The organism is Streptosporangium sp. NPDC002524, assembly GCF_040295985.1.
GTDB lineage: Bacteria > Actinomycetota > Actinomycetes > Streptosporangiales > Streptosporangiaceae > Streptosporangium.
Genome location: NZ_JBEOWK010000045.1, coordinates 1 through 45699, shown reverse-complemented (window position 1 = coordinate 45699; position 45699 = coordinate 1). Strand labels below are relative to the sequence as shown.

General features: G+C 72.2%; 39 protein-coding genes, 2 tRNA genes and 1 riboswitch. Of the genes, 13 read left to right on the top strand and 28 right to left on the bottom strand.

Annotated elements, in window-relative coordinates:
• The coding region (locus ABT053_RS41625; RefSeq protein ID WP_350977340.1) for a class I SAM-dependent methyltransferase at nt 1–542 on the top strand (542 nt) is incomplete at its 5' end.
• Between the two features lie 413 nt (nt 543–955).
• Nucleotides 956–1474, top strand: coding sequence for an O-acetyl-ADP-ribose deacetylase (locus tag ABT053_RS41620; protein WP_350977339.1), 519 nt, complete (start codon nt 956–958; stop codon nt 1472–1474).
• A gap of 118 nt (nt 1475–1592) precedes the next feature.
• Here ABT053_RS41620 and ABT053_RS41615 read toward each other — a convergent pair whose 3' ends face one another.
• Nucleotides 1593–2357, bottom strand: a complete 765-nt coding sequence (locus ABT053_RS41615) for a restriction endonuclease (protein ID WP_350977336.1) — start codon at nt 2355–2357, stop codon at nt 1593–1595.
• A 362-nt stretch (nt 2358–2719) separates the two neighbouring features.
• Complete coding sequence (locus ABT053_RS41610) at nt 2720–3331, bottom strand: TetR/AcrR family transcriptional regulator (protein WP_350977333.1); 612 nt, start codon at nt 3329–3331, stop codon at nt 2720–2722.
• 77 nt (nt 3332–3408) lie between these two features.
• On the opposite strand from ABT053_RS41610, the gene ABT053_RS41605 reads away from it, so the two are divergent.
• Nucleotides 3409–4413, top strand: a complete 1005-nt coding sequence (locus ABT053_RS41605) for an SDR family NAD(P)-dependent oxidoreductase (protein WP_350977330.1) — start codon at nt 3409–3411, stop codon at nt 4411–4413.
• A gap of 151 nt (nt 4414–4564) precedes the next feature.
• Here ABT053_RS41605 and ABT053_RS41600 read toward each other — a convergent pair whose 3' ends face one another.
• The 4 genes from ABT053_RS41600 to ABT053_RS41585 all read right to left on the bottom strand — a co-directional run bounded on the left by ABT053_RS41600 (nt 4565) and on the right by ABT053_RS41585 (nt 10800).
• Nucleotides 4565–5383 (bottom strand): thioesterase II family protein, encoded by an 819-nt coding sequence (locus tag ABT053_RS41600; RefSeq protein WP_350977327.1) that lies wholly within the window; start codon nt 5381–5383, stop codon nt 4565–4567.
• The gene (locus tag ABT053_RS41595) at nt 5380–8832 is read right to left on the bottom strand and encodes an acyltransferase domain-containing protein (RefSeq protein ID WP_350977325.1); all 3453 of its coding nucleotides are present in this window, start codon (nt 8830–8832) and stop codon (nt 5380–5382) included. Before ABT053_RS41595 ends, ABT053_RS41600 begins: the two co-directional genes overlap by 4 nt.
• 224 nt (nt 8833–9056) lie before the next feature.
• Nucleotides 9057–9941: an NAD(P)-dependent oxidoreductase gene (locus ABT053_RS41590; protein WP_350977323.1), complete on the bottom strand. Its 885-nt coding sequence runs from the start codon at nt 9939–9941 to the stop codon at nt 9057–9059.
• A gap of 1 nt (nt 9942) precedes the next feature.
• Nucleotides 9943–10800, bottom strand: a complete 858-nt coding sequence (locus tag ABT053_RS41585; protein WP_350977321.1) for an SAM-dependent methyltransferase — start codon at nt 10798–10800, stop codon at nt 9943–9945.
• Between the two features lie 1055 nt (nt 10801–11855).
• Between ABT053_RS41585 and ABT053_RS41580 the strand changes: the two genes are divergently transcribed.
• Nucleotides 11856–12119, top strand: a complete 264-nt coding sequence (locus tag ABT053_RS41580; RefSeq protein WP_350977318.1) for an SAV_915 family protein — start codon at nt 11856–11858, stop codon at nt 12117–12119.
• Nucleotides 12120–12472: 353 nt separating this feature from the next.
• On the opposite strand, the gene ABT053_RS41575 is transcribed toward ABT053_RS41580, so the two are convergent.
• The 3 genes from ABT053_RS41575 to ABT053_RS41565 form a co-directional block, all read right to left on the bottom strand.
• Nucleotides 12473–13342, bottom strand: coding sequence for a class II glutamine amidotransferase (locus tag ABT053_RS41575; protein ID WP_350977316.1), 870 nt, complete (start codon nt 13340–13342; stop codon nt 12473–12475).
• A 70-nt stretch (nt 13343–13412) separates the two neighbouring features.
• On the bottom strand, nt 13413–14849 hold the full coding sequence (gene gad / locus ABT053_RS41570; protein ID WP_350977314.1) for a glutamate decarboxylase: 1437 nt from the start codon (nt 14847–14849) through the stop codon (nt 13413–13415).
• A 273-nt stretch (nt 14850–15122) separates the two neighbouring features.
• The gene (locus ABT053_RS41565) at nt 15123–15899 is read right to left on the bottom strand and encodes a DUF4184 family protein (RefSeq protein WP_350977311.1); all 777 of its coding nucleotides are present in this window, start codon (nt 15897–15899) and stop codon (nt 15123–15125) included.
• A gap of 448 nt (nt 15900–16347) precedes the next feature.
• On the opposite strand from ABT053_RS41565, the gene ybiA reads away from it, so the two are divergent.
• The 4 genes from ybiA (at nt 16348) to ABT053_RS41545 (ending at nt 20085) form a co-directional block, all read left to right on the top strand.
• Nucleotides 16348–16920 carry a riboflavin biosynthesis intermediates N-glycosidase gene (gene ybiA, locus ABT053_RS41560; RefSeq protein WP_350977309.1) on the top strand — a complete coding sequence of 191 codons (573 nt, stop codon included), beginning with the start codon at nt 16348–16350 and terminating at the stop codon, nt 16918–16920.
• A gap of 445 nt (nt 16921–17365) precedes the next feature.
• Nucleotides 17366–18133 carry a sulfite exporter TauE/SafE family protein gene (locus tag ABT053_RS41555; protein ID WP_350977308.1) on the top strand — a complete coding sequence of 256 codons (768 nt, stop codon included), beginning with the start codon at nt 17366–17368 and terminating at the stop codon, nt 18131–18133.
• Between the two features lie 282 nt (nt 18134–18415).
• On the top strand, nt 18416–19315 hold the full coding sequence (locus tag ABT053_RS41550; RefSeq protein ID WP_350977342.1) for an ABC transporter ATP-binding protein: 900 nt from the start codon (nt 18416–18418) through the stop codon (nt 19313–19315).
• Nucleotides 19312–20085, top strand: coding sequence for an ABC transporter permease (locus ABT053_RS41545; RefSeq protein WP_350977307.1), 774 nt, complete (start codon nt 19312–19314; stop codon nt 20083–20085). Before ABT053_RS41550 ends, ABT053_RS41545 begins: the two co-directional genes overlap by 4 nt.
• 115 nt (nt 20086–20200) lie before the next feature.
• On the opposite strand, the gene ABT053_RS41540 is transcribed toward ABT053_RS41545, so the two are convergent.
• Nucleotides 20201–20274 (bottom strand) — tRNA-Ile (locus tag ABT053_RS41540).
• Between the two features lie 161 nt (nt 20275–20435).
• On the opposite strand from ABT053_RS41540, the gene galK reads away from it, so the two are divergent.
• Nucleotides 20436–21554, top strand: a complete 1119-nt coding sequence (gene galK, locus ABT053_RS41535) for a galactokinase (protein WP_350977306.1) — start codon at nt 20436–20438, stop codon at nt 21552–21554.
• Here galK and ABT053_RS41530 read toward each other — a convergent pair.
• On the bottom strand, nt 21546–22217 hold the full coding sequence (locus tag ABT053_RS41530; protein ID WP_350977304.1) for a MarR family winged helix-turn-helix transcriptional regulator: 672 nt from the start codon (nt 22215–22217) through the stop codon (nt 21546–21548). The two genes, galK and ABT053_RS41530, sit on opposite strands and share 9 nt — an antisense overlap.
• Before the next feature lie 345 nt (nt 22218–22562).
• Between ABT053_RS41530 and ABT053_RS41525 the strand changes: the two genes are divergently transcribed.
• The gene (locus ABT053_RS41525) at nt 22563–24029 is read left to right on the top strand and encodes an MFS transporter (RefSeq protein WP_350977302.1); all 1467 of its coding nucleotides are present in this window, start codon (nt 22563–22565) and stop codon (nt 24027–24029) included.
• Here ABT053_RS41525 and ABT053_RS41520 read toward each other — a convergent pair.
• From ABT053_RS41520 to ABT053_RS41495, 6 genes are all read right to left on the bottom strand, one after another.
• Nucleotides 23975–25783: a dipeptide ABC transporter ATP-binding protein gene (locus ABT053_RS41520; protein ID WP_350977300.1), complete on the bottom strand. Its 1809-nt coding sequence runs from the start codon at nt 25781–25783 to the stop codon at nt 23975–23977. The genes ABT053_RS41525 and ABT053_RS41520 overlap by 55 nt on opposite strands.
• Nucleotides 25780–26736: an ABC transporter permease gene (locus ABT053_RS41515; RefSeq protein WP_350977297.1), complete on the bottom strand. Its 957-nt coding sequence runs from the start codon at nt 26734–26736 to the stop codon at nt 25780–25782. Before ABT053_RS41515 ends, ABT053_RS41520 begins: the two co-directional genes overlap by 4 nt.
• Before the next feature lie 46 nt (nt 26737–26782).
• On the bottom strand, nt 26783–27754 hold the full coding sequence (locus ABT053_RS41510) for an ABC transporter permease (protein ID WP_350977295.1): 972 nt from the start codon (nt 27752–27754) through the stop codon (nt 26783–26785).
• Nucleotides 27751–29400, bottom strand: coding sequence for an ABC transporter substrate-binding protein (locus tag ABT053_RS41505; protein ID WP_350977292.1), 1650 nt, complete (start codon nt 29398–29400; stop codon nt 27751–27753). Before ABT053_RS41505 ends, ABT053_RS41510 begins: the two co-directional genes overlap by 4 nt.
• An 83-nt stretch (nt 29401–29483) precedes the next feature.
• Nucleotides 29484–31241 (bottom strand): FAD/NAD(P)-binding protein, encoded by a 1758-nt coding sequence (locus tag ABT053_RS41500; protein WP_350977290.1) that lies wholly within the window; start codon nt 31239–31241, stop codon nt 29484–29486.
• Nucleotides 31238–32173 (bottom strand): glutathione S-transferase C-terminal domain-containing protein, encoded by a 936-nt coding sequence (locus tag ABT053_RS41495; protein WP_350977289.1) that lies wholly within the window; start codon nt 32171–32173, stop codon nt 31238–31240. The genes ABT053_RS41500 and ABT053_RS41495 overlap by 4 nt, the downstream gene beginning before the upstream one ends.
• 37 nt (nt 32174–32210) lie before the next feature.
• A riboswitch (SAM riboswitch) is annotated at nt 32211–32323 on the bottom strand.
• Nucleotides 32324–32375: 52 nt separating this feature from the next.
• Between ABT053_RS41495 and ABT053_RS41490 the strand changes: the two genes are divergently transcribed.
• Nucleotides 32376–32897, top strand: coding sequence for a DUF402 domain-containing protein (locus ABT053_RS41490; RefSeq protein ID WP_350977286.1), 522 nt, complete (start codon nt 32376–32378; stop codon nt 32895–32897).
• 134 nt (nt 32898–33031) lie between these two features.
• Here ABT053_RS41490 and ABT053_RS41485 read toward each other — a convergent pair whose 3' ends face one another.
• Together ABT053_RS41485 and ABT053_RS41480 are read right to left on the bottom strand one after the other, a co-directional pair.
• Nucleotides 33032–33784 carry an ABC transporter permease gene (locus tag ABT053_RS41485; protein ID WP_350977283.1) on the bottom strand — a complete coding sequence of 251 codons (753 nt, stop codon included), beginning with the start codon at nt 33782–33784 and terminating at the stop codon, nt 33032–33034.
• Nucleotides 33777–34820, bottom strand: coding sequence for an ATP-binding cassette domain-containing protein (locus ABT053_RS41480; RefSeq protein ID WP_350977281.1), 1044 nt, complete (start codon nt 34818–34820; stop codon nt 33777–33779). The genes ABT053_RS41485 and ABT053_RS41480 overlap by 8 nt, the downstream gene beginning before the upstream one ends.
• Before the next feature lie 100 nt (nt 34821–34920).
• Here ABT053_RS41480 and ABT053_RS41475 point away from each other — a divergent pair, with 100 nt between their 5' ends.
• On the top strand, nt 34921–35658 hold the full coding sequence (locus ABT053_RS41475) for a TetR/AcrR family transcriptional regulator (protein ID WP_350977280.1): 738 nt from the start codon (nt 34921–34923) through the stop codon (nt 35656–35658).
• 133 nt (nt 35659–35791) lie between these two features.
• Here the strand turns inward: ABT053_RS41475 and ABT053_RS41470 are convergent, their stop codons facing one another.
• From ABT053_RS41470 to ABT053_RS41440, 7 genes are all read right to left on the bottom strand, one after another.
• Complete coding sequence (locus ABT053_RS41470; protein WP_350977278.1) at nt 35792–36565, bottom strand: enoyl-CoA hydratase-related protein; 774 nt, start codon at nt 36563–36565, stop codon at nt 35792–35794.
• A gap of 59 nt (nt 36566–36624) precedes the next feature.
• A complete protein-coding gene (locus ABT053_RS41465; protein WP_350977277.1) occupies nt 36625–37392 on the bottom strand; it encodes an ABC transporter ATP-binding protein in 768 nt (255 codons plus the stop codon).
• A 130-nt stretch (nt 37393–37522) separates the two neighbouring features.
• Nucleotides 37523–38692 (bottom strand): ABC transporter permease, encoded by a 1170-nt coding sequence (locus ABT053_RS41460; protein WP_350977274.1) that lies wholly within the window; start codon nt 38690–38692, stop codon nt 37523–37525.
• A gap of 70 nt (nt 38693–38762) precedes the next feature.
• Nucleotides 38763–39866 (bottom strand): ABC transporter substrate-binding protein, encoded by a 1104-nt coding sequence (locus tag ABT053_RS41455; protein WP_350977273.1) that lies wholly within the window; start codon nt 39864–39866, stop codon nt 38763–38765.
• The gene (locus ABT053_RS41450) at nt 39866–41041 is read right to left on the bottom strand and encodes an agmatinase family protein (protein WP_350977272.1); all 1176 of its coding nucleotides are present in this window, start codon (nt 41039–41041) and stop codon (nt 39866–39868) included. The genes ABT053_RS41455 and ABT053_RS41450 overlap by 1 nt, the downstream gene beginning before the upstream one ends.
• 235 nt (nt 41042–41276) lie before the next feature.
• A complete protein-coding gene (locus ABT053_RS41445; RefSeq protein ID WP_350977270.1) occupies nt 41277–42524 on the bottom strand; it encodes a nitric oxide synthase oxygenase in 1248 nt (415 codons plus the stop codon).
• A 277-nt stretch (nt 42525–42801) separates the two neighbouring features.
• Nucleotides 42802–42874 (bottom strand) — tRNA-Asn (locus tag ABT053_RS41440).
• A gap of 170 nt (nt 42875–43044) precedes the next feature.
• Between ABT053_RS41440 and ABT053_RS41435 the strand changes: the two genes are divergently transcribed.
• Nucleotides 43045–43356, top strand: a complete 312-nt coding sequence (locus ABT053_RS41435) for a YtxH domain-containing protein (protein WP_344748905.1) — start codon at nt 43045–43047, stop codon at nt 43354–43356.
• A 211-nt stretch (nt 43357–43567) separates the two neighbouring features.
• Here ABT053_RS41435 and ABT053_RS41430 read toward each other — a convergent pair whose 3' ends face one another.
• Together ABT053_RS41430 and ABT053_RS41425 are read right to left on the bottom strand one after the other, a co-directional pair.
• Nucleotides 43568–44029 carry a hypothetical protein gene (locus ABT053_RS41430; protein WP_350977268.1) on the bottom strand — a complete coding sequence of 154 codons (462 nt, stop codon included), beginning with the start codon at nt 44027–44029 and terminating at the stop codon, nt 43568–43570.
• Complete coding sequence (locus ABT053_RS41425) at nt 44026–45327, bottom strand: MGH1-like glycoside hydrolase domain-containing protein (protein ID WP_350977266.1); 1302 nt, start codon at nt 45325–45327, stop codon at nt 44026–44028. The genes ABT053_RS41430 and ABT053_RS41425 overlap by 4 nt, the downstream gene beginning before the upstream one ends.
• Nucleotides 45328–45699: the final 372 nt, after the last annotated feature.

Genomic DNA, 45699 nt, shown 5'->3' with positions numbered 1-45699 from the left:
CGGGGCCCGCCGGGGGGCCCGCCGCCGCCGCCGCGCCCGCCGTCTCGCTCGGCGTCGCCGACATGCGGGACATCCCGCGCGACGGCTCGTTCGACGCCGCCGTCTGCATGGGCAACAGCTTCGGCTATCTCGAACCCGGGGAGACCCGCGAGTTCGTCGCCGCGCTGGCGGACGCGGTCCGGCCGGGCGGGGGGCTGGTGGTCGACTTCAACGCGACGGCCGAGTCCGTCCTGCCCGGCTACCAGGGCGAACCCCGCCGGATGCGGACGGGCGACATCACCGTCACGACCACGACGGGGTACGACGTCGCTCGCAGCCGCCTGATCAGCGGATACCGCTTCACCCGGGGCGCGGAGGAGCTCGAGGTGACCGCGATCCACCACGTCTACACCAGCGCCCACCTGGGCCAGATGCTCACCGAGGGCGGATTCACCGGCATCGAGCGGTTCGGCGGGCCTGACGGCTCGCCGTTCCGGATCGGCGCCGGGCGGTTGCTGCTCACCGCGCGCCGGGCGGAGGGCCCGTCCCCGGCGGGAACCTGAGCACCGGCCACGACGGGCTCCCGGCAGGAGCCCGTCGTGGCACCCCACCCTGACCCGCACCTGAGACGCCCATCGCCGCCCACCCCCGGGAGACCGGAAACCCTGGAAGGCCGGAAACCCTGAGGATCAGAACCCCTGAAGGCCGGAAGACCCTGAAAACCCGGCGGGAACCGGTTCCCAGGGGCGGACAGGCGGTGGGGCGATCACGGTTCGGGTGCGGGCGATGTGCCCCCGCGTACGCCCGGACCGATGAAGCGGCCCGTCACGTGGCACGGTGGCGGCGGCGTCCCGGGACGGCGAGAAGGGAGGAATCCCAGCACGTCCGGAGTGGAACGACGGGAACACGTCAGAGCGCCGGAAACCGGGGAAGGACCCGGTACGAGAAGACGAACCACCGAGGAAGGCCATGGCTCATGAGGATCACGCTGGTCCGGGGGGACATCACCACGCAGGACGTCGACGCCGTCGTCAACGCCGCCAACTCCTCACTCATGGGCGGCGGCGGGGTCGACGGGGCCATCCACCGGCGCGGCGGCCCCGCCATCCTCGCCGCGTGCCGGGAACTGCGCGCCTCCCAGTACGGCAAGGGGCTCCCTGTCGGCCAGGCCGTGGCCACCACGGCGGGAGACCTCCCGGCCCGCTGGGTCATCCACACCGTCGGCCCCGTCCACTCCCCCACCGAGGACCGCACACACCTCCTGGCCTCCTGCTACCGCGAATCCCTCCGCGTCGCCGACGAACTCGGCGCCGGCAGCGTCGCCTTTCCCGCCGTGTCGGCGGGGATCTACGGCTGGCCGATGGACGACGCCGCCCGTACCGCGATCGACACCGTGCGGGCCACCCCGACACGGGTGACGGACCTGCGCTTCGTCCTGTTCACCCCGGAGGCCTACACCGCCTTCGAGAAGGCCCTCGACACCACGGGGTCGTGAACCGGCGACGGCCGAACGTGCCCGGCGCCGACCCCGGCCCGCCCGGGAGAGCTCCCCGGCGCCGCCACCGTCTGCCCACGCTCGCCGGTCCGCCGTGCGCGGGCAGACTGCGCGATCGTCAGGCGGGCTCGTCGCCGAGCGCTCCCTCCAGGCCCAGGTCACCGTCCGGGTAGGGCGTCGCGGGACGGCGTCCCGGCAGGAACCGCCGACCGGCGCCGCGGCGTGCCCGCGGAGCGAGCGTGAAGGACCCGGTGAACCAGGCGGCGAGCGTGGCCCGGTCGATCAGCGTCAGGCCGGTGCCCGCCGCGTACTCCCTGGCCGGAGCGGTGAAGGTCGCCGAGGTGACGAGCACGCCGCGGTGGCCGGGATAGGCGTGGAGCGCGCCGAGAAGGTCGCGGATCTGGGGCGAGCCCACCGTGGCGCCCCAGCGTTTGCACTGGATGACGAAGGGGTCGCCGCCGGGCGCGGTCGCGACGACGTCGACACCGCCGTCACCGCTGCCGCCGATCCTGCGCACCCCGCGGAAGCCCTCGCGGCGCAGCAGGGCCTCGACGAGGGCCTCGAACCGGTCACCGGACATGCGGTCGACGCGTTCGAGGCGCGCGTTGTCCGCCAGCCACTCCCGCTCCCGGGCCTCGATCACCCGGCGGCGGAGCAGCAGCGCCCCGGCCAGCCCCGCGAGCAGCACGACCGTGCCGCCGATCACCAGCTGCCAGTTGGCGACGACGACGTCGACGAGCCACATCACGACCAGGAAGAGGACCACGGCCGCGACCGCCCACAGGAACCAGTCGCCGTCGCCCCCGCCCCGGCCCCGGCGCGGTCTTCGCCCGCCGGACGCCCGTCGTCGCACCGCCTTGCCGGGTGTCCGTCGCCGTGCCATCGCGCACCTCCGGGGGACGAGGTTGGAACGTTGCCGCTGACCCTGTCGACTCTGACAACGGGCACCGACAATTTCCAGGGCGGCGCACTTTGGGACGCACTTTGGGGCGACCGTCGGACGCGGATTCGTACCGGCCGCATCGGACGCGCCCCACCCGCGCTCCCGAAACTCCACCCGGCACGGCCCGGCCCGCGCGGGGTCACCGGAGGCTTCGATGCACCCCGCCCCGGACCCCGGCCCCCGGCTCCCGGAACCCAGAACCCGACGCGGTCCGACCCGGTCCGGTCCGCCGAGGGCGGCCGAGGTCGGCCGGGTGACGGCGTCCGATCCGGCCCACCCCGCGAGGGGCGGGCGACGGCGCCTCAGTTCGCCCGGTGACGGCAGCACACGACCAGGTCCACAGCCTGCCGCATCGCGTTCCGCACCCCTTCCGGCGAGTCGCCGCGCTGGAGGCTGGACAGCGTCGCCGCGCTCACCGCGCCGACCATCGCGCCCACCAGGGCGGCGGCGGCGACCTGGTCCAGCTCGTCCGGATACGCCTGGTGCAGCGCCCGGGCCAGCTCGGTCTGCGCGGTGAGGTACCGCTGCAGCAACCGCGCCTGCAACATCGGCGCCGACTCGGCCAGACGGACCCGAAGCGCCGCGAGCCCGCTGGTCAGATCGCCTTCCCAGCTGTTGACGATCATCTCTTCCATCGCCCGTACGAGGACATCGGGAAATCGCTCCCCGGCGCGGCGCTCGGCGACCGCGCGCAGCGCCAGATCGATCCGCACGTCGGCGTTGGCGAAGAGCACGTCCTCCTTCGCCTGGAAGTGGAGGAAGAACGTGCGGGTGGACACCTCCGCGGCCTCGGTGATCTCGGCCACCGTGACGTGCTCGAACCCCTTCCGCTCGAACAGGCGGACCGCCGCCTCGATCAGCGCCTGCCGTGTGCGCCGCTTCTTGCGTTCCCGCAACCCCGGGCTCTCCGTCATGGCTTCAGCCTATTGCATTCCATGCATCACTTCATGCAATGTATTAATTCATTGAGTGTATTGAATGAGAGGGAGTGATGGACATGGGGAGTCTGGACGGACGCGTCGTCCTCATCACCGGAGCCGGGCGCGGCATCGGGCGGGAGGAGGCGCTGTTCTTCGCGGCCGAGGGCGCCAGGGTCGTCGTCAACGACCCCGGCGTCGCCGTCGACGGCACGGGTGGCGACCCCTCCGTGGCGGCCGCGGTGGTCGAGGAGATCGTCGCCCGCGGCGGGCAGGCGATCGCCAACACCGACAGCGTCGCCGACTGGCACGGCGCCCAGCGCATGGTGAACGCGGCCTTACGGGCCTTCGGCGACCTCCACGTCGTCGTCAACAACGCGACCATCGAACGGAACCGCGGAATGGCCGACCTGACCGAGGAGGAGTTCGACGACGTCATCGCCGTGAAGCTGAAAGGCACGTTCGCGGTTGTTCGATGGGCGGCCCGTCACTGGCGCGAACGGTTCGAGGCCGGTGACCGCGTCGACCGGGCCGTCGTCAACACCTCCTCGGGCTCGGGCCTGCTCAACCCGCTGCCCACGCAGGCCTCCTACGCCGCCGGGAACGCCGGGGTCGCGGCGATGACCGTCGTCGGAGCCCTCGAACTCGGCCGGTACGGCGTGCGGGTCAACTGCGTCTCGCCCTCCATGGCGCGCACCCGGCTCACCCTCCAGGTCCCCGGCATGCGCGAGGAGCCTCCGGCGGGACGGTTCGACCCGCTGCACCCCGCCGCCATCGCGCCCGTCGCCGCCTACCTCGCCACCGCCGCGTGTCCGCTCACCGGTCAGGTGCTCTCCGTCCGGGGCGGGTCTGTCACGGTCAACCACGGATGGTCGCGTGGTGCGCACGTCCACAAGGACGGCCCGTGGACGGTCGGCGAGCTCGCCGGGCGGGTGAGGGAACTCCCCGTGGACGACCCCTTCGAAAAACTCGCCGACGCCCTCGGCGGCGCCCTCGGTCTCGCTGGGCGTACGCAACTCCAGCAGATGGTCAACGCCCTCCTCGACCAAGGGGAGCGTTCCGGCGGCACACCCGGATGACGACCGGCGCCGGGGAACCCGCCGCCACCCTCTCCCGCGCTCCGGCATGACCACCCGGCAACCCCGGCCGAACGGTCACCCGGCCCGGAGCGGGTCCGGCGGCTGGTGGCACGTTCGCCGGGGGCCCGTCGTCCGCTGTGTGCCGGGAACCTCACGCGGGCTGGGAAGAATGGGAAGAAGTGGGTGAATCCTCGTGGAACGTCTGGCCGATGTCTCCGGCGCCGGAGAGGCGCTCCACGATGTCGGCGACGAGCGCCGCCTCCGCGTCCACCGGATAGAAGTGGTCCCCGGGGAAGGTCCGCAGCTCGAACCCGGAGCCCGCGACGCGGCTCCAGGCACGCATCTCCCCATGGCTCACCCGCGGGTCGTCCGTCCCCCGGTACCCGACGACCGGAGCGGTGACCAGCGGGGTGGACGCGGGCCGGTAGGCGTGCAGGAGGTCGTGGTCGGCCCGCAGCGCGACCATCGCCAGGTCCATCAGCTCCGGGAAGCGCAGGAGCGCCGGATCCGCGGCGGCGGCCTGCTCGGCGAGCTGGCGGTCACCGATGGGGATCCTCCTCGCGTCGTCCGCGCACAGGTGCGGCGCCGCGTACGCCGACACCAGCAGCGCCGCCGGGGAGATCCGGTGCCGCCCGGCGAGCCTGACCGCGACCTCGTACGCGACCACGGCGCCCATCCCGTGCCCGAACAGGGCGAGCGGCCGGTCCGCCAGGGGAACCAGTGCCCGGCAGACGTGGTCGACGAGGGGTTCCATCCGGTCGATCGGCCGCTCGTTGACGCGGTTCTGCCTGCCGGGGTAACACACGGCGGAGAGCTCGACGTCGGCGGGCAGCCGGTCCTGCCAGCCGCGGTAGGACATCGGGGCATCCCCTCCCGCGTGGGGGAAGCAGACGAGACGCACACGAGGCTCGGCGAGCGGGCGCTGCCTGAGCAGCCACGCGCGGGAATCGGCCGGGATCGTCTCGGTCACGGGAGGTCGTTCCTTCCGGGGACCGCGTACGGACCGGCCGCCTCCGGTCCTCCCCCGACCTCGGCCCAGGAGGACGCGTCCCCGTACACGCGAGATCCCTCGTACACGTGAGACTCCCCGTCCGCCGTCCAGGAGGGCACGGCCCCGTACACGTGAGACTCCTCGTACAGGCGAGATTCCCCGTCGGCCGTCCACGAGAGCGCGTCCCCGTACGCGTGAGACTCCCCGCCCGCCGACGGAGTCACGGCGAGGTGACGCGGGTGAGGGGAGCGTGACCGGGCGCCCGGCACCGAGGCCCGCCAGGCTGGGGCCGTGTCTCCGGGCGGGTGGGAGGAGACGACGACCTGACCCAGCGGAAGGGCCGCCAGGCACCTCTCGAAGAGCGTGAGACCCTCCTCGGGGCTCAGTCCTCCGGGCAGGCGCTCCCCGGCGAGCTCGCGGTGGCGGCGTCGCGTGTCGCGGGCCGTTCCCTCGCCGTTCCATCGGTCCCAGTTGATCGAGAGCACCGGTACGCCTCCGCCGTCGCGCCGCGTGCCGAGGGCGAACGTGTCGAGGAAGGCGTTGGCGGCCCCGTGACAGATGAGCCCGGAAGTCCCGGAGAACGACGCCGGTGAGGAGAACAGCACCACGAAGTCGGGAAGCGCGCCCACCTCCCGCAGGACCGACACCAGGGTGGCGGTCCCCTCGGTCGTGGCCCGCAGTGCGGCGGCGACGCCGTCCTCGGTGAGGAACTCCGCCGCGCCCTCCTCCGGCACGCCCGCGGTGTGGATCACCCCGTGGATCTCGCCGAACCGCGACCGCGCCTCTTCGAGGACCACCCGGAGGCGCCGGGCGTCGGCGACATCGGCACCGCGCACCAGCACGTCGTCTCCCCGCTCCGCGAGAAGCGCCCTCAGCGCCGCGCGCTCCCGGCCGCCGGAACCGTCGCCCTCTCCCGGACCGCCCTCCCCCCGAAAACCCGCGAACTCCCCGAACTCCCCTGACTCCCCGAACTCCCCTGACTCCCCGAACTCCTCGAACTCCTCGAACTCCTTGGACTCCTTGGACCCCTCGAAGGCGCGGTCTCCTCCCGCGCCGCTCGACACCTCTCCGGAGCCGTCCGACCCCTCGGGATGGCTCCCCTGCCTTCCCGGGCCGTACGACGGGAACGTCACCTGCTCCTCGCGCCCGATCAGGACGAGCCGCGCCGAGTGGGCGGCCGCGAGGTGCCCGGCGAGCCGCAGCCCGATCCCGCTCGTCCCCCCGGTGATCACGTAGGTCCCGCCCCGGCGCACCGAGGGACTCCCGTACGCGCCGGGCGCCACGTCCAGCGGCTCGAACCCGCGCAGCCAGCGGTGGCCGGCCCGCAGGCCGACCGGGTCCTCGTGCGGCGGGCGGCAGAGCTCGGCCAGGAGTTCCGCGGCCCGGATCCCGTGGTCTCCGGTGTCGCCGGGGTCCAGGTCCACGAGCCGGACACGCGTGCCGGTCAGCTCGCGCCGGAGCGGTCCGGCGGCTCCGGCCGTGAGAGCCGCCCGAGGGTCGAGCCGCTCACCTCCGGTGATCTCCAGGGCTCCCCGGGTGACGAGGCAGAGGTCGGCCTCCGGCCGTCCGCTCAGGGCACGGGCCAGGCCGGCGACGTGGCCCAGCGGCGGGCAGACCTGTGCGGGCAACGACGCGCCCCAGAGGCAGACGATCCGCGACGGCCCGTCCGCGTCGCCCTCCACCGTCTTCAGGAGCTGCTCGTAGTCCTCCCCGCACCGCGGGTCGATCGTGATCCGGTCCCGGGCCACGTGGTGGAACGCGCGCCCCGGGGTGACGACGACGGTCGTGGCTCCGTACCCCTCCAGCCTCGCGGTGATCGCCTCGGCGAGGGGCGACGAGTCGGAGAGCAGGATCCAGCGGTGTCCGCGCACGGTTGGGCCCAGGTCCGCCGGGGGCACCTCCACGGCCCGTCTCCAGGTGATCCCGTACAGCCCGCCGGGCGAACGCTCCCGCACGGCGGCGGCGAGATCCGCGACGGGATCCGGGACGAGGTCCGCTACGGGGTCCGCGACGCGCGGCCGGTCCGGTGGGCGGGTGGCGGGTGGTTGGTCAGGTGGGTGTACGGCAGTCGGCCGGGCGGGCGAGGGAAGGACGGCCGGAACGGAGGGGTGGGGCACCGTGGGCGGCCCGGGTCGCCGCTCCGATCGCCGCTCCGATCGCCGCTCCGAGTGCCGCTCCAATTGCCGCTCCGGTCGCCGGGAGGGCGGGTCGATCTCGACGCCCGCCTCCCGCAGCCGGGTCAGCGCGCCGCGCAGGACCTCCCCCTCGGTTCGCTCCTCCGACGGATGGCGGGTCACGTTGACGACGACGGAGTCCGTACCCGCTCGTGCCCTCGCCAGGGTGGTCAGCGTCATGCCCGGTCCCACCTCGACGAGGATCTTCGGGCCGTCGGCCAGGACGTGGCCGAGTCCGGCATCGAAGCGGACCGTCGCCCGGAGATGGGTGACCCAGTATTCGGGGTCGGCGAAGTCGGCGTCACCTGTCTCCGTCACGCTGGACACCAGGCGCGTCGAGGGGCGGCGCAGCGGGATGCCGCCGAGGAACTCGCGGAACTCGTCGATCACGGGGTCGGCCAGGGCCGAGTGCGCGGCGGTGCCGAGCGGCAGGAGACGGCAGGTGATCCCGCGCCGGTCCAGCAGCTCCCTGACCTCGGCGACGTGGGCGGCGGGTCCCGCGAGCACGCAGGACTCCGGGCCGTCGACCGCCGACAGGCACACTCCCTCCCCGAGGAAGGGCTCGACCTCCCGTTCGGAGGCCGGGACCGCCAGCATCGCCCCGTCGCGCCGGGTGGACAGGAGCTCCCCGCACCTGGCCACGACGGCGAGGGCGTCGCGCGGCGACATGACCCCCGCGACGCAGGCCGCGGCGTACTCACCGAAGCTGTGTCCCACCAGCAGGGAAGGGCTCACCCCCCGCGCCACGAGGAGCCGGGCGAGCGCGACCTCCATGACGAACACGGTGAGCAGCGCCGACGCGAGATCGGCCTTCCCTGTTACCTTCCCCAGCGGCCCGTCCGGGAGCACACCGGGCTCGCCGGGTTCACCAGGGCTACCGGATCCACCGGGCTCTCCGGGTTCACCGAGTTCACCGGGCTCACCGGGCTCACCGGGCTTGGCGGGGTTGTCCGGGAGGGCCGGTGCCGTGTCCGTCCACAGGGTGCGCAGCCGTTCGGCGGCGGAGCGGTCGGGCAGCAGGCCCAGGCACTCGTCCACGGCCGCGCGGAAGACCGGTTCGTCACGGTAGAGCTCACACCCCATCCCGGGATACTCCGTCCCGCCGCCGGGGAACATGAACACCACCTCGCCGCCCGTACGAGCGGCGGAGACGGGTGTGCCGGGAAAGCGGCGGGGGATGCCGGTGACCGCGATGCCGGTATCCGAGCCGCCGGAACCCGGAACATCGAGATCGGGAGCCCCGGGATCGGGCATGCCGGGACCCCGGGGGCCGGGATCGGGGCCCCCGGGGCCGGGAGTGCCGGGCCTGGGAGTGCCGGGACCGGGGATTCCAGGACCGGGAGTGCCCGGGGTGCCGGGACCGGGGATTCCGGGGCCGGGGACGGCCGGGTCGGGAAGGCCGGGACCGGGAGTGCCCGGCCTCGGGAAACCGGACTCCGGCTCATCGCCAATCGGTTCAAACCCGCACATGCTTCCTCTCAGCGGTTATGGACGGCCATTCGGCGGCTGCGGAACTGTTCGGTGAGCACCGCCACGTGCTCGCGCCGGTAGCCCTGCTCCATCGCCCTCAGCACGCGCTCGCGCATCACGGCGAGGTAGGACTGCTCGATCCCCGCCCGCTCCGCGACGCCCGCCAGGTTGTTGAGGACGTCCAGGTGCGAGGTGAGCGGAGCCTGCTCGAAGGTGTAGTCACGGCGCGCGATGAGGCCGAGGCCGACGCCGATCGTGTTCTGGAAACCGGGGTCGTAGAGCGGTACCGACTCCGCGAAGTCGTTGAGGGGGACCCCCATGCTCTCCGCGATGGCCGAGCATTCGAGGAAACCGTTGACGAAGGCGTAATAGAAGGCGCGGGAGACGACGTGGTACGCCTTGGCGTAGGCCGGGTCGGCGCCCAGGCGCATCTGCTTGCCGGACAGCGCCTCGGTCACGCCCCCCAGCTCCTTGAAGTCCTCGGCCGCCCCGCCGTAGACGGCGAAGCAGTCTTCGGTGCCGATGGCGTCCGGGTGGCTGAGGATCGCGGCCTCCAGGTATCTGCCTCCCGAGGTCTCCACCCGCCTCCGCAGGGGGGCGACGTCGTCGGGGATGCCGCTGGCGTGCTGGACGACGAGCCTGCCGGTGAGGTCGGCGACGGTCTCGTCGAGGACCGCGTGGGTGATCTCGTAGTTGAGAAGGCACAGCAGCACGATCGGGGACGCCTCGATCGCCTCGGCGGCCGTCGCGTGGAGGTGGACGTCCCGTCCCGTGAGCCTCTCCGAGCGTTCCGGCGTACGGTTCCAGACCGAGACCTCCAGGCCCGAGTCGACGCAGGCCCGTACGATCGCGGCCCCGACCACCCCGGCCCCGATGACCGTCGCGTCCGTCATGTCAGCGCTCCATCCTGGTGAAGGTCATGACCACTCCGCCGACCTCGGCGGCGTCCGCCCACGCGGCGAAGGTGCCGGGGGGCGCCCCGCGTCCGGCCTCCGGCCGCGTCCCGCGCGCGAAGCGGGAGAAGGAGTCACGCACGTTCTCGGTGATGTCGACGAGCTCCGTGACGGCCATCCCGGCCCGCCGCGCCGCAGACAGGTGGTCTTCCGGCGTTTCGAGCGACACGGCCCTCGACACGGCCCTCGACGCGGCGCTCGGCACCGCGCTGGGCATGGCGTTCGGGACGGCGTTCGGCACGGTGTCCGAGACGGCACCCGGGAGGGCGTTCGGCACGGTGCTCAACGCGGCGTTCGGGATGGTCAGGTGGGAGGCGACGCGCTCGCGGATCTCCTCGGTCAGCGGAACCCGCGGGTAAGGGGTCTCGACCACCAGGCGGCCCCCCGGGCGCAGGACCCTGGCGACGCTCCGGTAGAAGGCCGCGATGTCGAGGTACGGGGTGACCTCGCAGGCCAGCACCGCGTCGAACGCGGCGTCGGCGAACGGCAGGTCCAGCGCGTCGACGTGCCGGAACCGCACCGTCTCCGCCACGCCCCGCGCCGCGGCGTGCTCGGCTCCGTCGCGCAGCGCCTCCCGGTCGATGTCGATCGCCACGACCCGTGCGCCCAGGGTCCGGGCCAGGCGCACCGCCGGACGGCCGGTGCCGCAGCCCACGTCCAGCACCCGGGAGCCCTCACCCGCTCCCAGCCTGGCCAGCACGAAGTCGCTCATCCGCTCCGTGGCCTCCTGGATCGGCGCGACCTCGCGGGAACCCGCCGGGAGGCCGTCGTGCCGGTCGGACCTCGCGATCCCCTCCACCAGCGCCGTGAGCTCGTTGTAGGTCGACTCGATCTTCGAGGACGGGGAGGGGCCGGTCCTGACGTTTCCCGCGTCCCCCCGGAATTCGGAGTCGTCACCATCCAGACCAGAAATGGGGGACCTCCTTCACCCAAAATCAACCACATTTGACCAGATAAACGCGAGTTACCCCAATATCCGCAAACCGTCGGCTGACCCAATCCTCCGGCCGAGCGAAAGATTAGCAGCGGGCGCCGATCCAGTCGATGACCTCGAATATTGGTTTCTCGCCCGACAAGGTCAACATTTCCACCGGCATCAATGTCGACACCCTCTCCTTTCACTATGACGCCATTCTTGGACAAAGAGAGCCTAAAGCCAATGCCTCCCTTACCGGTTCTCCATTTCTGGCTCGCAGGCATCCCGGCCTCAGGGAACGGGCGGTCACACAGGCTCCACTCCAGCCTGACGGCACAGGTCATGGGCTCGACACGTACCACCCACGTACCACTTCGCCCGGTCGTGAGAGAGGAAGCCTCCGGCGGACAGGAGAATTGTCGACCAAGATCGAGCCGAAAACGTTCGGCGTCGACGATCATCCTTGGCTCGTTCGTTTCGCGTCGGGATTCCGTGGCCGAAGTGCGCGTGGTGTGACAACGGACACCCGGGGAAGGAGAGGCTCCGGCAGCCCCGCAATGCACATTGCTCGACTGTTCACGAAAAATCGTAACCATTCATGATTGATCGGCCGATCGCCCCACTTATCTTCGCGTTCCGCGAGCACCTCCCGGATGAACACATCCCATCGCCCACCACCGCTCTGTACGCGACGCCTCCGCGCGGGATCACCCGGTTCGACAGGGCCGCACGGCATGCATAACCGGCAGGACGTCTCTCGTACGGGGCCTCGACCGGGAGACGGCGCCCTCCCACACGCCCCCGGGCAGCGGTGCGCCACGCGTCAACGAGGCGTCAACGCTCCCGCCCTCCCCGTCTGGATCCTGTAGAGATCGCATTGAAAGCTGCCGGAAAGGGGCTAACGTCGTTTTCGTACGAGTTCTCACCAGGAGGAAGTAATGTCGGAAGTCCCGTTATACGTGCCGGTCCGTGAAGGCGCCTTCAGCATGTCCCTGCGCCTGTTCAGGACCGATTCGGGCAGGAGGACGGCAGCCGCCTTCTCCTCGCCGATGCGCCTCACCAAGGTGCTCGGCGCCGACCAGCGCTGGATCCGGCTCACCGAGCCCGCGCTTCGGCGCATGATCGAAGATCTGGACGTCACCGGCATCGTGATCGACCCCGCCGGGACGACGGCTCGCCAGACCTCCCCGCAGGCCGCGTGATGTGCGTCCTCACGCAGGATCTGGAGTACCAGACCACCTCCGCGACGGGAGGCGTACGGGAGCACCGGCCGACGACCGGAAGCGTCGACACACCCGCTCGCCGCCCGTCACCGTCACCGTCATCGGAGAAACCGTTCCCAGGGAAACCGTCACCGGAGGAACCGCCCCCGAGGGAACGGCCGACGGGCGAACGGTCGGCGGAGGAACGATCCGCACCCGTGGCCGTCCCGTCGACCTGGCGCGGGTTCCTTCTCGCGCGTCCCTCCGGTCATCGACCTCGGCGGCCCCGGACCTGACGTCGTGCGACCTCGTCCCCGACCAGCGGTTCGATCCGTACCTCGCGAGACCCGACGTCAGGTGACCTGCTGCGAGGCGGCGGCCTCGGGGCGCAGGTCGGCGAGGCCCATCCGGTGCGCGGGCTCGTCGGGCAGCACGATCCGGCGGGTGGGGACGAGACCCGGTCCGACGTGGAGCAGCTCACCGGGCTCCATCGAGCACCAGTCGGGATGGTCGTCCATGCGTTCGCTGGCGACCACGAACGAGGGGATCCCGGCGAGGTCGTGGGAACGGACGCGCATGCGGCCGCCGCTACCGCTCTGGTCGAGGTGCCGGCTGCCGTGGCACCCGCCGGCCGCGCGCTGGAGCAGGTGCATCCCGTGGGTGTCGGGGTAGCGCAGCGCCCACAGGTCCCGCGGGGTGGTGAGGACGATGTTGAGGGCGTAGACGGGCAGGTTCCCGGCGATCCAGCGGGCGGCGGCCTCGATACCGGCGGCGACGTCGCCGCCGCGTGCCCTGGTCTCGCGGGTGATCAGCGCGAAGAAGCGTTCGGAGTCGGTCTCCCCTTTGACCAGCCCCCGGTCCTCGCCCAGCTCCGCGTCGAGCTCGTCCAGGCCCTCGATCACCCCGTTGTGGGCGAAGATCCGCCCGTCCTGCAGGAAGGGATGCGTGTTGCGCTCGTCCAGGCCGCCGGTGGAGGCGAAGCGGACGTGGGCCAGGAAGGTGGTGGACTCCGTCCACTTGGCCTCCTCCGCGAAGCACCGGTCCTCGAAGGCGGCGACGGGGGCCTTGTGCACCTTCGGGGTGCCGTCGGCGCCGTAGTACCCCAGACCGACCCCGTCGGGGTAACGGCGGCTCTGCTCGCTGAGGCTGTCCGGCGCCTCCAGGAGCCAGAAGGTGGCACACGCGCGCCGGGGCGCGCTGCTCATGCCAAACAAACGGCACATCCCGATGTCTCCTTCTTCCTTCTCCTCCGGCCGCGCCGGTTCTCTCCCCGGCGGGCGCCGCCGTACGCCCTCAGCCGTGACCGTGACCGTGACGCCGGGGGCTCTTGCTCTCGGTGCCGTGCGCGAAGCCTCCGGCGTCGCCGGCGGTGCGACGCGGTCCGCCCTGGGCCTCCAGCCGGGGCAGGACCCTGCGCAGGTCCTCCAGCAGCAGATCGGCCAGGTCGTGGCCGAAACCGTTGCGAACGACGACGCGCAGCACCTCCAGGTCCGTACGCTTCTCGGGGAAGGTGTAGGCGGGCACCAGCCAGCCGCGCTCGCGCAGCGCGGCGGAGACGTCGAAGACCGTGAAGCCGTCGATGCCCTGCCGTACCCGGAAGGCGAACACCGGGGTCTGGCCGCCGTCGGTGATCAGCTCGAAGCGGCCCAGCCCGGCGATCTCCCCGGCCAGGCGGGTCGCCACGTCCCGGCAGGTCCGCTGCACCCGGCGGTAGCCGTCGAAGCCCAGTCTCAGGAAGTTGTAGTACTGCGCGACCACCTGGGCACCCGGCCGGGAGAAGTTCAGCGCGAAGGTCGGCATGTCCCCGCCGAGGTAGTTGACGTGGAAGACCAGGTCGTCGGGGAGCGCGGAGGCGTCGCGCCACAGCACCCAGCCCACCCCGGGCATCACCAGGCCGTACTTGTGCCCGGAGGTGTTGATCGACACCACCCTCGGCACCCGGAAGTCCCAGCGCAGGTCCGGGTCGAGGAAGGGGGCGATCATGGCACCGGAGGCGCCGTCCACGTGGATCGGCACGTCGAGCCCGGTGCGGGCCTGCAGCTCGTCCAGGGCCACGGCGATGTCGGCGACGGGCTCGTAGCTGCCGTCGAACGTGGAGCCGAGGACGGCGACGACACCGATGGTGTTCTCGTCGCACGACTCGACCGCCGTCTCGGGGCTCAGGTGGTACCGATCGCCCTCCATGGGCACGTACCGGGGCTCGACGTCGAAGTAGTCGGCGAACTTCTCCCAGCAGATCTGCACGTTGACGCCCATCACCAGGTTGGGCCGGTCGGCGGGGCGGCCCTTCTCCCGGCGCCGGTGCCGCCAGCGCCGCTTGAGCGCCAGACCGCCCAGCATCGCCGCCTCGCTCGACCCGGTCGTCGAGCAGCCCGTCGCGCGGTGGGGGTCCCCGGCGTGCCAGAGCCGGGCGAGGATGTCCACGCATCGCGTCTCCAGCTCCGCGGTCTGCGGGTACTCGTCCTTGTCGATCATGTTCTTCTCGACGCACTCGGCCATCAGCCTCAGCGCCTGCGGCTCCGCCCACGTGCTGACGAACGTCGCGAGGTTCAGCCGCGCGTTGCCGTCCAGCATCAGCTCGTCGTGCACCAGCTGGTACGCCGTGTCCGGCTCCATCTCCCCGGCCGGCATGGCGTGGCGCGGGACCCGGAGGGGCTCCCGGCTGAAGACCGGATTGATCTCCAGATCCCGGCTCCCGCGCCCGGTGTGACCGGGCCGCCTCAGAGGCATCGTCCACGTCCTTCCCGGGCCGATCATGCACTGTGAGCTGGGGTTTTCCCCTTGAACGGGGTACCCCGCCACCGCCGCGCGACACCACCCGCGGACGCGCGGGCCCGGGGACCGCCGGGTCGCGACGCCCGGCTCACCGGTGACCGCGCCCCGGCCGTCCCGGTCGTCCCGGTCGTCCCGGTCGCCCCGGTCGTTCAGGTCGCCGGGGTTGTCCCAGTCGGCTCGGTCACGGTCACCTCGGCCGTTCCAGTCATCCCGGTCGTTCCGGGGGCGTCAACGAGCGTGATCCTCGATTCGATCCGCCCGGGGCGTGTCCCGCCGGGAGCGCCCCACCGACCACGCGTGCCACACGACTACGTAACCGGCCAGGACGGCGCCGCCCCCGATCATCCCGCCCAGGATCACGCAGCGCACCAGGTCGTACACGCTCACCGCGGCACGGTCACCGGTCCCCAGCACGGCCGCGCCGACGCCCGCGGCGGCCACCCCCGCGACGAGGACCCGGCCGCGCCATCGTCCCGGCACGCCCGGCCGACGCCCCGGCCGTACGGCGGCGCGCCGGTACCACAGGGCGAACCAGCAGGCCAGGACCACGAGCCCGCCCAGCGAACTGACGTACATCACCACGTTGAACACCCGGTGCGCCCCGACGACCGAGGCGCGCATCGCCGGCCAGTGCACCACGGCGAAGCCTCCCACCTGGGTGAACCCGTCCCACACCAGATGCGTGGCGACGCCGGTCAGCAGCGCCGCCGCCACCGCGACCCCGCGCCCGTACGGCGCCCGATCGGGCAGCCTCGCGCGCAACCCGTCCGGGGCGAGCGCCGTCAACGGCGCGCGCAGCAACAGGTCGAAGACGACGAGCACCATCACTCCCAGGAGGAGATCCACCAGCAGCGCGCCCGGCCAGCCGTGGGTGATCCTCGACGAGAAGGGCAGCGGCAGGTAGTACGGCAGGTCGGGCACCATCGTGCCGACCGCCAGCGCCGAAGGGGGCAACCACCGTCGCAGCGGCAGGATCGCGACGGTGTGGCTCAGGGTGAAGGGCACGCCCCATTATCGACACCATCGACGCGAACGGTGATCATGCGGAAGAACCGGCCGTTCCACGACCGGTGCCGAGCCCCTCCGCACGGGTACCCGGCACAACCGGCTGGCCACGACCGCCGACGACGAGCACGTCAAGGAGCCCGCGCCCATGTCCTTCTCCGTCTGCCGTGCCCGCGTCCGTCGGGTGCCGGGACACTCGTCGTCCGTGACCGTGAAAGCACATCGGCGGATCGGGTGATGAAGAGCGATCGCCCATCGCGTCCGAAGGATTGCACATGACGGGAAGACCATCGTGACCACGATGTCCGCCTCTCGTGATGGACACCGTGGTTCCCGCCAAGCCGGACCGGTCCGCTCCCGGACCGAGATCCCGGACCGATCCCGGACCGATCCGGTCCGTCCGGTAACCCGGTGGCCGTCCGGCGGCCACCCGTGGCACGGTGTACGGGTGTCCGATCTCATCAGAGCGCCCCGCTCGGTCGCCGAGGCCGTCGCCGCCGAGCGAGAAGGCGAGCGGCTGCGTTACCTGTTCTTCTGGGGCCACCGGCCGCCGCGTGACGGCGGGGTCGGCGCCGGATGCCTCAGCCAGTGGTGGGAGGTCGACTTCACCGCGGAGGGGCACGTCTTCCGGTCGGCGGAGCACTACATGATGGCGCACAAGGCGTGGCTGTTCGGCGACGACGAGACCGCCGGGCGGATCCTCGCCGCCGAGCACCCCGGCGAGGTGAAGAAACTCGGCCGCGAGGTCCGCGGCTTCGACAGCGCCGGGTGGGACGAGCATCGCTACGAGATCGTGGTACGCGGCAACGTCGCCAAGTTCGGCGAGCACCCCGAGCTGAGGGACTTCCTGCTCGGCACCCGCTCCCGCGTCCTGGTCGAGGCCAGTCCCGTCGACCGGATCTGGGGCATCGGCCTCGCCGCCGACGACGAACGCGCCGCCTCCCCCACCACGTGGCGAGGCCTGAACCTCCTCGGCTTCGCCCTCATGGACGCCCGCGACACCCTGAGCGCCACACAGTGAACGAACGCCGCGCCCCCTCGATCGAGGCGGAGCCCGGTGACGCGAGCAATCGAACATCGAACGGCGCCCGGTGCCACGAGCACCGGGCCGTCCCGCGCCCCCACGTCTCCGGCACCACGTCCCACCCCCCACGTCTCCGGCCCGCGCGGTACGGCTCAGCCACCCCGAAACCCTCGGAGGCCCCTGTCTCCAGCGAGATTCCTTCGTTGAAGGTCGCCTGACCCTGCCGAGCCGGGACACTTCGCCGGGCGCCGAAGTGTTTCCGGTCTAGCGTCGGCCCCGTGAAACCCTCGCCGGACACCGGCCGTCAGACGGAATCGTCCTCACGCGTTGCCTCACCGGGCACGAGCACGAGCACGAGCACGGGCCGTCAGACCGGATCACCCCCGCGCGTCACCTCGCCGGACACGGGCACGGGCGCCGGTTCCGCGAGGGAGGAGACGGAGTGACGCCGTGGGAGATGCTCGCCGTCTTCGCGGCGGGTGTCAGTGCCGGAGCCGTCAACACCGTCGTCGGCTCCGGCTCGCTGATCACCTTTCCCGTACTGCTCGCCACCGGCATGCCGCCCGTCACGGCCGCGGTCTCCAACACCCTCGGCCTGATCCCCGGCTCCGTCAGCGGGGCCGTCGGTTACCGCGCGGAGCTCGCCGGCCAGGGCCGGCGCATCCTCAGGATGAGCGCCGGCGCCCTGCTGGGTGGCCTCACGGGTGCCGCGCTTCTGCTGGCCCTGCCCGCCGCGGCGTTCGAGAGGATCGTGCCGGCCCTGGTGGGCCTCGCCCTCGTACTGATCGTCTTCCAGCCCCGGATCGCCGGGAGCGTGCGGCGGCGCCGCGAGCGCACCGGCGCCGCCGCCCACCCCGACGGCGGCCCGCTGCTCCTCACCGGACTGACACTCGCCAGCGTCTACGGCGGCTACTTCTCCGCCGCCCAGGGCATCGTCTACATGTCCCTGATGGGCATGCTCCTCGACGAGACCCTGCAACGCCTCAACGCCGTCAGGAACGTCCTCGTCGCCGTCGTCAACACCGCCGCCGCGCTCTTCTTCCTCTTCTCCGCGGACTTCGACCGGACGGCCGTCGCGCTCATCGCGGCCGGTTCCGCCCTCGGCGGCTCGGCCGGGGCCAGGGTGGGCCGCCGGCTCAGTCCCACGGTGCTGCGCGCCCTCATCGTGGCGGTCGGCACCGTCGCCGTCGTCCAGTTGCTGCGCCCCTGACCTCCTGCATCGCACGATCTCCGCCCCGCGCCGATTCCCGGCGTCCGTCATCGAGGGGCGGCGGCCCGACGCGTCACCGTGACGGCGTTCCCCACCTGGAACGCGGGATCGTGGCGGGCTTCCGTCCGGATGCGGAACTCCAGGAGACCGGGCTCACCTTCCGCCCTATGCTCAATCCCTTCGCCGTGCTCCACTGTGTCCACGTACGGGCTGGAAGGGCTGGACACGGCGGGCGGGGCGGGAACCTCTTGATCGGGAAACACGCACGAGAGGCACGTGAACGTGATCCAGATAGACGGGCTGACGAAGCGCTTCGGCGACAGGACGGCCGTGGACGGCCTGACGTTCACCGTCGAGTCCGGCCGGGTCACCGGCTTTCTCGGCCCGAACGGGGCAGGAAAGTCGACGACCATGAGGATGATCCTCGGCCTCGACGCCCCGGACGCCGGGAGCGTGACGGTGAACGGCCACGGCTACGTGGGCGTGGCCAGGCCCATGCGTGAGGTGGGCGCCCTGCTGGACGCCCGAGCGCTGCACCCGGGGCGTACGGCACGCAACCACCTGCTCTGCCTCGCCCAGACCAACGGCATCCCGGGCGACCGGGTGGACGAGGTGCTGGAGCTGGTCGGGCTGGAATCGGTGGCGCGCAAACGGGCCGGGTCCTTCTCCCTGGGCATGGGCCAGCGGCTCGGGATCGCGGTGGCGCTCCTCGGCGACCCGAGGGTGCTGCTGTTCGACGAACCGGTCAACGGCCTGGATCCCGAGGGCATCAAGTGGATCCGCGAGCTGATGCGCGGGCTCGCCGGCGAGGGCCGCACCGTCCTGGTCTCCAGTCATCTGATGAGCGAGATGGCGCAGACCGCCGACCATCTCGTCGTCATCGGCAGGGGGCGGCTGATCGCGGACATCGGGATCGGCGAATTCGTCCGGCAGGGCTCCAACGTGCTGGTGCGGACGGACGACAAGGACAGGTTCGTCCCCCACCTGGTCGAGGCGGGCGGCTCCGTACAGGAAGGGACCGACGGCTCCCTCGTCGTCACCGGGCTGGAGGCGAGACGCATCGGCGAGGCCGCGCTGGCCGCCGAGGTCGTGCTGACGGAACTGACACCGCAACGCTCATTGGAGCAGGCTTACATGGATCTGACCCGCGACAGCGTCGAGTTCCAGGCGAGTACGGCATGAGCGCCGTCGCGGACACGATGCGGTCGGAATGGACCAAGTTCCGGACGATCCCGTCCAACGTCCCCATCCTGCTGGCGACCGTCGCCGTCATGGCGGGCGCGGGCGCGCTCACCGCCAACGGCGCGGCCAAGGGCTACCGGGAGGCGGGAGCGGCGTTCGACCCCACCTACATCAGCATGTACGGCGGGTTCCTGTTCGTCCAGATCGCCGTGGGCGCGCTCGGCGTGCTGGTGGTGTCCTCCGAGTACGCCACCGGGATGATCCGCACGAGCCTGACCGTGGTCCCGAGGCGAGGACGGCTGCTCGCCGCCAAGATCTGGACGTTCGGCCTGATCGCCCTGGTGGCGGGGGAGATCGCCGCCTTCGGCGCGTTCCTCGTCGGCCAGCGCGTGATCGGCGCCGCCGGTGCCCCGTCCGCCGCGCTCGGCCAGCCCGGCGTCCTGCGCGCGGTCGTCGGGATGGGGCTGGTCTGGGTCCTGGTGGGGCTCACCGGCGTGGCGCTCGGCTGCCTGCTGCGCGACACGATGGCCGCCACGACCGTGGTGGTGGCCGTCAACTTCATCATCCCCATCATCGGTCCCAGGCTCATGCCCGAGGCCGTCGGAGCCTGGGTGACCACGTACTGGCCGATCGCGGCCGGACTCCAGGTCACCACCACCGTCCACCACGCGGAGCGGCTCGCCCCCTGGACGGGACTCGGCCTGATGGCCGCCTTCACCGCCGTCCTGCTAACCGTGTCCTTCGCGGTGTTCCGCTCCCGAGACGCCTGACGACGGCAGCGGTCACGCCCCCGGGCCGCCTCACCCGCGGGCGCCCGGACACGAAGAAAGCGCCCTCGACCGCGAACACGCAGACCAAGGGCGCTTTTCGTGTGATCGGCGGGGGTAGGGCGGGCGGGACTCGAACCCGCGACCCAGGGATTATGAGTCCCCTGCTCTAACCGGCTGAGCTACCGCCCCTCGCGCACGCCGTACGCGGCATTCAACCAAACGTAGACGCTGTTCGCACACCTGCCGGGCGGGACGGGTTCAAGATGTGACCTTCGGCGGGATCGGGGGCGGAAACCGGCTCCGGCGGACTCGCTACCCTACTGGGGAACCTTGTTGAGGAGTGTTGGATCATGCGCGTTGTTGAAGCTTTCAGGGACTCGTACGGCATGGAACCGGCCGGGGTATGGCATGCTCCGGGACGGGTCAACCTGATCGGGGAGCATACCGACTACAACGACGGGTTCGTTCTGCCGTTCGCGCTGCCGTGGGGGGTGAGCGCGGCGGTGTCGCCGCGCGAGGACGGGGTGCTCAGGCTGCGGTCGCTGCAGGCGGGTGAGCCGGTGACGCTGGCGACGCCCGGCGAGGCCGAGGGCTGGGCCCGCTACGTGGCCGGGGTGTTCTGGGCTCTTCGCCAAGGGGGGCAGCGGGTCGGCGGTGCGGACGTGGTGATCGACGGGGACGTGCCCCGGGGGGCGGGACTGTCGTCGAGCGCGGCGCTGGAGGTGGTCGTCGGCACGGCGCTGAACGAGCTGTACGGGCTCGGCCTGACCAAGATGGAGATCGCCCTCGCCGCGCAGAGGGCCGAGAACGACTTCGTGGGCATGCCGTGCGGGATCATGGACCAGGCCGCCTCGGCCCTCGGCGAGGAGGGGAAGGCGCTGTTCATGGACTGCCGGAGCCTCGGGACCAGGAACATCCCGTTCGACCTGGCGAGTCACGGTCTGCAGCTGCTGATCATCAACACCGGGGTGCGCCACGAGCTCGCCGACGGGCAGTACGCCCGCCGTCGCGAGGACTGCGAGAACGCCGCCGAGCGCCTGGGGGTCGACGCGCTGCGCGACGTCACGGACCTGGCGGGCGCCCTCGCGAAGCTGAGCGGCGACGAGCGCAGGCGCACCCAGCATGTGGTGACGGAGAACCACCGGGTCGAGGCGGTGATCGGGCTGCTGCGGGCCGGGGCGGTACGGGAGATCGGGTCGCTGCTGAACGCCTCCCACCTGTCGCTGCGCGACCAGTTCGAGGTGTCCTGCGCCGAACTGGACGTGGCCGTGGAGTCGGCGGTCAGGGGCGGGGCGCGAGGGGCGCGGATGACCGGGGGCGGGTTCGGCGGGTCGGCGATCGCGCTGGTCGCCGACGACCGGGTGGAGTCCGTACGGGAGTCGGTGACCGGGGCCTACGCCGAGCGCGGCTGGGCCGCCCCGGAGATCTACCCGGCGACCCCGGCCGCAGGAGCCCGCCGGCTACTCTGACCGCCCCTCCCCGGCCCTCGAACTCGAACCCGAGGCCGAATCCAAGGTCGGGGCCGATGCCGGGGCCGGGGTCGGGGCCGGGGTCGGGGCCGGGGTCGGGGCCGGGGTCGGGGCCGGGGTCGGGGCCGGGGCCGGGGCGGACGGCCAGTCGGGCATCAGCGGTGACCCGTCTCGCTCCACGGCGTGGACCAACCGGCGCAGGAGATCGTCGAGGACCTCGCGCTCGCCGGGGTCGAGCGGGCTGAGCACTTCCCGCTCCGAGAGGTCGCCCAGGTCCATGCGCTCCTGCCAGACGGCACGCCCGGCGGGGGTCAGCGCGACGAGCAGGCGGCGGCGGTCGCCGGGGTCGTGCACCCGGTCGACGTATCCGGCCTGCTCCAGCCGGTCGAGCCGGTTGGTCAGCGTGGCCGGGTGGGTGTCGAGCCATCCGGCCAGCAGCGAAGGGGTCACCCGGTAGGGTGGCCCGGCCGCGACCAGGTGGTGCAGGACGTCGAACTCCCAGGGCTTGAGTCCTCCCGCGGTCAGCCAGGCCTCCTTGTTCCGCTTGAGCAGCCGCACGAGCATCTGCATGCGCGTGATGATCCCCTCGATCTGCGGGTCGAGGTCGGACAGCTCCCGGGACCAGTGCGCGATGTGCCGGTCGATGGAATCAGGCTCTGGCATGCCCAAAGGGTAACGCCGCCCTCCACCGGCCCGGCCTTGACGCCCTTTCACCAGGCCACACTCGGCGCCCTCCGCCAGATCGCACTCGGTGTTCTCTCCATCAGGCCACCCGCAAGGCTCTCCGCCCAGTCATCCACAACACTCTCCACCCGGTCACCCTCGACGCTCCCCGTCAGGCCGCCCTCGGCGCCCTCCGCCAGCTCACCCCCAAGGCTTCCCACCACACCACCTTCAAGACCCTCCACCACGCCACCCTCGGCGCTTCACCAGGCCACCCTTGACGCGTCCCATCAGGCCACCCTTAATACGGATGCATATATTATTATTTCGTAGTACTTTTCACTCATGCCCCCTCCATCCGGCCTCTGGGCCCCCCTGCGAGACCCCCGCTTCCGTCTGTTGTGGGCCGGTCAGGCCCTGTCGTACATCGGTGACTCCATCACCGCCGTGGCCCTCGCGCTCGCGATCGTCACCGCGACCGGCTCGGCCACCGACCTCGGGGTGGTCCTGGCCGCCCAGTCGATCGCCATGGTGGCGCTGATGCTGCCCGGCGGCGTGTGGGCCGACCGGCTCCCGCGCCGTCGCGTGATGATGGGCGCCGACGTGGTGCGCGGGCTCGCCCACGCCGTCATGGGCGTCGAGCTGGTCACCGGCACGGTCGACATCGTCCACCTGGCGGTGCTGGCGGCCGTCTCGGGGGCCGGTTCGGCGTTCTTCCTGCCCGCCACGACCGGCCTGGTCCCCGCCACCGTCGCGGCGGAGCACCTTCCCCGGGCCAACGCGCTCATGGCGATCGCCCAGCGCGGGTCCGTGCTGCTCGGCCCGGGGATCGCCACCGCCCTCGCCCTGACCGCCGGGCCCGGCTGGGCGCTGCTCCTGGACGCCGTGACGTTCGCGGCCAGCGCGGTGCTGCTGGGCCGGCTCCGGCTCGCGCCGATCCCGCCCGCGCCGCGCGAGCGGTTCGTCAGGCAGCTGGCCGAGGGCTGGGCGCAGCTGCGCCGTCACCGGTGGTACTGGACGAACCTCGTCGGCCACTCCATGTGGAACCTCAGCCGCTGCGCCCTGATCACGGTCGGCCCCGTGATCGCCGTCACGACCCTCGGTGGCGAGCTCGCCTGGGGCACGATCGTGCAGGGCGGCACGGTCGGCGCCCTGTGCGGCGCGCTGCTGGCGCTGCGGGCGAGACCGCGAAAGCCCCTGGTCGCGGCGAACCTCGCGCTCACGCTCGGCGCGCTGCCGCTGGTCCTGCTCGCCGCCGAGGCGCCCGCGCTGATCGTCGCGGCGGCCTACGGGCTGATGACCGGCGGCCTGGCGTTCATGGCCCCGCTGTGGGAGACCGCCGTGCAGGAGCACATCCCGGCCGAGGCGATCTCACGGGTGTCCGCGTACGACTGGCTGCTCTCCCTCGGGCTCACCCCCCTCGGCATGGCCCTGGCCGGGCCGCTGGCCGGAGCGGTGGGCACCGCCCCCACCCTGTACGGGGCGGCGGCGCTGCTGGCGGTCTCCTGCCTGGGGGTGCTGATCCTGCCCGACATCCGCGGCCTCCGCCAAGGCTCGCCCGACATCCGCGGCCTCCGCCAGGGCTCGCCCGACACCAGCGACGCGCACCAGGGCTCGCCCGACACTCGCGGCCCGCGTCAGGACCCGGCTGACACCAGCGACCTCCGTCAGGACCCGGCCGACACTCGCAGCCTGCGTCAGGACCCGGCCGACACCAGCGGCCCCCCTCAGGGCCCGGCCGACCAGGACCCGGCCGGTCAGGGCTCGGCCGACACCAGCTTGGGCACCGCGCCGAGCAGCTCGCGGGTGTAGTCGTGCCGGGGCAGGAAGAACACCTCGTCCACGTGCCCCTCCTCCACGACCTGTCCTCCGCGCATGACCAGCACCCGGTCGGCGACGTGGTGGACCACCCCGAGGTCGTGGGAGATGAAGATCAGCGCGGTCCCGTAGGCGGCCTGGATCTCCGCGAGCAGGTCGAGCACCTGCGCCTGGATCGACACGTCCAGCGCGGAGACCGGCTCGTCGCAGACGAGCACGTCGGGCCGGGTGGCGAGGGCCCTGGCGATGGCCACCCGCTGGCGCTGGCCGCCGGACAGGCGCCGGGGGTGCCGTCCGGCGACGTCCGCGGGGAGACCGACCCGGTGCAGCAGCTCGGCCACCCGGTCGGCGAGGACGCCGCGCGAGGAGCCGCGCCGGAAGGGGGCGGCCCGCGAGAATCCGCTCTCGGAGGAGAGCCCGCGCGCGACTTCACTCTCGGGAGAGACACTTCGCGGGAAACTCTCGGAAGAGACGCTTCGCGGGAAGCCGCTCTCGGAGGAGACGTCTCTCAAAAAGTCGTCTCCGGAAGAGCCACCGCGCGAGGAACCGTTCCCGGAAGAGGAGCCGCGGAGAGGCTCGGCCACCAGGCGGCCCACCGTGTAGCGGGGGTCGAAGGAGTCGAGCGGGTTCTGGGAGATCACCTGGATCCGGGACCTGCGGGAACGCCTCCGGCGCTCGCGGATCCCCGACCAGGGCTCGCCGCCCAGCCGGACCTCCCCCGAGGCGGGTTCGAGCAGGCCGAGGACGAGCCGGGCGACCGTGGTCTTCCCCGAACCCGACTCTCCCACGATGCCGAGCGTCTCGCCGGGGTGGACCTCGAAGGACACGTCGTCGACCACGGTCCGCGAGCCGTACGCGGCCGACAGCCCCGAGACCTCCAGGACCGGCGCGGTGCGGTCCACGGTCCGCTCCGGCAGCGGGGTGCGCAGCGCGATCCCCCCGGCGGCGATGGCCGACAGGCGGGTGCCGCGCGAGGCCGCGGAGGGTACGGCGGCGAGCAGCAGCTTGGTGTAGTCGTGCCGGGGCGCCGACAGCACGCGTCCCGTCGGCCCCTCCTCGACGATCACCCCGTCCTTCATCACCAGTACGCGGTCGGCGACGGCGGAGACCACGGCGAGGTCGTGACTGATCATGAGCAGCGCGGTGCCCTCGTCCTTGCGGGCGGCGAGCAGGCGCAGGATCTGGGCCTGCACGGTGACGTCGAGCGCGGTGGTCGGCTCGTCGGCGATGATCAGCGGCGGGCTCGCGGCGATGGCGGAGGCGATCAGGGCGCGCTGGCGCAGCCCCCCGGACAGCTGGTGGGCGTACTGCCGGGCCCGCACCTCGGGTTCCGGCACCCCGACCGCCTCCAGCAGCTCGATCACCCTTTCCCCGCGGGCGGCGCGGGGGACGACGTCGTGGATGGTGAGCACCTCGGCGATCTCGTCGCCGACGGTACGGAGGGGGTCGAGCGAGGTCAGCGCGTCCTGGAGCACCAGCCCCGCGAACCGGCCGCGCAGCCGCCGCCAGTCGCGGGCGCCGAACCTGAGCGCGTCCCGGTCGTTCACCTCGAACCGGGAGGCCGTGACCTCGGCGCCCGGACCGGCCAGCCCGACCAGGCTCCTGGCCGTGACGCTCTTGCCCGAGCCCGACTCCCCCACGATCGCCACACACTCGCCCGCCGCGATCGACAGGCTCACTCCCCGTACGGCCCGCACCCCGGCCTTGGGAAAGCCGACCCGCAGGTCCTCGACGTCGATGAGGCTCAACGGTTTCTCCCCTCGAAACGGCGCTGCAGGCGGCGCCCGACGAGCGTCAGGCTGATGACGGTCAGGGTGACGGAGAGGCCCGGGAAGAACACGGTCCACCAGGCGACGCGCAGGTAGTTGCGGGCCTCCGACAGCATCGAGCCCCACTCGGGGCTGGGCGGCTGCGGGCCCATGCCGAGGAAGCTGAGCCCGGAGGTGGCGATGATTGCGGTGCCCATGCCGATCGTGGCGAGCACCGGCAGCGGGCCCAGCACGTTGGGCAGCACGTGGCGGGCGATCAGCACCGGCCTGGCCAGGCCGAAGGTGACCGCCTGTTCGACGTAGCCGGAGCGGCGCACCACGAACGTCTGGGCGCGGATCACCCGCGCGTAGTTGGGGATCTGCGCGATGCCGATCGCGAGGATCACGTTGCCGGTGCCGGGACCGGTGATGGCGATGACCAGCAGGGCGAGCAGCAGTTCGGGGAAGGTCGCGACGACGTCGAACAGGCGGCTGAGCAGCTCGTCGAGGTAGCGGGGGGACAATCCGGCCAGGACGCCCAGCAGGGTACCGACCCCGGCGGCGAGCAGGACGGCGGCGGCGCCGATGCTCAGCGAGTGCCCGGCGCCGTGGACGACGCGCGACAGCACGTCGCGGCCGAGGTGGTCGGTGCCGAACCAGTGCTGGGCGCTCGGCCCGGCGAGCGCGTGCAGCGGGTCGGCGGCCAGCGGGTCGACACCGGTCAGCACGCCGGGCGCCACGGCGGCGACCGCGGCGACCGCCAGGAACAGCAGCGGCGCGACCAGGGGCGCGCTGAAGCCGTACCCGCGCCCGGCCGCGGCGGGGGCGACGGCCGCGACACCGGGCACCTCGGTGATCGTCGTCATCGGCTCCTCCTCAGGCGGTACGGCGACCGCGACGCCACCCGCCCCTTCCAGCACGAAGACGACGGGCGCGACGAACGTGACGAGCACAACAAGCGCAACGGACGCAACGAAGACAACGAGCACGACGGGACCGTCATCGGCTCCTCCTCAGGCGGGGGTCGATCGCGAGGTAGGCGAGGTCGACGATCGTGCTGACCGTCACGTAGGCGAGGGCGGAGATCAGCACGACCGCCATCACGAGGGGCATGTCCTTGCCGGTCACCGCGTTGACGGTGACCTGGCCGAGCCCCGGGCGGCCGAACACGGCCTCCACGATGATCGCGCCGCCGAGCAGGTAGCCGGTGAACCAGCCGGTGAGGGTGACGGCCGGGAGCAGCGCGTGGCGCAGGGCGTGCCGGGCGACGAGCCGCCACTCGGTGATGCCGCGCGAGCGGGCGGTCACCGCGAACGGCTCCTCCAGGGCCCGTTCCAGGCCCTCGCGGAGCACCTGGCCGAGCACCCCGGCGATCTGCAGCCCGAGCGCGAGCCCCGGCAGCACGAGGGAGACGAGCCCCCTGTCCCCGGAGACGGGGAACCAGCCGAGCGTGAAGGAGAAGACGGCGAGCAGCAGGATGCCGATGAGGAACGGCGGGACCGAGACGACGACCAGTTCCGACAGCCCGGCCAGGCCGCCGAGCCAGGAGCGGCGCCCGGCGGTGCTCAGGGCGAGCAGCAGGGCCAGGACGACCCCGAAGAGCGCCGCGGTGAGCGCGAGCTGGACCGTCGGCAGGATCTGGGAGGACAGGATCTCGCCGACGCCGCGCTGCAGGATGTAGGAGTGGCCCAGGTCTCCCTGGAGCAGGCGGAGCAGATAGTCGCCGTACTGCTGGAGCGGGGAGCGGTCCAGCCCCCACTCGGCGATGATCTGCGCCCGCCGCTCGGGGGTGTCGAGGCCGTCGCCGACGAGCACGTCGACCGTGTCGCCGGGGACGAGCATCAGCGCGAGGTAGGCCGCGGTGGCGGCGGCCCAGAGCACGGCGACGCCCGCTCCGAGCCGCCGGACCACCGGGCCGAGCCACCCGGCGGCGGCCAGCCCCCGCCGCCGGGTGAGTGTGAGAGTGCTCACGTCCCTATCCGGACGTCGTAAGCACTGTTGGGAGTGCCGGAGACCGGCTCGAAGGTGATCCCGGTGACCCCGGCGCCGTAGGCGACCTGGTCGGCGGGCACGTAGACCGGGAGCAGGATCGCCTCGTCGGCGACGACGATCCTCTGCGCCTTCGCGTAGAGCTCCTTGCGCTCGGCGAGGTCGGTGGTGACCGACGCGTCGGCGAGCAGCTCGTCCAGCTCGGCGCTCTCGAACTTCGTGCGGTTGATCGCGGCGCCCTTCGCCAGGATCAGGTTGAGCGCCGCCCCGGCGTCGGTGTCGCCGCGCGAGTTCTCGAAGACCTCGTACTCGTTGTCGTCGATGGCCTTCTGCGCGGTGCCCTGGTCCACGATCTTGACCTGGAAGTCGATCCCCGCGCTCTGCTTGACGGCCGCCTGGACGGCCTGGGCGAGGATGTCGCGGCGGTCGCGGACGAACGGCGCGGCGTTGACGGTACGCACGGTGAGCCTCTTGCCGTCCTTGACCCGGAAGCCCTCGGCGTCGCGCTCCTTCCAGCCCGCCTCGTCGAGCAGCCGGTTGGCCCGGACGGGGTCGTTGCCGAAGGTCTTCTCCAGCGAGGGGTCGTAGAACTGCGGGCTGCCCTGGCCGATGACGCTCCAGGCCCGCTTGGCGGTGCCCTGGTAGACGGAGTTGAGCACCGCGTCCACGTCGACGGCGTCGCGGAAGGCCTCGCGGACCCGCTTGTCGTCGAACGGGGGCCGGGAGGTGTTGAAGTAGTAGGAGAACGCGCTCCCGGAGTTGAGGCTGGTCTCCAGCTTCAGCTCGGGGTCGCTCTTGATGAGGCCGATCTCGGTGGCGGGCACGCCCTCGATCACCTGCACCTGCCCGGAGGTGAGCGCGCCGACCCGGACCGCGGCCTCGGGCAGGAAGCGGTACGTGATCTCGGCCAGGTGCGCCGGTCCCTGGTGGGCGGAGCCGGTGGGCGGCCAGTTGTAGGCCGGGTTGCGCTTGTAGTGGACCTCCTGGCCGGGGGTGAACCGGTCGAGGATGAACGGCCCGGTGCCGACCACGTCGACGCCGCCCGCCTTGAGGTCCTTGGCGTTCTTCAGCGACTTCGGGGAGACCTGGCCCGCGTACGGGGAGGAGAGGAAGTCGAGGAACAGTCCGTCGGGGGCCTTCAGCGTGACCTTCAGGGTGTGCGGCGCGGTCGCCTCGGCCCTGTCGAAGTTGCGCAGCTGGATGGCGCTGACCGCGGCGTTGTAGCCGGGCGAGACGAGCTGGTCGAGGTTCGCCTTCACCGAGGCGGCGTCGAACTTCTCGCCGTCGTGGAAGGTGACGTCGTCGCGGAGCTCGAAGGTGTAGGTGAGCCCGTCGTCGGAGACCTTCCAGGAGGTGGCCAGCCACGGCAGGAACTCGCCGTTCCTGCCCCGGGCGATCAGCGCGTCGAACTGGTTGTGGACCAGCAGGCGGGCCTTGTTCTGGCCCCACTGCTGCGGGTTGAAGGTGATCGGCTGCGTCTCCACCGCCCAGACGAGCGACCCGCCGTCACCACCGGCGCCACCGCCTCCCTCTCCTCCGGCCGCCGCGCCCGGGGCCCCGCTCTCGGCTCCGCACGCCGCGAGCGCCAGCACTCCGGCGAGCGCCAGGGCGCCCCATCGCAACTTCACGTTCTTCTCCTCGCGCTTTCCTGTTGCCTGGTTCCGTACTACGGGCTCCGGTACGGCGTACCGGTCGGGTCGGTCGGACCGCTTCATGCGACGTGCCGTCGTATCTGGGTTCCGGCGGCCTCGGACAGCACGATCCGGGCGAGGGCGTCGGCGTGGCGGAAGAGCGGGGCGTTGAGGCGGGGCCTGGCGAAGCCGCCGGTGGCCCGGCCGCCGACGACCCAGGGGCCGAAGGCGAACCTGCGGGGGTGCGGGGTGCCCGACCTGTCGAGCAGGCGGCGGTCGGCGGGCCGTACGTTCACCAGGCCCGACTCCTCGTCGAGCTCGCCCCGGTCGCGGAGCGCGGAGACGAGCGGGTCGACGGCCCGGCTCACGCTGGGCGCGGGCAGCCGCGCCTCGACGAGGGTGGTGGCCGTCACGCCGCCGGGCACGCTGGGGGTCTGTGCCCGCCAGCGCCCGTCGTGGTGGTCGACCTTGACGTTCGCGCCGAGGAAGGTGACCACCCCCGCCCTGGCGAGGGCGCGCAGCTCCTCCAGCCGGGGTCCCGGCGGGCCGCTGGCGACGTAGCTGAAGAACCCGGCGAACCACGGGTCGGAGATGCCCAGCTCGGCGAGGACCCCGTAGGCGGAGAGCAGTCCGAGGATCATCGCGTGGTCGGCGCTGTGCGCGGGGTCGGAGCGTCGCCGCAGGTCGGCGGCGAGATAGCCGTGCATCCACTTCTGCAGCCCGGCCTGGTCGCCGAACCGGATGCCGTCCAGCGGCCGGTCGAGCCGGTCGAAGTCGAGCCGGTCCTGGTGCCGGGGCACGGTCTCGCGGATCAGCTTGCGCATCGCGAGGCTGCGCCACTCCTCTGCGGCGAAGCCCTCCTCGAACTCCGCCCAGCTCCGCTTGACGCGCTTGGGGTGGGCGGTGACGAGCTCGTGGTAGTACGCGAAGGCCAGCTCCTTGGCGACCAGCGGCCACACATCCCGGCGGAAGTCCCACGGCCCCTCGCCCAGCGCCTCGCGGGTGAGGAAGCGCGGCACCGGCGGGCGGGCGCCCGTGAAGGGGTAACCGGTCTTGGAGTGGTACGGCACCCCGCGCCGCGACCCCACGTGCATGTGGGGCTCGCGCCCGCTGGGCAGGTAGACCAGCTCCCCGTCGTACTCGCGGACGAACCGGCCGCCCCGGCCCGAGGTGAGCAGCACCATCAGGTCGACGAAGGCGAGCCCCATCCCCCGCATGATCACCGGCTCTCCGGCGGGGACGCCGTCCAGGTCGAGGTCCGCCGCGTAGCCGGTGGGCAGGTAGCGCAGTCCCCCGCGCTCGGCCAGGCCGGCCAGCGCGCCCTCCTCCCTCGTCGGCGTCACGTCGCCGTGTCCCTGGGCCAGGATCACCGCGTCGGCCTCGATCGTCCGGCCGTCCTCCAGCTTCACCGCCTGCCCGCCGGGGACGTCGGCGAGGTCGACGGCGCGGGCGGCGTGCACGTGCACCCGGACGCCGCGCGGGGCGTTCGCCACCGCGTGCCGGAAGACGTGGGAGAGGTAGCCGTTCTGCGCCGGGCGGGAGGCGAACCTGCCGGGGTCGCCGCCGAGCCACTCGGCCAGCGTGGGCCCGGGGCGGATCGGCCCCTCGCAGCGCACCGACTCGTCGGTGAAGAGCGTCACGTCGGCGGCGGCGGAGTTCATCCAGAGCAGGTCCGGCTGGTCGTGCCGCCAGACGCGCCCGCCGCCCGGCGGGTGGGGGTCGATCACGTGGACGTCCAGCGACGGCCAGCCGAGCAGGTCGGTGGCGTTGGCGCAGATGCGCTCCACCAGGCAGGTGCCCGTCGGGCCGGCGCCGACGACGGCGATCGAGGCGCTCATACGGCGGCTCTGCGGTGCGGCTGGTCCCAGTCGGCATGCAGCGGCTCGACCGGGATCCGCCAGGCGTCGGTCTCGCCCTTCCCGGGGGCGATGACGGTGAAGTCGGTGTTCTCGCGGAAGGCGGGGTGGGCGTACAGGTCCCTGGCGTAGTCCCACAGGTTGGGGAAGGCGGTGAGCGGGCGCTCGCTGATCCTGGCCGCCGGGTTGTCGCTCAGGTCGAAGCGGAGCAGGGTCGGCCAGAGCCGCACGTCCGACTCGGTGATCCCCGAGCCGAACAGGAACCTGCGGTCGGCCAGGCGGTCGTCCAGCTCGTCCAGGAAGGCGACCACGGCCGCGCGCGCCTCGGTGTACGCGGCCTCGGTGGTGGCCGCCGCCACGCGGCCCGCCGCCGTGTTGACGATCTCGTAGATCCTCGTGTTGAGCTCGTCGATCTCCGGCCTGAGCTCCTCCGGGTAGAGGTCGGCGTCGGGGTCGCCGCCGAACCGGGTGGCCAGGTCGATCGTGATATGGGGGAAGTCGTTGCTGACGACGCGGCCGGTCGTCCTGTCCCACAGCACCGGCACCGAGACGTGCCCGTCGAAGCCGGGCTCGGTCACCTCGTACGCCTGCCGCAGGAGGGTGAACCCGTTGACCGGGTCGGCGCCGCGCCGCTCGCGGAAGGCCCATCCGCGCCCGTCGCGCTCGTCGTCGACGTAGGAGAGCGAGACCACGTCCTGGAGTCCCTTGAGGGAGCGCACGATGGCCGCGCGCTGCGCGTACGGACAGACGGCCGCGACGTAGAGGTGGTAGCGGCCCGGCTCCGCGGGGAAGGCCGGTGTGCCGATGCGCCCCTGGAAGGGGTAACGCGGGCCGGGCCTGCCACCGGGCCGGTAGTGGCCGTGGGTGTCGAGGTCGACGGGGCTCGCGTGGTTCAGTGTGCTGGTCTTCGACATGTGGCACTCCCGGGCATGTCTCGGTGACCCTTGAGGGGGTCCGCGCTTGCGGCACGCCCACCGTGCCGCCTGGTCTCCCCCGGGGGCACCCCGCCGCGGTGCGAGGGTTGCCGGTCAGCCAGCCGGGGCTTCTCACTGACACTCTTAACCTATTTAGAAGGTAGGAAATACATGAATCTCTGTCAAGCCTTAATGTCGGGGAATGTCCTATGAGAGCGTGAACGTGGTCTACCGCAAGTACGACGGCTCACTGCACTGGCACCACCGCGGCCTGCTGCTCGGCGAGGACGAGCACGGTGTGTGGACGGGGTGCGTGGCCGACTCCAGCGGCCACAAGGGCGACGGCCCCGCGGTCGCCTGGCCGCATCCGTTCGTGATGCTCTTCCCCCGCGACGCCTGGTGGACGGCCGCCTTCAACGCCGCCCCGCACAAGCACGAGATCTACTGCGACGTCTCCACGGTGCCGGAGTGGAAGGACGGCGAGGTCACCATGGTCGACCTGGACCTCGACGTGATCCGGACCCGCCGGAACCTGCTGAAGGGCCGCGCGAGCCGGGTCTTCCTGGACGACGAGGACGAGTTCGAGGAGCACCTGGTCAAGTACGCCTACCCGCCCGGCGTGGTGGAGAGCGCCCGCGCCTCGGCCGCCTGGCTGATGGAGGCCGTCACCGCCCGCACCGCCCCCTTCGGGGACACGCCGCACTGGCTCACCCTGGTCAGCTGAGCCGGCCACCTGGCCGCGGATCCCGGGATCCGCAGCCGGATGCCACCGGGCCCGCCCTCGGGGCCCGGTGGCATCCGGCACGACGCCTTGCGTAAAGGTCCGGCGTGACGCCTTCCGTGAAGGGACCCGTTGCCTCAGCGGGCGCGGCGGCGGAACAGCAGGCCGGAGAGAATCGCGGAGACCAGCAGGAAACCGCCGCACCAGGCCAGCGCCTTCCACGGGTCGCTCCCCACCGGCTGACCGAGCAGCAGGCCGCGCACGGACTCGATGATCGGCGTGGCCGGCTGGTTCTCCGCGAACCCGTGCAGCCACGCGGGCATGGTGTGCACCGGGACGAAGGCGCTGCTCGGGTAGGGCAGGAACATCACGAGGAAGGTGAAGCCGCCCGCCGCCTCCGGCGTCCTGGACAGCAGGCCGACCACGGCCGAGACCGCGGAGACGGCCAGGACGAACACCACCAGGATCCCCGCCGCCGCGGCCCAGCCGGACAGGCCCGCCTCCGCCCGGAAGCCGAGCAGAAACGCGACGACGAACACGATGACGAGCGAGGCGAGGTTGCGCACGGTGCTGGCGGCCACGTGCCCGCCCAGGAACGCCCCGCCGCCGACGTCCATCGACCTGAACCTGTCGACGATCCCCCGGCTCATGTCCTGGCTGACGGCGACCGCGGTCAGGGAGGCGCCGTAGGACGCGCACATGACGAGGATGCCGGGGACGGCGTAGGTGACGTAGTCGACGCCGGTCTGGATCGCGCCGCCGAACAGGTAGACGAACAGCAGCATGACCAGGACGGGCATCAGGAACGAGGTGAGCAGCGCGTCGAGGTTGCGCAGCGACAGCCGGACGGCACGGCCGGTCATCACCGGCCAGGCGACGAGTTCAGACACCGGCCCGCTCCCCGCTCGCCGGCCCACCGTTCGCCGGCCGACCGTTCGCCGGCTCCCTGTTCATCGGCTCCCCCTTCGTCGAATCCCTGTTCGTCCGCCCCCCGCTCGCCGGCTCCCTGTTCGTCAGCGCGAGGAACGCGTCGTCGAGCGTGGCGCCCCGCACGGTGAACCGCTCGACCGCCGAACGCCCCGGGTCGACCTCGTCCAGCAGCGCGCGGATCTCCGCGGCGCTCCCGCCGGTGGCCGCCCCGACGGTCAGCCTGCCGGGATCGGTGTGGACGGCACGCGCCCCGAGCAGGCGCGTCACCTCGGCGAACGACCGGGCGTCGGCCAGGACGAGGTCCAGCCGCCAGGCGGCGACCCTCGCCTTGAGCTCGTCGGCGGTGCCCTCCGCCACCACGCGCCCCCCGTCGAGCAGCGCGATCCTGTCGGCCAGGCTGTCGGCCTCCTCCAGGTACTGGGTGGTCAGGAAGACCGTGGTGCCCGACCCGGTGAGGCGGGTGATCACCTCCCACATCGCCTGCCTGCTCCGCACGTCGAGCCCCGTGGTCGGCTCGTCGAGAAAGATCACCGAGGGCGCGCCGACGAGCCCCGCGGCCAGGTCCAGGCGTCGCCACATGCCCCCCGAGTACGTGCCTACCCGCCGCTTCCCCGCCTCGACCAGGTCGAACCGCTCCAGCAGCTCGGCCGCCCTGCGGCGGGCCCCTCCGCGTGACAGGCCGGACAGCCGTCCCATCATCCGGAGGTTCTCCTCGCCGGTGAGCAGCTCGTCGACCGCCGCGTGCTGGCCGGTCAGGCTGATGGCGCGGCGGACGCGGCGGCGGTCGCGTACGACGTCGAACCCGGCGACCGTGGCCCGTCCCGCGTCCGGCGCGACCAACGTCGCCAGGGTGCGCACGGTCGTCGTCTTGCCCGCGCCGTTGGAACCGAGCAGCGCGTACACGCTGCCCTTGGCGACGCGCAGGTCGACACCGGTCAGCACGGCGACCCGGCCGTAGGACTTGGTGAGGCCGGACACCTCTATCGCTGGTTCCACTACCCCTCCTGTGTATGGCGTACGCTCTACTGTTTATGGCATACGCGATATTGCGTAAGGTATACACTCGCAGGAAAGGACGGTCAAGCCCGGGAGCGCGATGGAAGTGCCGGAGAGCGTGGAGATCGCCTGGGGCCTGCGCGAGCGGCCGGGCAAGGGTCCCAAGCGCACCCTGAGCCTGGAGCACATCGTGGAGGCGGCCCTGCGGGTGGGCTCCGCCGACGGGCTCGCCGCGGTCTCGATGAGCAAGATCGCCGCTGAGCTCGGCGTCTCCACGATGGCTCTCTACCGCTACGTCTCCGCCAAGGACGACCTGCTCACGCTCATCACGGACGCGGTGCTCGGCCCGCCCCCCACCCTCCCGGAGCCGGGCGACGACTGGCGGCGCGGCATCCACCGCTGGGCCGCCGCCATGCGCGCCGCCCTGCAACGGCACCCCTGGTCGCTGCGCATCCCCATCACGGGCCCGGGGATCATGCCCAACCACGTCGCCTGGCTGGAGGCCGGGCTGCGCTGCCTGCGCGGCACCGGGCTCGACCCGGGCACGAAGATGGCGGCGCTGCTGCTGGTCAACGGCTTCGTCAGGACCGAGGTGGCGCTCCTGGCCGACCTCCAGGAGGCCTTCGACGCCTCCCAGGTCACCGACGAGGAGATGCTGTCCGATTACGGCCAGGCGCTCGCCAGGCTCACCGACGCCGAGCGCTTCCCCGAGATCCACGAGCTTCTCGAAGGCCGGGTCTTCGACATGTCCAGCGGCCCCGAGGACGAGTTCGACTTCGGCATGGAGCGCATCCTCGACGGCCTCGCGGTGCTCGTCACCGGAGAGTCGCCCGCCTGATCCCGGACGGCCTCACCCCACTCGCGCCGGACGCCATCCCACCTCGGCGTCCCGGCGGCGTCCCGTGCTCCACGGCATCGCGCGCTCGACGAAACGGAAGGCCGCCGGGACGTTCGAAAGACCTACACAGGACCTACAGGGGCGGGAAACCGGGGGCGCGGCGCTCGACGAAGCTGGCGACGCCCTCGGCGAAGTCCGGCCGGCCGAAGGACTCGGCCATCAGGCGCGTCGCGGCCCGCTCCGACGCCTCCAGGCTCTGCTGCCAGTCACCCCAGACCTGACGCTTGATCACGGCCATCGAGGCCGGGGAGCTGTGCGTCGCCAGCTCGCGGGCGTAGGCGAGCGTCTCCTCCATCAGCCCCTCCCCCGGCACCGACCGCCCGGCCAGGCCCAGCTCGTACGCCTCGGCGCCGGTGAACGTACGGCCCGACAGCAGCAGGTCCATGGCCCTGGCCTGACCGATCAGGCGAGGCAGGACCCACGACATGCCGTACTCGGCGATCAGGCCGCGCCGGGCGAAGGCGGTGGTCCACTTGGCCTCGGCGGCGGTGAAGACCAGGTCGCAGAGCAGGGCGTGGACCATGCCGAGCCCGGCGCAGGCGCCGTTGACGGCGGCGATGACCGGTTTGCGGATCGTGGTCGGGAAGGTGGTGGGACGCGGGTCGGGCTGTCCCGCGTAGGAGCCGTCCTGCAGGGCGGTGAGCGTCCGGAAGTCCGCACCGGCGCAGAAACCCCGCCCCGCGCCGGTGACCACGATCACCCGGACCTCGGGGTTCTTCTCCGCGTCGGCCAGCTGGTCGAAGTAGCGGCGGCCCATCTCGTCGGTCCAGGCGTTGAGCCGGTCCGGGCGGTTGAACGTCAGCGTCAGCACGCCCCGCTCGATCGACGACAGCACCAGATCGACCATCCCGCATCTCCCTCGAAAGCCGACCGGGACACCCGCCCGGAGAGTCACAGAATATCGTTCTACACCTTTTCCCTCTCCGGCGTCAGCATGTGCGAGCGGACCAGGTCCTCGACCGTGGCGCGCAGTCCCAGGAAGGAGGAGGTCCGCTTGACGGTGAGCGCCCGGTAGGCGGGCAGGCCGATCGGGACCTCGGCGGCGACCCTGCCGGGACCGCAGGCGAAGACGAGCACCCGCTGGGCGAGCAGGACGGCCTCCTCCACGTCGTGGGTGACCATCAGCACGGTCGTGCCCGTGTCGCGCCACACCTCGCGCAGGAAGAGCTGCATGTCCTCCTTGGTCTGTACGTCCAGCGCGCCGAAGGGCTCGTCCAGCAGCAGTACGGCCGGCTCGCACGCCAGTGCCCTCGCGATCGCCACCCGCTGCCGCTGCCCCCCGGACAGCTGCCGGGGCAACGCGCCCGCCAGGGCCGACAGCCCGACCTCGCCGAGATACCAGCGGACCCGCCGCTCCCGGTCCGCCCGGGAGATCGGCAGCAGCCGCAGCCCGAAGGCCACGTTCTCGGCGACGGTGAGGAAGGGGAACAGCGCGCCCGACTGGAAGACCAGCCCGCGCTCGGGCCCCGGGCCGGTGACGGGTTCCCCGGCGAGCGAGATGGATCCCGCGCTCGCCGGGGTGAGCCCCGCGATCAACGACAGGAGCGTCGACTTTCCCGAGCCGCTCGCCCCGACCACGCACACGAACTCGCCCGGCTCCATCGACAGGTCGATGCCGTCCAGGACGCGCGTGGTCCCGTAGTCCTTGGCCACGCCGCGCAGCACGAGCGTCATGCCGCCCACCTCCGTAAACGGTCACCCGGCACCCACGACGCGGCCCGCACCACCCGCGACGCGGACCCCGGCACTCGCGACGCGGACCTGGGCACCCGTGACGTCGACCCCGGCACCCGTGCCATGGACCTCACACCACCCACCTCCCGAGGCGATCGCGCAGGACGCGCAGCGCCACGTCGATCAGCAGGCCGACGACCCCGATCACGATGAGCACCGCGAAGATCTTGTCGGTCTGCAGGAACCGCTGGGCCCGGACGATCCGGTAGCCGAGTCCCGACTCGGCCGCGATGAGCTCGGCCACCACCACGAAGTTCCACGCGGCGGCGGCGTTGATCCGCGCCGCGTCCACGACCGCCGGGAGCGCGTACGGCCAGGTCACCTTCCTGAGAATCTCGCCGCGCCGGGCACCGAGGGTGGCCGCGGCCTGGCCCAGCTCGCCGGGCACCCGCCGTACGGCGTCGGCGACCATCAGCGTGTTGAAGAACACCACGCCCAGCACGAGAATCGCGATCTTGGAGGGCTCGCCGAGACCCAGCCAGATGATCAGCAGGGGGATGAAGGCCGCGGCGGGCATGTAGCGGAGCAGGCCGACGACCGGTTCCAGCAGCGCCAGCGCCACGGCCGAGGTGCCCATCGCGACGCCCAGCGGCACCGAGATCAGCACCGCCAGCCCGAACCCGGCACCGACCCTGCCGAGGCTGGCGAGGGTGTCGTCGAGCAGCTGTCCGGTGCCCAGCATCTCCGCGAACGCCTCCAGGACGGCCAGCGGGGAGGGCAGGAAGGTGGGATCGACCAGCTCCGCCGAGCAGACGGCGGCCCAGAGGGCGAGCGGGAACAGCACCGAGGCCACCCGCAGGCCCCAGCGGGCCCGGACGGACGGCCCCTGCCTGTCCGATCGCCCCTGCCTGTCCGATCGCCCCTGCCCGCCGGCTCGGCCCCTCCCCGCGACCGGCCTTTCGCCTTCGACCGGCTCTTTCCCCTCGTCCGGCCCTCCGCCTTCGACCGGTCCCTTCCCCTCGACCGGTCCCTTCCCCTCTAGCGGCCCGTTCCCGCCGGACGGGTCGGAGCCGGAGCCGGGGCGGCGTCCCCGGAATCCCCGGAATCCCCGGAATCCCCGGAGGTGTCCTGGCCGGTCCGAACGCCGGGGCAGCGGCTCCCAGTCCCGCCGCCCCGCGTCGGGGGACGCGACGGGCTCGGCGGTCCGCGCGCTCATCAGGGCCTCGACCTTCCGGGTGGCGAGCAGGGCGAGCCGGACCCGCCCCGGCCACAACCGGTCGTCGCCCGGCGCTGTCTCCATGTCGGCGCTCCCGTTCTCACGGCTTTCACAGCTCTCGCGGCTCTCGCGGCTCCTGCGGCCCCGGCGGCTCTCACGGCTTGAGACTCCTGACGAACTTCGGCTCGAACAGGCCGTCCAGCGAGGGCTCGGTGTCGGCCAGGCCCGAGTCGACGAGGAACTTCGCGATCAGGGCGGCCTGGTTGTCGAGGTGGTCGCCGGTGTCGCCGGGTTCGAAGGCGGCGAGGTTGTCCTCCAGGGAGAAGATCGTGGTCCCCGCGTCGTAGCTCGCGTAGTCGGCCTCGCTCACCCCCGCCCGCTTGGCCATGATCGCGGTGGCGTCGGCCTTGTTGGCGGCGATCCACTCCAGGGTCTCGAACCAGGTCTTCACCAGCGCCTGCACCTCCTGCGGACGCTCGGCGACCAGCGAGGCGGCCACCACCAGATGGTCGGGGACGGCCCCGGGGAAGTCCTTGGAGGTGGCGATCGCCGTCGAACCCGGCAGTTCCAGGGCGGTGGTGGTGAAGGGCGCGAACACCCCGACCGCGTCCACCTGGCCCGCCTTGAAGGCCGCGGCGGCGGCGTCGGTCGGCAGCGGCTTGAAGGTGACGTCCTTCTCGGTGAGCCCCGCCTTCCGCAGCGCGAGCAGCAGCAGGTAGTGGTCGACCGTCCCCTGCTCGGCCGCGACCGTCTTCCCCTTCAGGTCGGCCACCGCGGAGATGCCGGACCTGGCGATGATCTGGTCGTTGCCGGTGGAGTTGTCGTTGACCAGCACGATCGTCTGCTTCGCCCCGCCGGACACCGAGGCGAGGGTGTCGTTGAGCGTCTGGCTGTTGGCGTCGACGTTGCCGGTGGCCAGCGCGGTCAGGCTGTCGGTGTAGCTGTCGAAGTACTTCAGCTCGACCTCCAGGCCGTTCTTGGCGAACAGCCCCTTCTCCTGGGCGACCTGCCAGGGGAACCAGCCGGGCCAGGCGGAGAAGCCCAGCGTGAGGGTCTTCTTCCCGCCGGAGGCCGCGGGCTCGGCGGCCCCTCCCGGGGCGGACGCGCACGCCGCGCAGACGGCGAGCAGGCAGAGCGGGACGAGCAGGCGAAGCGGGACCCTCGACCGGAGCGGAGGAAAGGCGCGGAGCAGACCGGGCGACCGAAACGAGCGGAGCAGGCCGAGCGGACGGAAGGTGACGAGCGGGCGGCGGAGCATCAGGAGGCTCCCTTTCTCGCGGGCAGGTGCCCGGAACGGACCAGGCAGCCGAGGGTGTCGCAGATGACGCGGGTGGCGATCAACGAGGTGATCTCCGCGTTGTCGTAGGGCGGGGAGCACTCCACGACCTCGATCCCGGCCAGCGGCGCCGCGTCGGCGATGATCTGGATGAACTTCAGGACCTCGCGCGGCAGGAAGCCGCCGGGTTCCGGCCAGCCGGTGCCGGGGACGAAGGCGGCGTCCAGGCAGTCGACGTCGAAGGAGAGCCACACGGCCTCGGCGTCCTTCCAGGCGACCTCCAGCGCGCGCTCGGCCGCCGCCTCGATGCCCATCTCCACGCAGTCGGTGACCGTCATGATCGTGGTGCCGCGCTCGCGGCCGACCTTCACCCCGGGGCGGGGCGCCTGCCAGCCGCCGATGCCGATCTGCACCAGGTTCTGCGGCGGCACGTTGGGGATGTCGGTCGCGTGGAACCACGGCGTGGTGTGCATGCGCTCGTCGAGGTCGGTCTCCTGGGTGTCCACGTGCCGGTCGAAGTGGATGATCCCGAGATTGCCGGAAAGGTGCTCGGCCACGCCGCGCACGGTCGGGTACCCGATGGAGTGGTCCCCGCCCAGGACGACCGGGAACGCCCCGCTGGAGTAGACGTGCGAGACGGCCTTGGAGATCTGGTCGAAGGTCTTCTCGATGTTGCCGGGGATGGTGAACACGTCCCCGAGGTCGGCCATCGTGATCGACTCGCGCAGGTCCACCCCCAGCTCGAAGCTGTAGGGGCCGTACAGGGCGGAGATCTTCCTGATGCCCTGCGGGCCGAAGCGGGTGCCCGAGCGGTAGGTCGTGCCGCCGTCGAAGGGCGCGCCCATGATCGCCACGTCGTACGCGCCGCAGCGCCGCACGTCCTCGACGTACGGGGCCTTGAGGAAGGTGTTGATCCCCGCGAAGTGCGGCAGCTCGCCCCGGGAGAAGGTCGGGATGCGCCGGTCGACGATGGAGTCGGCGCCCTGCAGGCCCACCTCCAGGGCCCAGGCGATCTCGCGTTCCCAGTTGGTGGTGGGCAGTTCGGCCTCGCGGTCGACGGCGAAGCGGGCCTCGGGGCCGTACCGGCCGGGGCCCGAGGGGGCCGCGCCGGAGGGGCCCTGGCGGGCGGGGTCGGAAGCGGACGGGTGCCAGTGCATGGAGCTCCGATCAGCTCGGAACCCGGCCGGAGGGCAGCCGGGGTCGGCCGGCCTCCCGGGCTTTTGTCCCGCCGTGGAACGGCCGCGCGGCCGCCTGCACCTCTCGGACCAGTCCCGCGCCGACGCCGTACGGCCTCACGGTCGTGACGCCCGGCGTCGGCGGCGGCGGAACCCTAGGTGCGCCCCACCATGAGGTGGGTCACTGCAAGTGCATCGCCGGTACGTTTCCTCCGGATTAACACCCCGTTGCAGTCCAGTGACCGAGTGCACGCGCCAGGGAGTCCGGATGGTGGACGAAGTTCGGCGAGAGCAGCCGGTCCTCGTAGTAGCGGTGGAAGACCGGCGTGGCCGAGGACGACATGGGAGGGACGATCCAGGTCCAGTCGGCCGGGCAGACCCGTCCCTCCCTCTCCTCGCGTTCCACGTGCATCAGGAAGTGCCTGGACTCGGTGTGGTGGTCCGTCATCGTCACCCCCGCCCGCTCGAAGGAGTGCAGGACCGCCACGTTCAGCTCCACCAGCGCGTAGTCCCGCCAGAGCGAGCGGTCGCTCCCGGTGTCCAGTCCCATGCGCCGGGCGATCAGCGGCATCAGGTCGTAGCGGTCGGTGTCGGCCAGGTTGCGGGCGCCGATCTCGGTGCCCATGTACCAGCCGTTGAACGGGGCCGCCCGGTAGCAGATCCCGCCGATCTCCAGGCACATGTTCGAGATGACCGGCACGGCGTGCCAGCGCAGTCCCAGCTGCTCGAACCACGGGTGGGCGGGGTGCGAGAGCGCGACCTCCAGCACGGCGTCGCCGGGGATCGTGGACAGCAGCGGCGGCCCGTCCCCCAGCGAGATCGCCAGCGGGAGGACGTCGAAGGGGCTTCCGGGGCCGCCCGGCCAGCCCAGCTCGCGCAGCGTCGCGGTGAAACCGGTGTACCGGGGGTCCCCGACGACCGAGCCGTCCTCCATCGCGTACCCGGCGTAGCGGATGAGCTGCTCGTTCCAGATCCGCGGCCCGGGGACCCCGGGCCGGTCCTGGGGGAAGACGGTGATCGTCGGGCGGATCCGGCGGCTCGGCGCCGCGTCCCGCAGGTGGTTCACGCACTCGACGGCGACCCCCTCCGCCGTGGTGACGTGCCGCCGGTCGCGCACCCGCAGCGAGCGCCAGTACAGGCGCCCGATGCACCTGCCGCTGTTGCGCCAGGCCACCCTGGCGCCGAAGATCAGCTCACCGGGGGTGTGGGTGTACGTCCCGGTCCTGGCGATCTCCTGCCGGACCTCGCGCAGGCGTTCGCGCAGGACTCCCGCGCCGGGATTCTCCGCGTGGAACAGCCTGAGATAGTCCTCGGCCGCCGCCACGTCGACCGGGGCCACCTCGTGGGCACCCCCGAGAACGGCGGGGACACCGGAGACGCCGGGGACGCCGGGGGCACCGAGGAGACCGGGGACGTCGCGGACCGGATCCGGCGCACGCCGCCGGGACCTTCGCCAGGTCAGCACAGAAAGACCGCCAATTGTGGCTCACGGGCACGGCGACCGTTCCGGGCGGCGCAGATGCCCTGGACGCGGCGGCCCTTCCCCGCTGCGATCGCTGTTGTCCGCGGCAACCGCGCGTCGGCTCACTCACCGCGATCAGGGCGGCACCGGGCGCGGCGTTCCTCATTTTCTGTGATTCACCGTGGTTTGTCCGGCGAATCGCGACGTGAGAGGCCGTCCGGATCGGGCCGAAAGAACGGCGAAGGCCCCGGAAGCGGGGCTTCCGGGGCCTTTCAACGAGCTCCCGCGATAGGACTCGAACCTATAACCTGCCGGTTAACAGCCGGCTGCTCTGCCGATTGAGCTACACGGGATTGCGCTTTGCGCTGGTCGGACCGGGTGTTCCCCGTTCCTTGCGGCGCAGGAATAGATTAGCGCACTCCATGGGTGTGTGTCGCATCGATACTCCGGGGTAGGGGCGAGACGAGGCGATCCGCGAGTGATCACAGGACAGGGTCCGCGGAACATGCTTGTGGAGGTGGACATGCGTTATCGACTGATGCTCGGAGTGGGATTCGCGGCCGGCTACATCCTGGGAAGCCGCGCCGGACGGGAGCGGTACGAGCAGATCAAGCGGCTGGCCCAGCGGGTCTCCGACAATCCCGCCGTGCAGGAGACGGCCGGCCTGATGGGCGCCAAGGTCTCCAAGGCGACGGGGGTGGCGAGGACCAAGGTGAGCGACGTGGCCAGGAACCGGCTGCCGTTCCTGCGCTCGGCCAACGGCTGGCACGGCGAGGAGCACGACGACACGGGCACCGGCTGGCCGGAGAACCAGAGGACCAACGCGCCCTACTGACCCCTCCAGCCGCCGCCCCGTCGGCACCCACGGGCCGGGAACGGCCCGCCGGTGCGAAAGGCCCCACCAGGGGCCTTTCGCGTTTCCAGGGTCGATCTTCACTCGCCCCGCCCGCACGCTCGAACAGAGACCGGACTCGCGTGGAAATCCGGTTCCTACGGGAGCGGGGTGGCTCGTACCGGAACGAGCCGGTCGCCCCGGCCCCTGGATCTCAGACGCCGAAGCTCCGGCGAGTCTCTTCAAGCGCCTGCTCCGCCAGGGCGCGCAGGCCGGGGTCCTCCGGGTCGAGACCGGCGTCGAAGACGAACTCCCAGACCAGCTGATCGGTGTCGGTCTTCCTCGCCACCAGCCGCACTCCCCCTCGCGCGTCCAGCGGGACGTACTGGTTGACCACGATCGAGGCGGTGACCCGCTCCCGCACGGTCTCGGGGATCCGGCCGGGCTCGGGCAGCAGGGCCCGGTGCGACCGCCCGTCGGTGGTGCCGACCGTGAGCCCCTCCTCGTCCCACACCCCGCGATCCACCCGGAACCAGGGCAGGCGCTCACCGCCCAGATAGAGGGCCTTGTCCGCGGCGATCACGTAGCCGTCGGGCCCCTCGGCGTAGGTGAGCACCCGGTCACCGGGCACGACGGCCGCGCGGACCTCGGAGGGCATGCGATTGAAGAGCTTCACCGTTCCACGGTATCCGCCAGCAGGTCGAGGGTGAGCGCGGCCGACCAGGAGAAGTCCCGGCTGCCCCGCCCGCTGCCGTCGAAGGGGTCGAAGCACTCGCGGAACCCCGCCTGCCGTACGAGGCGCAGGGTGCCCGAGCCGAGCACCCGCACCAGCCCCGCCAGGTCGTGCGCGCCCGCCGCCCGCCGCAACAGCCAGTTGGTGTTCACCCAGGACGGCCCGCGCCAGTAGCAGGACCGGTCGAACTGCTGGGCGCGGATCTCGCAGCTCGGCACCGGGTATCCGGCGGCCCCCATGAAACGGGCCGACTCCAGCACCCTCACCAGCTCCGCGACCCGATCGGCGGGCATCTCCCGGTCGAGCATCGGCCCGAAGCAGCCGACCGTGCAGACGGGGCTGAGCCGCTCTCCGCGCAGGTCGCGGGCGCGGAAGACGCCGTCGTCCCAGAGACGCTCCAGCAGCGCCGCGCGGATCCGCTCCGCCGCCTCCCGGTACGGGCCCGCGTCCGCGCCCGCCACCGGGGCCAGCTCGGCGAGAGCCTGGCAGGAGGCGAGCCAGATCCCGTTGAACATCGGGTCCTCGACCGCGAACGGGTGCTCGTCCCGAAGGTAGGCCGGATCGTAGCCGGAGTCCCGGTAGCCCAGGACGAGGGCCATGTAGCGGTCGTGGCGGCTGTCGGGAAGCCGGTCGGAGGGCTCCCCGCGCCGCCGGTAGGCGTGGCGTACCGAGGGCAGCGCCTCCAGCGGCGCGTCCCAGGCGGGGCTGTCGTCCATCCCGGACTCCCAGGGGTGCACGATCGCGGCCAGCCCTCCCCCGCCGAGGTCCCTGGAGGTGGCGAGGTAGTCGTGCTGGGCGGCGAGCATCGGATAGATCCGCCGTACGAGGGCCACGGCCGTGTCGCGGTCGGCCGCGTGCCGCCAGATCCACCACAGGGCCAGCGCGTGCAGCGGCGGCTGCGTCAGCCCGGAGGTGCACACGGCGTTCGGGGCGGCCGGATGGTCCGGGGAGCGCCAGACCGAGGGGCCCGGGAAGTAGTTCTCCGCGTGGACGGGACGGAAGACGATGTGCGGCACCATCCCGGTGCCCCACTGCCCCGCCAGCAGGCTGATCAGCTCGGTCCCGGCCCTGCGGGTGTCCCAGCGGGCCAGGCCCATCGCGACGAAGGTGGAGTCCCAGTTCCACTGGTGGGGGTAGAGGCCGGGGGCGGGGACGGTCGCGGACCCCGTCCAGTTCGCGTCGAGCACGGACCACGCCTCGCGCCCGAGCGCGGCGTCGTCGACCGCCGCTCGCGACTCCATCCGCCCAGTCTGCGCCTGTATCGGCCGGGAGAACAGCCCGGCCCGCCTCCAATGCGCCGGGAGGGGTGACGTGCGGCGCGGGGAACGCCCCGGTCCCCCGGGACGAGGGCCCCTGTCTCCCCGGGACGAGGGCCCCGGTCTCCCGAACGAGCACCCCGGACGATCACGACGGCGCGCTCCCCCGGACGACGCGGCCCCCGGACGGCAGGGAATCCCGGACGGCGCGGCCCTCCTGACGACGCGGCCCCCGGACGGCGCGGCCCCCGGACGGCGCGGGCCCCGAACGGCGCGGGGGCCGGGGCCCGGCGGGGCGCGGGGCCCCCCCCCGGGGGGCGGCCCCGGCCCCGCGGCGGCCCCCCCCCCCGCCGGGGC

What these genes read in the sequence shown, in the direction of transcription:
- ABT053_RS41450 (WP_350977272.1), bottom strand. Translation starts at nt 41,041, where the DNA reads ATGCACTGGCACCCGTCCGCTTCCGACCCCGCCCGCCAGGGCCCCTCC.
- ABT053_RS41580 (WP_350977318.1), top strand. Translation starts at nt 11,856, where the DNA reads ATGTCGGAAGTCCCGTTATACGTGCCGGTCCGTGAAGGCGCCTTCAGC.
- ABT053_RS41530 (WP_350977304.1), bottom strand. Translation starts at nt 22,217, where the DNA reads ATGCCAGAGCCTGATTCCATCGACCGGCACATCGCGCACTGGTCCCGG.
- ABT053_RS41525 (WP_350977302.1), top strand. Translation starts at nt 22,563, where the DNA reads ATGCCCCCTCCATCCGGCCTCTGGGCCCCCCTGCGAGACCCCCGCTTC.
- ABT053_RS41590 (WP_350977323.1), bottom strand. Translation starts at nt 9,941, where the DNA reads ATGACGGACGCGACGGTCATCGGGGCCGGGGTGGTCGGGGCCGCGATC.
- ABT053_RS41455 (WP_350977273.1), bottom strand. Translation starts at nt 39,866, where the DNA reads ATGCTCCGCCGCCCGCTCGTCACCTTCCGTCCGCTCGGCCTGCTCCGC.
- ABT053_RS41620 (WP_350977339.1), top strand. Translation starts at nt 956, where the DNA reads ATGAGGATCACGCTGGTCCGGGGGGACATCACCACGCAGGACGTCGAC.
- ABT053_RS41605 (WP_350977330.1), top strand. Translation starts at nt 3,409, where the DNA reads ATGGACATGGGGAGTCTGGACGGACGCGTCGTCCTCATCACCGGAGCC.
- ABT053_RS41425 (WP_350977266.1), bottom strand. Translation starts at nt 45,327, where the DNA reads ATGGAGTCGCGAGCGGCGGTCGACGACGCCGCGCTCGGGCGCGAGGCG.
- ABT053_RS41470 (WP_350977278.1), bottom strand. Translation starts at nt 36,565, where the DNA reads ATGGTCGATCTGGTGCTGTCGTCGATCGAGCGGGGCGTGCTGACGCTG.
- ABT053_RS41610 (WP_350977333.1), bottom strand. Translation starts at nt 3,331, where the DNA reads ATGACGGAGAGCCCGGGGTTGCGGGAACGCAAGAAGCGGCGCACACGG.
- ABT053_RS41460 (WP_350977274.1), bottom strand. Translation starts at nt 38,692, where the DNA reads ATGGAGACAGCGCCGGGCGACGACCGGTTGTGGCCGGGGCGGGTCCGG.
- ABT053_RS41435 (WP_344748905.1), top strand. Translation starts at nt 43,045, where the DNA reads ATGCGTTATCGACTGATGCTCGGAGTGGGATTCGCGGCCGGCTACATC.
- ABT053_RS41500 (WP_350977290.1), bottom strand. Translation starts at nt 31,241, where the DNA reads ATGAGCGCCTCGATCGCCGTCGTCGGCGCCGGCCCGACGGGCACCTGC.
- ABT053_RS41615 (WP_350977336.1), bottom strand. Translation starts at nt 2,357, where the DNA reads ATGGCACGGCGACGGACACCCGGCAAGGCGGTGCGACGACGGGCGTCC.
- galK (WP_350977306.1), top strand. Translation starts at nt 20,436, where the DNA reads ATGCGCGTTGTTGAAGCTTTCAGGGACTCGTACGGCATGGAACCGGCC.
- ABT053_RS41545 (WP_350977307.1), top strand. Translation starts at nt 19,312, where the DNA reads ATGAGCGCCGTCGCGGACACGATGCGGTCGGAATGGACCAAGTTCCGG.
- ABT053_RS41595 (WP_350977325.1), bottom strand. Translation starts at nt 8,832, where the DNA reads ATGCCCGATCCCGGGGCTCCCGATCTCGATGTTCCGGGTTCCGGCGGC.
- ABT053_RS41495 (WP_350977289.1), bottom strand. Translation starts at nt 32,173, where the DNA reads ATGTCGAAGACCAGCACACTGAACCACGCGAGCCCCGTCGACCTCGAC.
- ABT053_RS41575 (WP_350977316.1), bottom strand. Translation starts at nt 13,342, where the DNA reads ATGTGCCGTTTGTTTGGCATGAGCAGCGCGCCCCGGCGCGCGTGTGCC.
- gad (WP_350977314.1), bottom strand. Translation starts at nt 14,849, where the DNA reads ATGCCTCTGAGGCGGCCCGGTCACACCGGGCGCGGGAGCCGGGATCTG.
- ABT053_RS41490 (WP_350977286.1), top strand. Translation starts at nt 32,376, where the DNA reads ATGTCCTATGAGAGCGTGAACGTGGTCTACCGCAAGTACGACGGCTCA.
- ABT053_RS41465 (WP_350977277.1), bottom strand. Translation starts at nt 37,392, where the DNA reads ATGACGCTCGTGCTGCGCGGCGTGGCCAAGGACTACGGGACCACGCGC.
- ABT053_RS41475 (WP_350977280.1), top strand. Translation starts at nt 34,921, where the DNA reads ATGGAAGTGCCGGAGAGCGTGGAGATCGCCTGGGGCCTGCGCGAGCGG.